This window comes from Brevundimonas sp. Marseille-Q4549 (assembly GCF_976940555.1).
In genome coordinates this window covers 3,112,852-3,166,763 of record NZ_CDRHXG010000001.1, presented here as the reverse complement: position 1 = coordinate 3,166,763, position 53,912 = coordinate 3,112,852, and the positions used below count along the sequence as shown (strand labels likewise).

At 67.8% G+C, this 53,912-nt stretch carries 61 protein-coding genes and 1 tRNA gene (2 of these 62 only partly in view); 39 read left to right on the top strand and 23 right to left on the bottom strand.

What is annotated here, in order from left to right; all coding sequences use genetic code 11:
* The 3 genes in view from gpmA to ACWPV3_RS15890 are tightly spaced (at most 52 nt apart) and all read left to right on the top strand, a layout consistent with a single transcriptional unit that may run on beyond the window.
* A protein-coding gene (gpmA, locus tag ACWPV3_RS15900) for a 2,3-diphosphoglycerate-dependent phosphoglycerate mutase (protein WP_292086858.1) crosses the window boundary here: on the top strand, positions 1–604 show its 3' portion. 113 nt of this gene lie to the left of the window's left edge; only the last 604 of its 717 coding nucleotides appear in the window; its start codon lies off the left edge, out of view; the stop codon is at positions 602–604.
* Entirely contained in the window at positions 601–1,230 is a 630-nt protein-coding gene (locus ACWPV3_RS15895) for a bifunctional diaminohydroxyphosphoribosylaminopyrimidine deaminase/5-amino-6-(5-phosphoribosylamino)uracil reductase RibD (RefSeq protein ID WP_313454087.1), read from the top strand. Before gpmA ends, ACWPV3_RS15895 begins: the two co-directional genes overlap by 4 nt.
* Positions 1,231–1,282: 52 nt before the next feature.
* Positions 1,283–2,551 carry a pentapeptide repeat-containing protein gene (locus ACWPV3_RS15890; RefSeq protein ID WP_453978475.1) on the top strand — a complete coding sequence of 423 codons (1,269 nt, stop codon included), beginning with the start codon at positions 1,283–1,285 and terminating at the stop codon, positions 2,549–2,551.
* A gap of 7 nt (positions 2,552–2,558) precedes the next feature.
* Here the strand turns inward: ACWPV3_RS15890 and metK are convergent, their stop codons facing one another.
* Positions 2,559–3,761 (bottom strand): methionine adenosyltransferase, encoded by a 1,203-nt coding sequence (metK, locus tag ACWPV3_RS15885; protein ID WP_453978474.1) that lies wholly within the window; start codon positions 3,759–3,761, stop codon positions 2,559–2,561.
* A 162-nt stretch (positions 3,762–3,923) separates the two neighbouring features.
* Between metK and ACWPV3_RS15880 the strand changes: the two genes are divergently transcribed.
* The 4 genes from ACWPV3_RS15880 to ACWPV3_RS15865 are packed head-to-tail and all read left to right on the top strand — an operon-like array spanning position 3,924 to position 5,587.
* A complete protein-coding gene (locus tag ACWPV3_RS15880; RefSeq protein WP_453978472.1) occupies positions 3,924–4,370 on the top strand; it encodes a helix-turn-helix domain-containing protein in 447 nt (148 codons plus the stop codon).
* 27 nt (positions 4,371–4,397) lie between these two features.
* Positions 4,398–4,733, top strand: coding sequence for a hypothetical protein (locus ACWPV3_RS15875; protein WP_292086863.1), 336 nt, complete (start codon positions 4,398–4,400; stop codon positions 4,731–4,733).
* Between the two features lie 14 nt (positions 4,734–4,747).
* Entirely contained in the window at positions 4,748–5,200 is a 453-nt protein-coding gene (locus tag ACWPV3_RS15870; protein WP_453978471.1) for a hypothetical protein, read from the top strand.
* 21 nt (positions 5,201–5,221) lie between these two features.
* Positions 5,222–5,587: a hypothetical protein gene (locus ACWPV3_RS15865; protein ID WP_313454090.1), complete on the top strand. Its 366-nt coding sequence runs from the start codon at positions 5,222–5,224 to the stop codon at positions 5,585–5,587.
* Here ACWPV3_RS15865 and ACWPV3_RS15860 read toward each other — a convergent pair whose 3' ends face one another.
* Positions 5,588–5,920, bottom strand: a complete 333-nt coding sequence (locus tag ACWPV3_RS15860; protein WP_292086866.1) for a helix-turn-helix domain-containing protein — start codon at positions 5,918–5,920, stop codon at positions 5,588–5,590.
* A 481-nt stretch (positions 5,921–6,401) separates the two neighbouring features.
* Here ACWPV3_RS15860 and ACWPV3_RS15855 point away from each other — a divergent pair, with 481 nt between their 5' ends.
* From ACWPV3_RS15855 to ACWPV3_RS15820, 8 genes are all read left to right on the top strand, one after another.
* A complete protein-coding gene (locus ACWPV3_RS15855; protein WP_453978470.1) occupies positions 6,402–6,911 on the top strand; it encodes a hypothetical protein in 510 nt (169 codons plus the stop codon).
* A gap of 410 nt (positions 6,912–7,321) precedes the next feature.
* Positions 7,322–7,627, top strand: coding sequence for a DUF3761 domain-containing protein (locus tag ACWPV3_RS15850; RefSeq protein WP_453978469.1), 306 nt, complete (start codon positions 7,322–7,324; stop codon positions 7,625–7,627).
* The gene (locus ACWPV3_RS15845; RefSeq protein ID WP_453978468.1) at positions 7,618–8,040 is read left to right on the top strand and encodes a hypothetical protein; all 423 of its coding nucleotides are present in this window, start codon (positions 7,618–7,620) and stop codon (positions 8,038–8,040) included. Before ACWPV3_RS15850 ends, ACWPV3_RS15845 begins: the two co-directional genes overlap by 10 nt.
* 38 nt (positions 8,041–8,078) lie before the next feature.
* The gene (locus tag ACWPV3_RS15840) at positions 8,079–8,633 is read left to right on the top strand and encodes a hypothetical protein (RefSeq protein ID WP_453978467.1); all 555 of its coding nucleotides are present in this window, start codon (positions 8,079–8,081) and stop codon (positions 8,631–8,633) included.
* 4 nt (positions 8,634–8,637) lie between these two features.
* Positions 8,638–9,165: a hypothetical protein gene (locus ACWPV3_RS15835; protein WP_453978466.1), complete on the top strand. Its 528-nt coding sequence runs from the start codon at positions 8,638–8,640 to the stop codon at positions 9,163–9,165.
* 7 nt (positions 9,166–9,172) lie between these two features.
* Positions 9,173–9,697: a hypothetical protein gene (locus ACWPV3_RS15830; protein WP_453978465.1), complete on the top strand. Its 525-nt coding sequence runs from the start codon at positions 9,173–9,175 to the stop codon at positions 9,695–9,697.
* Positions 9,698–10,251: 554 nt separating this feature from the next.
* The gene (locus tag ACWPV3_RS15825) at positions 10,252–10,470 is read left to right on the top strand and encodes a helix-turn-helix domain-containing protein (RefSeq protein WP_453978464.1); all 219 of its coding nucleotides are present in this window, start codon (positions 10,252–10,254) and stop codon (positions 10,468–10,470) included.
* A gap of 86 nt (positions 10,471–10,556) precedes the next feature.
* Positions 10,557–10,775, top strand: a complete 219-nt coding sequence (locus ACWPV3_RS15820; protein WP_453978463.1) for a helix-turn-helix domain-containing protein — start codon at positions 10,557–10,559, stop codon at positions 10,773–10,775.
* A 75-nt stretch (positions 10,776–10,850) separates the two neighbouring features.
* On the opposite strand, the gene ACWPV3_RS15815 is transcribed toward ACWPV3_RS15820, so the two are convergent.
* The 3 genes from ACWPV3_RS15815 to hemC form a co-directional block, all read right to left on the bottom strand.
* A tRNA-Thr gene (locus ACWPV3_RS15815) sits at positions 10,851–10,926 on the bottom strand.
* 137 nt (positions 10,927–11,063) lie between these two features.
* Positions 11,064–11,759 (bottom strand): uroporphyrinogen-III synthase, encoded by a 696-nt coding sequence (locus ACWPV3_RS15810; RefSeq protein ID WP_453978462.1) that lies wholly within the window; start codon positions 11,757–11,759, stop codon positions 11,064–11,066.
* Positions 11,756–12,709, bottom strand: coding sequence for a hydroxymethylbilane synthase (gene hemC / locus ACWPV3_RS15805; RefSeq protein WP_292086868.1), 954 nt, complete (start codon positions 12,707–12,709; stop codon positions 11,756–11,758). Before hemC ends, ACWPV3_RS15810 begins: the two co-directional genes overlap by 4 nt.
* On the opposite strand from hemC, the gene tsaD reads away from it, so the two are divergent.
* From tsaD to ACWPV3_RS15790, 3 genes are read left to right on the top strand one after another with little or no spacing between them, the layout of a single operon-like run.
* Positions 12,708–13,910, top strand: coding sequence for a tRNA (adenosine(37)-N6)-threonylcarbamoyltransferase complex transferase subunit TsaD (gene tsaD, locus ACWPV3_RS15800; protein ID WP_453978461.1), 1,203 nt, complete (start codon positions 12,708–12,710; stop codon positions 13,908–13,910). The genes hemC and tsaD overlap by 2 nt on opposite strands.
* Positions 13,911–13,936: 26 nt before the next feature.
* Positions 13,937–14,935: an NAD(P)H-dependent glycerol-3-phosphate dehydrogenase gene (locus tag ACWPV3_RS15795; RefSeq protein WP_312734318.1), complete on the top strand. Its 999-nt coding sequence runs from the start codon at positions 13,937–13,939 to the stop codon at positions 14,933–14,935.
* Complete coding sequence (locus ACWPV3_RS15790) at positions 14,928–15,314, top strand: Rieske (2Fe-2S) protein (RefSeq protein ID WP_453978460.1); 387 nt, start codon at positions 14,928–14,930, stop codon at positions 15,312–15,314. Before ACWPV3_RS15795 ends, ACWPV3_RS15790 begins: the two co-directional genes overlap by 8 nt.
* Positions 15,315–15,321: 7 nt before the next feature.
* On the opposite strand, the gene ACWPV3_RS15785 is transcribed toward ACWPV3_RS15790, so the two are convergent.
* The 3 genes from ACWPV3_RS15785 to ACWPV3_RS15775 are packed head-to-tail and all read right to left on the bottom strand — an operon-like array spanning position 15,322 to position 18,040.
* Positions 15,322–16,302: a hypothetical protein gene (locus tag ACWPV3_RS15785; RefSeq protein WP_453978459.1), complete on the bottom strand. Its 981-nt coding sequence runs from the start codon at positions 16,300–16,302 to the stop codon at positions 15,322–15,324.
* Between the two features lie 41 nt (positions 16,303–16,343).
* Positions 16,344–17,111 carry an ABC transporter permease gene (locus ACWPV3_RS15780; RefSeq protein ID WP_453978458.1) on the bottom strand — a complete coding sequence of 256 codons (768 nt, stop codon included), beginning with the start codon at positions 17,109–17,111 and terminating at the stop codon, positions 16,344–16,346.
* Positions 17,108–18,040, bottom strand: a complete 933-nt coding sequence (locus ACWPV3_RS15775) for an ABC transporter ATP-binding protein (protein WP_453978457.1) — start codon at positions 18,038–18,040, stop codon at positions 17,108–17,110. Before ACWPV3_RS15775 ends, ACWPV3_RS15780 begins: the two co-directional genes overlap by 4 nt.
* Before the next feature lie 146 nt (positions 18,041–18,186).
* Here ACWPV3_RS15775 and ACWPV3_RS15770 point away from each other — a divergent pair, with 146 nt between their 5' ends.
* The 13 genes from ACWPV3_RS15770 (at position 18,187) to ACWPV3_RS15710 (ending at position 32,448) form a co-directional block, all read left to right on the top strand.
* Positions 18,187–19,575 (top strand): hypothetical protein, encoded by a 1,389-nt coding sequence (locus tag ACWPV3_RS15770; protein WP_453978456.1) that lies wholly within the window; start codon positions 18,187–18,189, stop codon positions 19,573–19,575.
* Positions 19,576–19,592: 17 nt separating this feature from the next.
* Positions 19,593–20,423, top strand: coding sequence for a c-type cytochrome biogenesis protein CcmI (gene ccmI / locus ACWPV3_RS15765; RefSeq protein ID WP_453978455.1), 831 nt, complete (start codon positions 19,593–19,595; stop codon positions 20,421–20,423).
* A 70-nt stretch (positions 20,424–20,493) separates the two neighbouring features.
* A complete protein-coding gene (gene ccmE / locus ACWPV3_RS15760) occupies positions 20,494–20,988 on the top strand; it encodes a cytochrome c maturation protein CcmE (protein WP_453978454.1) in 495 nt (164 codons plus the stop codon).
* Positions 20,985–22,970, top strand: a complete 1,986-nt coding sequence (locus tag ACWPV3_RS15755) for a heme lyase CcmF/NrfE family subunit (RefSeq protein WP_453978453.1) — start codon at positions 20,985–20,987, stop codon at positions 22,968–22,970. Before ccmE ends, ACWPV3_RS15755 begins: the two co-directional genes overlap by 4 nt.
* On the top strand, positions 22,967–23,473 hold the full coding sequence (locus tag ACWPV3_RS15750) for a cytochrome c-type biogenesis protein (protein WP_313454522.1): 507 nt from the start codon (positions 22,967–22,969) through the stop codon (positions 23,471–23,473). The genes ACWPV3_RS15755 and ACWPV3_RS15750 overlap by 4 nt, the downstream gene beginning before the upstream one ends.
* Positions 23,474–23,579: 106 nt before the next feature.
* Entirely contained in the window at positions 23,580–25,124 is a 1,545-nt protein-coding gene (locus ACWPV3_RS15745; RefSeq protein WP_312734302.1) for a Do family serine endopeptidase, read from the top strand.
* An 82-nt stretch (positions 25,125–25,206) separates the two neighbouring features.
* Complete coding sequence (locus ACWPV3_RS15740; RefSeq protein WP_292086882.1) at positions 25,207–25,878, top strand: response regulator transcription factor; 672 nt, start codon at positions 25,207–25,209, stop codon at positions 25,876–25,878.
* Positions 25,879–25,887: 9 nt separating this feature from the next.
* The gene (locus tag ACWPV3_RS15735; RefSeq protein ID WP_453978452.1) at positions 25,888–27,312 is read left to right on the top strand and encodes an ATP-binding protein; all 1,425 of its coding nucleotides are present in this window, start codon (positions 25,888–25,890) and stop codon (positions 27,310–27,312) included.
* The gene (locus ACWPV3_RS15730) at positions 27,312–30,236 is read left to right on the top strand and encodes a bifunctional [glutamine synthetase] adenylyltransferase/[glutamine synthetase]-adenylyl-L-tyrosine phosphorylase (protein ID WP_453978451.1); all 2,925 of its coding nucleotides are present in this window, start codon (positions 27,312–27,314) and stop codon (positions 30,234–30,236) included. Before ACWPV3_RS15735 ends, ACWPV3_RS15730 begins: the two co-directional genes overlap by 1 nt.
* A gap of 42 nt (positions 30,237–30,278) precedes the next feature.
* Entirely contained in the window at positions 30,279–30,887 is a 609-nt protein-coding gene (locus ACWPV3_RS15725) for an EF-hand domain-containing protein (RefSeq protein ID WP_453978450.1), read from the top strand.
* Positions 30,888–30,953: 66 nt separating this feature from the next.
* Entirely contained in the window at positions 30,954–31,535 is a 582-nt protein-coding gene (locus ACWPV3_RS15720) for an RNA polymerase sigma factor (RefSeq protein WP_453978449.1), read from the top strand.
* A complete protein-coding gene (locus ACWPV3_RS15715) occupies positions 31,532–31,939 on the top strand; it encodes a hypothetical protein (protein WP_453978448.1) in 408 nt (135 codons plus the stop codon). Before ACWPV3_RS15720 ends, ACWPV3_RS15715 begins: the two co-directional genes overlap by 4 nt.
* Positions 31,936–32,448, top strand: coding sequence for a periplasmic heavy metal sensor (locus tag ACWPV3_RS15710; protein WP_453978446.1), 513 nt, complete (start codon positions 31,936–31,938; stop codon positions 32,446–32,448). Before ACWPV3_RS15715 ends, ACWPV3_RS15710 begins: the two co-directional genes overlap by 4 nt.
* Before the next feature lie 4 nt (positions 32,449–32,452).
* On the opposite strand, the gene ACWPV3_RS15705 is transcribed toward ACWPV3_RS15710, so the two are convergent.
* On the bottom strand, positions 32,453–33,130 hold the full coding sequence (locus ACWPV3_RS15705) for a bifunctional 4-hydroxy-2-oxoglutarate aldolase/2-dehydro-3-deoxy-phosphogluconate aldolase (protein ID WP_453978445.1): 678 nt from the start codon (positions 33,128–33,130) through the stop codon (positions 32,453–32,455).
* 199 nt (positions 33,131–33,329) lie between these two features.
* Between ACWPV3_RS15705 and ACWPV3_RS15700 the strand changes: the two genes are divergently transcribed.
* Both ACWPV3_RS15700 and ACWPV3_RS15695 read left to right on the top strand, forming a co-directional pair.
* Positions 33,330–33,842, top strand: a complete 513-nt coding sequence (locus tag ACWPV3_RS15700) for an N-acetyltransferase family protein (protein ID WP_453978444.1) — start codon at positions 33,330–33,332, stop codon at positions 33,840–33,842.
* Positions 33,843–33,919: 77 nt separating this feature from the next.
* Positions 33,920–34,177 carry an Lrp/AsnC ligand binding domain-containing protein gene (locus tag ACWPV3_RS15695; RefSeq protein WP_292086892.1) on the top strand — a complete coding sequence of 86 codons (258 nt, stop codon included), beginning with the start codon at positions 33,920–33,922 and terminating at the stop codon, positions 34,175–34,177.
* Here ACWPV3_RS15695 and ACWPV3_RS15690 read toward each other — a convergent pair.
* The gene (locus ACWPV3_RS15690) at positions 34,174–34,689 is read right to left on the bottom strand and encodes a GNAT family acetyltransferase (RefSeq protein ID WP_453978443.1); all 516 of its coding nucleotides are present in this window, start codon (positions 34,687–34,689) and stop codon (positions 34,174–34,176) included. The genes ACWPV3_RS15695 and ACWPV3_RS15690 overlap by 4 nt on opposite strands.
* Positions 34,690–34,816: 127 nt before the next feature.
* On the opposite strand from ACWPV3_RS15690, the gene ACWPV3_RS15685 reads away from it, so the two are divergent.
* The 3 genes from ACWPV3_RS15685 to hmgA all read left to right on the top strand — a co-directional run bounded on the left by ACWPV3_RS15685 (position 34,817) and on the right by hmgA (position 38,493).
* The gene (locus tag ACWPV3_RS15685; RefSeq protein ID WP_313454280.1) at positions 34,817–36,001 is read left to right on the top strand and encodes an acyl-CoA dehydrogenase family protein; all 1,185 of its coding nucleotides are present in this window, start codon (positions 34,817–34,819) and stop codon (positions 35,999–36,001) included.
* Positions 36,002–36,004: 3 nt separating this feature from the next.
* Positions 36,005–37,123, top strand: coding sequence for an acyl-CoA dehydrogenase family protein (locus ACWPV3_RS15680; RefSeq protein ID WP_453978442.1), 1,119 nt, complete (start codon positions 36,005–36,007; stop codon positions 37,121–37,123).
* A gap of 71 nt (positions 37,124–37,194) precedes the next feature.
* On the top strand, positions 37,195–38,493 hold the full coding sequence (hmgA, locus tag ACWPV3_RS15675; RefSeq protein WP_453978441.1) for a homogentisate 1,2-dioxygenase: 1,299 nt from the start codon (positions 37,195–37,197) through the stop codon (positions 38,491–38,493).
* Between the two features lie 90 nt (positions 38,494–38,583).
* On the opposite strand, the gene ACWPV3_RS15670 is transcribed toward hmgA, so the two are convergent.
* The 13 genes from ACWPV3_RS15670 to ACWPV3_RS15610 all read right to left on the bottom strand — a co-directional run bounded on the left by ACWPV3_RS15670 (position 38,584) and on the right by ACWPV3_RS15610 (position 50,844).
* Positions 38,584–38,886 (bottom strand): hypothetical protein, encoded by a 303-nt coding sequence (locus ACWPV3_RS15670; protein WP_292181758.1) that lies wholly within the window; start codon positions 38,884–38,886, stop codon positions 38,584–38,586.
* 71 nt (positions 38,887–38,957) lie between these two features.
* Positions 38,958–39,929 carry a glucokinase gene (gene glk, locus ACWPV3_RS15665; protein WP_453978440.1) on the bottom strand — a complete coding sequence of 324 codons (972 nt, stop codon included), beginning with the start codon at positions 39,927–39,929 and terminating at the stop codon, positions 38,958–38,960.
* Between the two features lie 32 nt (positions 39,930–39,961).
* Positions 39,962–41,851 carry a phosphogluconate dehydratase gene (gene edd / locus ACWPV3_RS15660; RefSeq protein ID WP_453978439.1) on the bottom strand — a complete coding sequence of 630 codons (1,890 nt, stop codon included), beginning with the start codon at positions 41,849–41,851 and terminating at the stop codon, positions 39,962–39,964.
* Position 41,852: 1 nt separating this feature from the next.
* Complete coding sequence (gene pgl, locus ACWPV3_RS15655; RefSeq protein ID WP_453978438.1) at positions 41,853–42,566, bottom strand: 6-phosphogluconolactonase; 714 nt, start codon at positions 42,564–42,566, stop codon at positions 41,853–41,855.
* A complete protein-coding gene (zwf, locus tag ACWPV3_RS15650; protein ID WP_453978437.1) occupies positions 42,559–44,019 on the bottom strand; it encodes a glucose-6-phosphate dehydrogenase in 1,461 nt (486 codons plus the stop codon). Before zwf ends, pgl begins: the two co-directional genes overlap by 8 nt.
* A 42-nt stretch (positions 44,020–44,061) precedes the next feature.
* Positions 44,062–44,691: a bifunctional phosphoribosyl-AMP cyclohydrolase/phosphoribosyl-ATP diphosphatase HisIE gene (hisIE, locus tag ACWPV3_RS15645; protein ID WP_453978436.1), complete on the bottom strand. Its 630-nt coding sequence runs from the start codon at positions 44,689–44,691 to the stop codon at positions 44,062–44,064.
* A complete protein-coding gene (gene hisF, locus ACWPV3_RS15640) occupies positions 44,688–45,455 on the bottom strand; it encodes an imidazole glycerol phosphate synthase subunit HisF (RefSeq protein WP_292086907.1) in 768 nt (255 codons plus the stop codon). Before hisF ends, hisIE begins: the two co-directional genes overlap by 4 nt.
* Positions 45,452–46,183: a 1-(5-phosphoribosyl)-5-[(5-phosphoribosylamino)methylideneamino]imidazole-4-carboxamide isomerase gene (gene hisA, locus ACWPV3_RS15635; RefSeq protein ID WP_453978435.1), complete on the bottom strand. Its 732-nt coding sequence runs from the start codon at positions 46,181–46,183 to the stop codon at positions 45,452–45,454. The genes hisF and hisA overlap by 4 nt, the downstream gene beginning before the upstream one ends.
* Positions 46,184–46,328: 145 nt before the next feature.
* Positions 46,329–46,931: an imidazole glycerol phosphate synthase subunit HisH gene (gene hisH / locus ACWPV3_RS15630; protein WP_453978434.1), complete on the bottom strand. Its 603-nt coding sequence runs from the start codon at positions 46,929–46,931 to the stop codon at positions 46,329–46,331.
* Positions 46,928–48,352 carry an imidazoleglycerol-phosphate dehydratase HisB gene (hisB, locus tag ACWPV3_RS15625; RefSeq protein WP_453978433.1) on the bottom strand — a complete coding sequence of 475 codons (1,425 nt, stop codon included), beginning with the start codon at positions 48,350–48,352 and terminating at the stop codon, positions 46,928–46,930. The genes hisH and hisB overlap by 4 nt, the downstream gene beginning before the upstream one ends.
* Positions 48,349–49,668, bottom strand: coding sequence for a histidinol dehydrogenase (gene hisD / locus ACWPV3_RS15620; protein WP_453978432.1), 1,320 nt, complete (start codon positions 49,666–49,668; stop codon positions 48,349–48,351). The genes hisB and hisD overlap by 4 nt, the downstream gene beginning before the upstream one ends.
* Positions 49,668–50,549, bottom strand: coding sequence for an ATP phosphoribosyltransferase (hisG, locus tag ACWPV3_RS15615; RefSeq protein ID WP_453978430.1), 882 nt, complete (start codon positions 50,547–50,549; stop codon positions 49,668–49,670). Before hisG ends, hisD begins: the two co-directional genes overlap by 1 nt.
* 10 nt (positions 50,550–50,559) lie before the next feature.
* On the bottom strand, positions 50,560–50,844 hold the full coding sequence (locus ACWPV3_RS15610) for a YerC/YecD family TrpR-related protein (RefSeq protein ID WP_453978428.1): 285 nt from the start codon (positions 50,842–50,844) through the stop codon (positions 50,560–50,562).
* Between the two features lie 95 nt (positions 50,845–50,939).
* Here ACWPV3_RS15610 and ACWPV3_RS15605 point away from each other — a divergent pair, with 95 nt between their 5' ends.
* The 3 genes from ACWPV3_RS15605 to ACWPV3_RS15595 form a co-directional block, all read left to right on the top strand.
* Positions 50,940–52,145, top strand: coding sequence for an NAD(P)/FAD-dependent oxidoreductase (locus tag ACWPV3_RS15605; RefSeq protein WP_453978427.1), 1,206 nt, complete (start codon positions 50,940–50,942; stop codon positions 52,143–52,145).
* A gap of 129 nt (positions 52,146–52,274) precedes the next feature.
* Entirely contained in the window at positions 52,275–53,696 is a 1,422-nt protein-coding gene (locus ACWPV3_RS15600; protein ID WP_453978426.1) for a circularly permuted type 2 ATP-grasp protein, read from the top strand.
* Positions 53,696–53,912, top strand: partial view of an alpha-E domain-containing protein gene (locus tag ACWPV3_RS15595; protein WP_292086916.1) — the 5' portion only. It continues 722 nt past the right edge of the window; 217 of the gene's 939 nt are visible here — the first part of the coding sequence; the start codon lies at positions 53,696–53,698; its stop codon lies beyond the right edge, outside the window. The genes ACWPV3_RS15600 and ACWPV3_RS15595 overlap by 1 nt, the downstream gene beginning before the upstream one ends.

Sequence of the window (53,912 nt, the reverse complement as noted above, 5' to 3'; positions counted from 1 at the left end):
CGGCGGCGAGCTGATCGCCCAGGCCGGGTTCAAGCCGGCGGTCATGTTCACCTCTGTCCTGACACGTGCCAAGCGCACCGGCGCCCTGGCCCTTCAATCGGCCGGCCTGACCGGCGTGCCGGTGATCGAGGACTGGCGTTTGAACGAGCGGCACTATGGCGGCCTGACCGGCCTCAACAAGGCCGAGACCGCCGAGAAGCACGGCGAAGACCAGGTCAAGATATGGCGGCGCAGCTATGATGTCCCGCCGCCGCCCCTGGCGCCGGGGGGCGAGTTCGATTTCAACGCCGACCCCCGCTACGCCGGCAAGGCCATTCCGGACACCGAAAGCCTGAAAACCACCCTGGACCGGGTGAAGCCTTACTGGGACGCCGAGATCGCGCCGCGCCTGAAGGCGGGCGAGGATGTGCTGATCGCGGCCCACGGCAACTCCCTGCGCGCCATCGTCAAACTGCTGTTCAATGTGCCGGACGACCGGATCGTGGGTGTCGAAATTCCCACCGGCAATCCGTTGGAGATCGAACTGGACGCGGCGCTGAAGCCCGTCTCGGCCCGCTATCTGGACGCGGCGCGCGCCGAAGACCTGCCGCCGGTCGCCGCATGAGCGCGAACGACGTCGACCGGGACTTCATGGCCCAGGCCATCGCCCTGGCGACCGGGCGAATGGGCGAAACCTGGCCCAATCCGGCCGTAGGCTGCGTCATCGTCAAGGACGGCCGCGTGGTGGCCCAGGCCGCGACCGCGCCCGGCGGTCGCCCTCACGCCGAGGAACAGGCCGTGCCCGCTGCGGGCGCAGACGCCGCCGGTTCGACCGTCTATGTCACGCTGGAGCCGTGCGGGGCGCGGTCCTCGGGCCGCAAATCCTGCGCCCACTTTCTGACCGAGGCCGGCGTGGCGCGCGTGGTTGTCGCCTGCCTGGATCCGTCGCCCTTCGCAGCCGGACGCGGCACCGAGCGCCTGCGTGCCCAGGGCCTGACGGTCGAGACCGGATTGATGAGCGAGGAGGCCGCCGTCCTGTGCGAAGGCTTCCTGCACCGGCTGGAGACCGGCCGCCCCATGGTGCGCGTCAGCCGCGACGGAACAGGCTTCGACGGCCGTTTCGCCGCCTCGGCCAAGGCCGACCTGATCACCGAGCTGAAACGGCTGGGGGAGGCGGGCTATACCCGGCTGTGGACAGCAGAAGGCGAACTGGCCGACGCCCTGCGTGAACAGGGCCTGCTGACGGACTGACGTTCCTCCGGCATGAGGGCTTTCTTAAGCCGAGCGGCCTTAGGATGGCGTCATGGCCCAGGCCACCGAACCCATTGTGCGCAAACGCCTGACCCAGGCGGAACTGGACGCGATCTGCGCCCGGCATGATCGGTTGTTCCAGGCGCGTCCCGGCGGCGCCCGCGCCGTCTTCGCCTGGATGGACCTGTCGGGACTGTGCCTGAAGGGGCGCAATTTGGCCGACGCCGACTTCGCCGCAGCCTGCCTGGAGCGTTGCGACCTGACCGGCGCGCGGCTGGACAACGCCAATTTCTTCGGCGCGGACATGCAGGATGCGATCCTGGCCGACGTCAGCCTGCGTCGCGCCGATCTTCGCGGCGCTTGCCTGCGGGGCGCGGACCTGTCGGGCGCGGACCTGTTCGAGGCCGATCTGCGCGAGGGCACCATCGCCGCCGCCGACGCCAAACTGGGCTTCAAGGTCATAGAGCCGCGTCAGCGCACCGAGACCGAAGCCCAAGGGGCCTGCCTGGCGGGCGCCAATCTTCAACGGTCGAAGATGTCGGGGGTGATCGCCGTCAAGGCCGACTTCTCGGGCGCGGTGATGAAGGACTGCAAGCTGGTCCGCGCCAATCTGAAACAGGCCGACTTCCGCGGCGCAGACCTGGCGGGGGCCGACCTTTCCGGGGCCGATCTGTCCGGAGCGGATCTGCGCGACGCCATCCTGGTGGGCTGCAAGATGACGATGTCGCGCGCCGACGGCGCCGACATGGAAGGCGCGCTGACGGACAGAAGCACGGTCGGCGAACCCGTCGATCGGATGCCCGCCGCCGAAATGCTGCGTGAACACGCCCGCTGGTGCGAGACCGGCGGGGTCGAGGGTCAACCCTCTGTCTTCGACGGCGTCGATCTGCGGCCCCTGAAGTCGATCACGGGTCTGAACCTGACCGCCCTGTCGGCCAAGGGCGCTGTCTTCTACGGCCTGGACATGGAGGGGGTGCAACTTCAGGGCGCCCACCTCGAAAACGCCGATCTGCGCTCAGCCCGCCTGTGCCGCGCCGACCTGCGCGGGGCGCGGCTGAAAGGCGCCAAGTTGAACGGCGCGGATTTGCGCGAGGCGCAACTGGGCCCCTTGCTGCTGACGGCCGACCGCCTTCTGTCGGCGGACCTGACCGGCGCGATCTTGAGAGGGGCGGACCTAACCGGCGCCGACTTGCGCCGCGCCGTCATGGTCGGCGCCGATCTGGGCCGTGCTGTTCTCCACGGCGCCCAGACCCGTCAGACCGATCTGACAGATGCGAATCTGACGGGCGTTCGCGGCCTGATCATCGACCAGGCCGCCTGAGGGCTTTTCAGGCCAACGCCTTGAGCTGATCGACCAGATCGGTCTTTTCCCAGCTGAAGCCGCCGTCCGCGTCCGGTTCGCGGCCGAAGTGGCCATAGGCCGTGGTGCGAGCGTAGATCGGCTTGTTCAGGCCCAGGTGCTGGCGGATGGCGCGCGGCGTCGCCCCGCCGATCAGGTCCAGCAGCTTGTCCTCCAGCAGCGCCTCGGAGACCTTGCCGGTGCCGTGCAGGTCGACGTGGATCGACTGGGGCTCGGCGACGCCGATGGCGTAGGAGATCTGGATGGTGCAGCGGTCGGCGAGACCCGCCGCCACGACGTTCTTGGCCAGATAGCGGCAGGCGTAGGCGGCCGAACGGTCCACCTTGGTCGGATCCTTGCCCGAGAAGGCGCCGCCGCCGTGCGGGGCTGCGCCGCCGTAGGTGTCGACGATGATCTTGCGGCCCGTCAGGCCGGCGTCGCCGTCCGGTCCGCCGATCTCGAAGATGCCGGTCGGGTTGATGTGCCAGACGGTGTTCTCGTCGGTGAAGCCTTCGGGCAGCACGTCGAGGATAAGCGGTTTGACAAACGCCTCGACCTCGGCGGCCCTGCCGGCGGCGTGCTGGGTCGACAGCACGATGGAGGCGGCGCGTTTGGGCTTGCCATCCTCGTATTCGATCGTCACCTGGCTCTTGGCGTCCGGCTCCAGCAGGCTGCCGCCGGCGTGGCGCACCTCGGCCAGGCGCTTCAGGATGTTGTGGCTGTATTGCAGGGTCGCCGGCATCAGCTCCGGCGTCTCGTTCGACGCATAGCCGAACATGATGCCCTGATCGCCCGCGCCCTCGTCCTTCTCGTTGGTCGAGTCGACGCCGACGGCGATGTCGGCCGACTGGGCGTGCAGGAAGCAGGCGTATTCCGCCGTCCGCCAGTCAAATCCGTCCTGTTCGTAGCCGATGTCCCGGACTGCGGCGCGGACCAGCGGCTCCAGGCTGTCGATGATGCTCTGGGTGAAGGCCTCGTTCTCTTCCTTGGTGGCGCCCGGCTGGGTGGCGCGCACCTCGCCCGCCAGCACGATGCGCTGGGTCGTCACCAGGGTCTCGCACGCCACGCGGGCCTCAGGGTCCTTCGAGAGGAAGGCGTCGACCACCGTGTCGGAAATGCGGTCCGCCACCTTGTCCGGATGGCCTTCGGAGACGCTTTCCGAAGTGAAGAGAAAGGAGGAACGAGCGGCCAAGGGAGGCTCCTGTCTGTGTCTGGCCGACAGACATATAAAGATATGCTTATATCTGCAAGCGACCCCTTTCCCGGGAAATTGGCGACACGGTGGTCCCTCCCCGAACCATCGTGGCTGACACCCGTGTTTATTCGGGTAAACAGGAGGACCAAGGGGAAGCGGATGCGCGACGGTCTGACGCCACGAGAAGAGGAATGCGTTCGTCTGGCCGGACAGGGGCTGGAGGACAAGGAGATCGCGGCCCGACTCAACCTTTCTCCGCGCACTGTGGGCAACCATCTGCATCGCGCCTATGCGAAGCTGGGCGTGTCCGATCGAAAGGTCGCCGCCCGGTGCCTGAGTAACGATCACTCAGGGTCGTCGATACTCATTCCCAACCCGCCCTCGATTCCGCCAGATGACGCCACGTCGGCCGGGCAATCGGACGATGGGGCATCCGACCAGACGACCACCTGGTTCTTGCCGGCGCCGCCACGTGGCGTCCTGGCGAGGGCAGGGATCATCGTCGCCGGCGCCGCCATCGCCCTATTGCTCGCCATCGGGATCGTCACGGCGGGCATGGTGGTTCCATCCCTGTTCGACCGGCTCGCTCCCGCTGAAACGCGCTGACATCGAGCCTGCAGGGGAAAAGAGCCTATGAACAATTTGAAGGTCGGCGTCCGCGTGGCGCGACAGGTCAGAAACGCCGAGCACGCTGTCGATCAAGCCATGATCGAGGTGTGCCGCCTGGTCCAGACCGCGCTGGAAGGCCGCGTCGAAGCCCAGTTGGCCGCCGAGGTCGGGCAGAGCGCTTTGGCGAATATGGTGCGAGGGCTGAGCCAGTTGGCCGAGGTCCGCGGCGCCGTCATCGCCAGCCACGGCGAACTGGCCCAGGTCGCCGACGAACATCAGGTCGGCTGGTATCTGGACGGTCCACGCGAGAGCAAGACCGAGTCCACAAAGGGCGTCATGCCCTTCGCCATCGCAGCCTGATCGTCCTCGCCGGAATGTGGTCGCCTCTGTCCCTACTGCTGGAGTGCCTGACCTATGTGGCCATGGCGCTTCTGCTGTGGAAGGGGCGCACGCCTGAACGGATCGTCGTGGTCGCCCTGTTCGTGTTGCAGTGGGGCACGCCGCTCGTCGATGGTCTGTTCATCGGCCATTTCCGCTGGGGGGTGGCGATTCTGTCGTTCGCGATGTTCTGCCTGTTGGCAGGACTGGCGCTTCGATACGACCGGTGGTGGCTTCTACTGGCGGCCGGCGCCCAGCTAATCGCGCTTTCGACCCATTTCGCCGGTGTGGCGGGTTCGGACGCTCTGCTCTGGTCGATCGTCTCGACCCGGATGGTCGTTTGGTTCGAGCTTCTGCTTCTCGCCGTGTTCGGCGTTTGGGAGGCGCGCGCCGCGCCCTACGCCAAAAAACCCTACGCTTCCGCCGCGGCCGACGCCGCCCGCCGTTAAAATCACCGAAGGACATCGATGATGACCGCCAAAATCCAATCCGACTTCCTGCCGCTGTTCGGCGCCTGGTTCGATACCGCCAACCTCGCGCAGTCCGCCGGCGCCCAGGCCCTTGCATCCAACGCGGGCAACCTGCTCGCGGACCTGGACCTCAGCGCAATGGTCGAGGCCGAGACGACCCTGTTGTCGCACACGCCCTCGTCGGCGACCGAGGCGGCCTGCCTTCTGGAAATCATCCGCCAGAATATCGCTGATTCCGGGCGGTCGGACGGCATGGATGTTCGGGCGCTTGGCGCCGTCCAGGCCTGGCTTGCGAGCCAAACATCCGCCGACGCCACGCTCAATGGCGTGGACCGGCTGCTGCACGAAGCCCGCGCGCGCGGCTGATCAGTCCTGCAGGCTCTTGGCGACGAGCAGCAGGGCGTCGCGCTTTTCGGCGCTGTGGATGCCGCGAAACGCGTTCAGCAGTTCCGACACGCCGGGAGCCGCCAGCGCCAGTTCGTCGCCTTCGGCCGTTTCCAGTTCACCCAACAGGGCGGCGCCGGTGGATTTCAGAACCGCCGCGATCTGCAGAAGGCGCGCCGCCGACACGCGATTGACGCCCCGCTCGTATTTCTGGATCTGTTGAAACGTCACGCCTGCGCCGGCCGCCAACTGGGCCTGGGTGATACGGAGTTCCTCGCGTCGCGTCCGGATGCGGGCGCCAATTGCGATATCCACGGGATCTATTGCGTCGGTCATCTTGGCCTGACAAAAAAGCGGAAGTCGTGCTCAGGCCCCAAAACGCCCGCTACGTCAAGTCATGGCGTAACGAGAAGTGTCCGGCTGCGGACAAAGCTGCCGATTATCAGCTTGAAGCGTCGGTGCGAAACCGGTCGACCGGAAAATGGTGCCGCTTAGGTGACTCGAACACCTGACCCCCTCATTACGAATGAGGTAAAACGCTCATAATGCATTGATTTAAGACGATTATTTTCACAGATTTTGTGGAATGATTTTCGTCGTCTGTGTTGATTTTATTGAGATTTTAGAGGCGGGATCGGCTATAATTCGAAGTTGGAGATTGTCATCACGTCCCCAACCAATCCCACCACATATCAAACACACTAAGGCTCTTCGGGGCTGGCCATTCGCCGTGCCCACTCCCTCTCCATAATCAAAATTCAACAAGCCCCAGCTTGCCGCTGCGGCCGCATTTTTCATGTCAAACACAAATCCATACTTTCACCCAGACCAACCCCGCCTGATCAAAACCGAGCGGGCCATCTGCTCGTGCCTGGAGACTTACTTCGTCACCCTGACCACGAAGCGCCGACTATCGCCTGAGACCTTCTCTTACGAAGTCCGGGAGACCTTTAATCGGGTCAATAGCAGGCTGTTTGGAACCGCATTCAAACGTGGCCGAGATGGCGAGAAGGTTCGTCTCCGCACCCTCGCCGTTCAGGAGCTGACCGCCAACGACGGCTTGCACACCCATATGCTCGTCGGTGTGCCGGACGACTCACTGAGCCTGAAGGCCAACCCGTGCCCCACTCCGATCCCCGAGTTGATCATCCAGACATGGATCGATGGCGATCCGCATTTCCGTCGTCGTGAGGCCCAGGACATTCGGCCAATCCACGATTTCAAGGGCGTTCGAAGCTACATACAGAAGGACATTCGCACTCTCGACGATTTTGCCGAGCGGTTCGACCTTCTCAACACCCACTGATCATTCTGGATTGCGAGCGACTGTCCCTGCGGAAGCGGGGATAATCCATAACCCATTAGAGGCAGCGCTCGCCCCAGAACTTCGCTCTTCACGCTTGGCCAGACACCCGTCCGGCCTTGATTATAGAGTATTGTCTAAAGCTCAAAGACACTCTGGGAACACCTCTAAGAGAGACTTTATATCCCCATGAATGCTCCGAAGGAGCGCCGATGAGCGAAGCGAAGAGGCCATTTAATAAGGTCTGAAGCTGTCAGGTTGGGGATGGGGATGCCGGTGGTGCAGAGGGGCCAGACAACTTCAGCAGGCGGAGCGCAGCTAGCTCTGTCTGGCACTTGGTCCGGTTTATAGGTGATCCGGTCGATCCAAAGATCATTAGCGCTTGAGCTGGACTCCCGTAATGGTTGCTGGCTATGGTGGCGACGTCCTGGGGAGGGCTCGTGCAGCTTCAAGTCTTTTTGGCGTGTTTGGCGTTTTCGGCATCTATTTGTGCTGTTCCGGCAGAGGCGCAGTCATGTGGTTCCGGCTACTATCGGAACACCGCAGGCAGTTGCATTTCATCACCGCGCCGCCCGCATAGCGGCACCGCGCAAGGGTTATTGAGCGGCTCTAGCATTACGTCAGGCGCTACGGCTCGTTGTCAGGATGGAACGTATAGCTATTCCCAAAGCCGCCGCGGCCGGTGCTCCGGGCATGGCGGCGTGGCGAAATGGCTGTGAGCAACAATAATGGTTGCGGCACGTGGATTGTGATCGCTTTCGTCGGGGCTGTGGCCTGGCAATGCACGCGCGACAAAGCGCCGACGGAGGTTGAGGCAGACTATTCAAGCTACAGTCCGGCCGAAGCCCCGGACGCAGATTATTCGACTTATGCGCCCACTCCGCCGTCTACCTATGCGGCCGATGACTCGGTGACGCCAGAGCCTTACGTCAGTTCCGGGTATCAGGATGCCGTCGCACCTTACGGCTGCACCGAAGGCTGTTCGGGGCACGATGCGGGCTGGGCTTGGGCAGAGGAGAACGGCGTCACCGATCCGGGCGACTGCGGGGGTAACAGCATGTCGTTTGAAGAAGGGTGCATTGCCTATGCCGAAGAACAGGAAGTGGACCGGCCCGACGAGGATCGTTGGTGAGCGTCCGCACGGACAATGAAACGTAACGGAGAAAAATGATGTTGAAGAAGCTTGCCGCCATCGCCGCGCTCATAATGGCCGTCTCGCTCCACACTCCGGCCATGGCGCAAATGACCGGGTCGAATTTCGCCGGGCGGAAGCCTGTCATAATCAACAATGCGTCCGAGCATCTCACCCTGTCGGACTTCAAGTTCGAAAACACCTATCGCGACCGGTCGACGCGGTTTGTTCGGGAACTCAAATGGGCGAACACGGGCTCTAAACCGATCATCGCGTTCGAAGTGGTGATGCTGTTCTATGACCCCTTCAACCGGCCGATCTCAGGCTCGGGAGGGCGGTGGCTCGTCCCCGGGCACAACAGCGCGAACTGGTCTGCCTTGGCACCCGGTCAAACTGATGGGGATGGTTTGATCGGGCTTCGTGACGAAGATGCCTTTTTCGGCATCGCGTACGTACGGGCGATCCGTTTCGATGACGGCACGGTCTGGACCTCCAACCAAGCCGAAGTGGAGCGCGCCATTCGCGCGGAGCTTCCGCAGCTGCGAGAGATCGGGGAACTGGAACCTACCCCGCAGCCCACTGCCGATCGGTGAGACAATGACCACGTGTCGTCCCAAACTTTGGGCCATTATCGGCGAGAGCGGTGTCGGCAAGTCGCCGACGGTCAAAGCCCTCGTTTCTCAGCAGAATGGCGGGCGCGTTAGTAAGGTGTCGTCCGTCCTGTTGCGTGGCGGCGGCTACATCGATGTTCATTGCAAGGTCATGGCCCTGCAGGAGGCCGGTTGGACCCCGGCCGAAACCGTAGCTGAGGTCGATAAATGGATCAGGTCGGTCGCGAAGCAACACCCGCCGATCGAACCGGCTTGTATCAATCTTCTGTTTGCGATGCGGTTCGATCCTGTTCCTTGGACAAAAGGCAAGCGGACTTGGATTTGCCCTTCAGCCGAGGACTACCTCTCGCACTTCGTTCGCGCGGGGTGGGACCTCAAACGCCTAGTCTTGATGTCGCCTGAAGATAGCCGGAGCCATCTGTCTCGCTTCGGTGTCCCGACCCTTTGGGCAGATAACTCGACCGCGCCCAACGAAACAAACGGCGCGGTTCGCAATCACTTTGGCTGGGCTTAGAGGCGCGGTGCTCGATCTCCGCGGTCGGCGCGAGCGGGTTTGGGATCCAGCGCTGCGTCCGGAAGGTGAAGGCGATGTGGAAAAGGAGCCCTTCGGCGTTTGGTGGGAACGAAATCGCGATCGGCTGGCGCACTTGGAGCCGAGGATAGCGGAACAATGGATCTATCGCCATTGGACCCACTCCTACACCGCCTTCGTCCACCTTGCTGACCTGACTTGGCGGCTGGAGAAATGGTCTGGGGACCACGTCCTAGAGCATGCGCACATGGAGTTTGGTGGGCCGTTTGATGCCGACAATGACTATAAGGTTTTCAACGGCCACCAAGGCTTTGGGCCGAATCCTACTGCGCGTGCAATGAATGCCGGTACTTGGGATATGCCGCTTCTCTTGCTGGAGACTCCAAGCGGCATCCAAAGCCACGATGGCGAGATGCCATTTGTTCGTTATCTTGTGGCCGAGGGATCGAAGCGGATGCGCTATCTTTATGCACTGCGGGCGCGCGGCGATCCGAAGCGAACAGACCGGTTCTGACGGCGTCGACAACGGCCTCCATCGACCGTTCGACCGACGCACGATCGGTTTGGAAGATGCGGGCCAGTGCGTTGTCGCGACTACCGTCCTTCGCCCAGGGCGCAACAAATCGCTCCATGTATTGCTGCGCTAGCTCCTCTGCATAAGCCTGAGCAATGCACTGTCGGTCGCTTCCGCATCCAACCAGGCTGTTAGCCCACGCCGTATGATTATCCCGGACCCGATCCGGGTCGGCTGCCTGATCAAGAGCTTTGCGGTAAGCTAGGTCAATCTGCCGGTCCCTTGCTGCCAGATCAGGGTCTCGACAGATCGTGGCTGCCGTATCTGATCTGGGACGACGACAATCGAAGCTTGATTGCGCTTCGGCGCTCAGCGGGATTGCGAATACGGCGAGGGTCATCGCCACTACGAGGTATCTGATTGTCATTGCCCCTCCCCAATCAACCAGAAGCTTCCTCCGCTCGGGCGGTAGGGTGAGACAACGGCGTGATATTCACTTCAATGAATAAACTCAGCCGTGTTCCGCCGTCAACGCATGAGGGATGGATATTAGGGTGGTGATCGGCCGGAACGTGAGACGCTTGCGGGTGGCCAAAGGGCTGACCCAAGAAGAGCTGTCCGCCCGTTGTGATTTTGATCAGCGGTACATCAGCCAGGTCGAAAACGGACTGCAAAACCTGACCGTTCTGAGCCTGTACGAACTATCGCAAGCGCTCGGTACGACCCCTGTTGCCCTCGTTACCCCGGACGTGGACGCCGACCAAGAGGGCTGATCATTGGTCTCAGGGAAGTCGATTTGGCGTCATCGAACGAGCCGACAAGATCGCAGCCGTTCCTCTCCGCAGTGGGGGAGCGAGTGATGGTGTTCAGGGAAACAGCGGCGCTCAGCCCGCAGATGCTGGCGTCGAGGACCGGCATCCCGGTCGCCTACATTCGGCGGCTGGAGATAGGCCAGGCTGATCCCAGCATCGTCAGATTGCAGCGGATCGCCACGGCGCTCGACACCACCGTGCAGGAGTTGTTGGACGTTGAGGGAGACGAACTCGGGATCGCAGCGGCTCAGACAAAACCTGTCTGAGGTTCACCCACAACATCAACCCCATCCGGTCCTGAAACCAGTCCGCAACCAAGCTCATCACAGGGAAACAGGAGGTGGTGCCGCTTGCCAGACTCGAACTGGCGACCCCTTCATTACGAATGAAGTGCTCTACCAGCTGAGCTAAAGCGGCGTGGCCCATTCGGGACTGGTAACGTGTCGAATACCGCTAAAACGACCGTAGAAAACTCACTCATTACGAATGAGGTGCTCTACCGGCTGAGCTAAAGCGGCTCCGGTCGGCGGGCGTGCCCGCGCGAGAGGGGCTCTTTATACGGGCCGTCGGCGCTTGCCAAGCGCCTCTTGCAAGGTTGCGAGCAAAACCGGGTCGTTCGGGGCGTCGGCGATGGCGGGGTGGAGGCTCAGCGCGATCAAAGGGGCGGCGGCCTGGGGCGAAATGCAGACGACGAGGCGTTCGGCCAGAGCATTGTTGCCGTGGGCGGCCAGGGCGCGGGCGGCGCGAGGGGAGTGAACCAGGACGGCGTCCACCTGGGGCGGCGCGGAAGGGTCGGTTGGGACGGTGCGATAGACCGGCAGGGCGTCGATCACGATGTTGGAGCCCTGCGCGCGCGTCAGCGCGGCCAGGTCGGCGACCGGGTTTTCGGCGATGGCGGCCAGGATCGGTCCGGCCGCCGGTTGGAGGGCTATGAGGCGGGCCAAGGCGTGGATATCCCCTTCGGCCGATCGAACCTGCGGGAAGCCGGCGGCGAGGGCCGCGGCGGCGGTGGCGTCGCCTACAGTGAAGACGGGCTGGTCGCGGCGCGGCGTCAGGGCGGCGTAGGCGGCGACGCCGTTGGGACTGGTGAAGACCAGGGCGGCGTAGCGGTCCAGGTCGGGCAGGGCGGGGGCGAGCGGCTGGACGGTCAACAGAGGGGCGACGACGGGCGTCAGACCCAGGGCGCGCAGACGCTGGGCCGTGCGGTCGGCGCCGGGCCGGGTGCGGGTGATCCAGACCCGGGCGCTCATCCGTCCAAGGTCGCGAGATCGACCTCCTGATCGCCGGCGGCGTCGCGCACCTCTTCGCCCAGGCGCAGGCCCAGGGCCCGGGCGGAGTCGGGGTTGGGTGCGGGCAGGTCGCCCGTCCGGCGCCAGCGGGCCGAGCCGTCGGGGCTGAGCATTTCGGTGGTGAGGCGCAGCACGCCGTTGGCGATGACGGCATGGGCGCCGACGGCGGTGCGGCACGACCCTTCCAGCGTCAGCATGGCGCCGCGTTCGGCCTCGACGGCCATGGCCGTTTCGGGGTGGTTCAGGGCTGCGACCCAGGGGGCGTGCATATCCGCCTCGCGCGTCTGCAGCGCCAGGGCGCCCTGGCCCGGCGCGGGCAGGAAGGCGTCCAGCGACAGCTTTTCGCGGATGGCGTCGGTCACGCCCAGACGCGTCATGCCCGACACGGCCAGAAGGATGGCGTCGAATTCGCCCTCGGCCGCGCGGCGCAGCCGGGTGTCGATATTGCCGCGAAGCATCTCGATCTTCAGATCGGGACGCAGGGCCAGGGCCTGGGCCTGGCGGCGCAGGCTGGCGGTGCCCAGGCGCGCGCCGGTCGGCAGGTCGTCGAAGGCGGCGTGGTCGCGGCTGATGAAGGCGTCGCGCGCGTCCTCGCGTTCGGGCGTGGCGGCGACGCACAGGCCGGGCGGCTGTTCGGCGGGCACGTCCTTCATCGAATGGACGGCGATGTCGATGCGGCCGTCAAGCAGGGCTTCTTCGATCTCCTTGGTGAACAGGGCCTTGCCGCCCAGTTCCAGCAGGCGGCGGTCCTGGATGCGGTCGCCGGTGGTGACGATCTCGACCAGGGGAACGGCATCCGCGATCTCGCTTTCCGGCACGCCCAGGGCGCGGCCGATGGCGCGCTGCATCATGCCGGACTGGGCCAGGGCCAGCCTGGAGCGGCGGGTGCCGATGCGGAGAGGAAAGGTCATGAGCGTTGCGTACCGGTCGTCGGGTCGCTACCTCGGCCCGATGGAGAGTTCCGCCGACTATAGCAGCGGCGCCGCAGCGGCAACTGGACGGGATGTCCCCCCCCGTCCTGGCGAAGCCCTGACGGTGCTGGGCCTTGAGACCAGCTGCGACGAGACGGCCGCCTCGGTGGTGCGGTTGCACCCGTCGGATCGCGGCGGGCGGGCCGAGGTCCTGTCCTCGGTCGTGCACAGCCAGATCGACGATCACGCCGCCTATGGCGGGGTGGTGCCGGAGATCGCCGCGCGCAGCCATGTGGAGATGATCGACGGCGTCACCCGCCGCGCGATGGCCCAGGCCGGACTGGACTGGAGCGCGCTGGACGGGGTGGCGGCGACGGCGGGGCCGGGTCTGGTCGGCGGGGTCATGGTGGGGCTGAGTTACGGCAAGGCGGTCAGCCTTGCGCGTCATCTGCCGCTGGTGGCGGTCAATCATCTGGAGGGACACGCCGTCTCGGCGCGACTGGGGGCGGAGGTGGCCTATCCCTTCCTGTTGCTGCTGGTGTCGGGCGGTCATTGTCAGCTTCTGGAGGTGCGCGGGGTCGGCGACATGAGCCGGATCGGCGCCACCATCGACGATGCGGCCGGCGAGGCCTTCGACAAGATCGCCAAGGCCCTGGGCCTGGGCTATCCGGGCGGGCCGGCGCTGGAGCGGCTGGCGATGCAGGGCGACGGGTCCGGCATCGATCTGCCGCGCGCCCTGCTGGGGCGCAAGGACTGCGACTTCTCCTTCTCGGGGCTGAAGACGGCGGCCTTCCGCATCGCCCAGACGTGCGAGACGGAACAGGACAAGGCGAACCTGGCCGATGCGGTGCAAAACGCCATCGCGCGGCAGTTGGCGGACCGGTCGGAGCGGGCGCTGGCGGATTATGCGGCGACGCACGATCATCGCTTGTTCGTGGTGGCCGGGGGGGTGGCGGCGAACAGGACGATCCGCGCGGTGCTGGAGGCGACGGCGGCGAAACACGGCTTCGACTTCCTGGCGCCCCCGATGGCCTATTGCACCGACAATGCGGCGATGATCGCCCTGGCAGGAGCCGAACGGCTGGCGCTGGGCCTGACCAGCGACATCGATGTGGTCGCCCGGCCGCGATGGCCGCTGGACGAAGCGCGCGCCCTGTCCGATCCTTCGCATAAGCCGGGTCGGAAGGGCGCCAAGGCGTGATCGATAAACAAGCCTCGGGAGGGCGTATGGAATTCCGCACGGCAGGGGTCATCGGCGCAGGCGCCTGGGGCACGGCCCTGGCCCAGGTCTGCGTTCGGGCGGGGCTGGACACCATCCTTCAGGCGCGCGAGCCGCAGTTGGTCGAGACCCTGACACGGACGCGGATGAACGCGCTCTATCTGCCGGACGTGCCTCTGGCCGAGAGTCTGCGCTTCACCGCCGACCTGGCGGACCTGGGCGGTTGCGACGTGATCCTGGCCGTGCCGCCCGCCCAGCACATGCGCGCCACCCTGACGGCGTTCTCCCCCCACCATCGCGCCGGCGTGCCGGTGGTCCTGTGCTCCAAGGGGGTGGAGCGCGGCACGATGAAGCTGATGACCGAGGTGCTGGCCGAAACCCTGCCGGACGCGCCGGCCGCCGTCCTGTCGGGCCCCAGCTTTGCGGCCGAGGTGTCGCGCGGCCTGCCGACGGCCGTGACCCTGGCCTGCGCCGATCCGGTGCTGGGCCAGGCGCTGCTGAACACCCTGTCGGCGCCGGGCTTTCGCCCCTACCTGGCCACCGACCTGATCGGGGCCGAGGCGGGCGGGGCGTTGAAGAATGTGTTGGCCATCGCCTGCGGCATTTCCGAAGGCCGCCAGCTGGGCCGCAGCGCCCACGCCGCCCTGATCACGCGTGGTTTCGCCGAAATGACGCGCCTCGCCGTCGCCATGGGCGCCCAGGCCGAGACTGTGGCGGGCCTGTGCGGCCTGGGCGATCTGGTCCTGACCTGCTCCAGCCCGCAGTCGCGCAACATGAGCCTGGGTCTGGCCCTGGGGCAGGGACAGACGGTGGAGCAGGCCCTGGCCGGCAAACGGTCGGTGGCCGAGGGCTATGAGAGCGCGCCCGCGGTGCGCGAACTGGCCGCGCGCCTTGGCGTGGAAATCCCGATCGCCGAAGGAGTCGCCGCTCTGCTGGCCGGAGAGATCGACGTGGACGGCCTGATCGACGGCCTGCTGTCGCGTCCGCTGAAGGCCGAACGTGTCTGAAGAAGACGCCGCGCTGACCGAGGAGCGTAAACGGGTCTGGAAGACCCCGCCGGGCGTGGCCCTGTGCGCCGAGGCCGACATCGCCGATCCCGGATCGCGCGGCTTCGTGCTGCAGATCGGGGAGGCCTTCTTTCACGGTTTCGTCGTGCGCAAGGACGGCGCGGTCGCCGGCTGGGTCGACCGTTGCCCGCATGCGGGCTTTCCGCTGGCCATCGAGCTGGATCGCTATCTGGCGCCCGACGCCTCGCTGATCCTGTGCGGCTGGCACGGCGCGGTGTTCGAACCGCTGTCCGGGGAATGCAAGGGCGGCCCCTGCGCCGGGGGGCGGCTGACGCCCTGGCCGGTTCAGGTCGCGGGCGGAATCATCCGCACCGCCTGATCTCCCGTCAGTCCAGCGGCTGGGGCCGGGTGACGATCGGCGCGTTCGGATCCGCCTGGGTTTGACGCGCCGGGGTCGGGGCTGCGGCGGGCGGCGTCACCACCACCACGGGCGTTTCGGTCGTCGTCGCGGCCGGCGGGGGCGCAGCCGCGGTCGGGTTGGATTGAGGCGTGGCCGGCTTCGACGCCTGGGGACGCGAGGCCGGCGTCGTCGGCGAAGATGCGGCGACCTGGCGCGTGGACGTCGATGGCGCGGGGACGGATGGGGCAGGCCGCGCGGCGACGGCGGTCGACGGCGGCGTCGGAGTGGGGGCCGGAGTTTCAATCGGCGCCTGGGCGGCGGGCTGGACCGGGGCGAGAGACTCGACCGTTGGCGTCGCAGCAGCAGGCGTCGGAGCCGGCGAGGGCTTCAGCGCGAACCACAGACCGCCGCCGACGACCAGCAGGAGCGCCACGGCGGCGCCGATCAGCAGCGGCGCACGCGAGGACCGGGCGGTTCCACGATCCAGTCGCGCCAAGGTCGGGGCGACGGATGCGGCTTCGACCACGGGCGGCGTCTCCGCCACGCGGACGGGGCGGGCCGGCTCCGGCGCCGGGACTGCTTTCGGCGTGGCCGGCTCGGCAGCGGGCAGGGGACGGACCGTCAGGTCGGCCGGCGTGTTCGGCGTCGGCGCGGCGACGTTGGGCTCGGGGACGGCAGGTGCAGGTCGCGCCTGCGGGATCAGGGAGCCCGACAGGATGCCGCCCTGGCGCGCGGCGGGCGTCGGCGCGCGCCCTTCGGCCAGGGACCGGCCCTGGATCGGGCTGGGCGCCGGGGCAGGCGCCGGCTTCGGGGCGGCGCGGCGCGGCGGATCGGGAATGCGGTCCAGAGGATTGGGCGCCACCGGCACGGGTCCGACATGGAAGGTGGTCGCCGGCATGCGGCCCCACTGCGCCGGCTTTCGGGCGAAGGGCTGAGGCGTGGACGGGGTCTTGGTATCGTCGGACATGGTCTTCTAATCGCTGGCGATCTGGCCGGTTTCGTGACGGTCTAGTTCTTGAGCCGATAGCCGGTCTTGAACATCCACATGACGATGGCCAGGCAGACGGCGAAGAAACCCAGCGTCGCCGCCAGGCTGATCCCCACGGCCACGTCTCCCTGGCCGTAGAAGGCCCAGCGGAAGCCCGAGATCAGATAGACGACAGGATTGAACAGGCTCACGGTGCGCCAGCCTGCCGGCAGCATGTCGATGGAATAGAAGGCGCCGCCCAGGAAGGTCAGCGGCGTCACGATCAGCATGGGGATCATCTGCAACTGTTCGAACCCGTCGGCCCAGACCCCGATGATGAAGCCGAACAGGCTGAACGTCACCGAAATCAGGATCAGAAACGCCATCATCCAGAACGGATGCAAGATCTGCAGCGGCACGAAGAAGGCCGCCGTCGCCAGAATGATCAGGCCCAGCGCCGCCGACTTGGTCGCCGCCGCCCCGACATAGGCCAGCACGATCTCCAGCGACGACACCGGCGCCGACAGGATTTCGTAGATCGTGCCCGTGAACTTGGGGAAGTAGATGCCGAACGAGGCGTTGAAGATCGACTGGGTGAACAGGCTCAGCATGATCAGGCCCGGCACGATGAAGGCGCCGTAGGGCACGCCCCCGACCTCCTGCATGCGGCTGCCGATGGCGCCGCCGAAGACGACGAAATACAGGGCCGTGGTGATGACCGGCGTGACCACGCTCTGCCACAGGGTGCGCAGCGCGCGCGCCATCTCGAAGCGGTAGATGGCCCAGACGCCGTAGGCGTTGAAGGTCATGCGGCGGCTCCGTTCGTGTGAACCAGGCTGACGAAGATGTCTTCCAGCGAGCTCTGGCGGGCGTTCAGGTCCTTGAAGCCGATGTTCAGCCCCTCCAGCCGGCGGATCAGCGAGGGGACGCCGGTGTCTTCGGCGTTGGCGTCGAAACTGTATTCCAGCTCGCCCCCGTCGGTCTTCAGCGTCAGGTCCCAGTCGGACAGTTCGGAGGGCAGGGCGTCCAGCGGCTCGACCAGGTTCAGCGTCAGGGTCTTCTTGCCCAGCTTCTTCATCAGGGCGGTCTTTTCCTCGACCAGGATCAGTTCGCCCTTCAGGATGACGCCCACGCGGTCGGCCATCTCCTCGGCCTCCTCGATATAGTGGGTGGTCAGGATGATCGTGACGCCGCGTTCGCGCAGCGTCCTGACCATCGCCCACATGTCGCGACGCAGTTCCACGTCCACCCCGGCCGTCGGTTCGTCTAGGAACAGGATGTCCGGCTCGTGGCTCAGGGCCTTGGCGATCATCACGCGCCGCTTCATGCCGCCCGACAGGGTGCGCAGCTTGGCGTCGCGCTTGTCCCACAGCGACAGGTCGCGCAGCAGCCGTTCGATGAAGACCGGGTTCGGCGCCTTGCCGAACAGGCCCCGGCTGAAGGTGACAGTGGCCATGACCGTCTCGAAAGCGTCGGTGGTCAGTTCCTGCGGCACCAGGCCGATCTTGGTGCGGGCGGCGCGGAAGTCAGACTGGATATCGTGACCGTCGGCGACCACCGTGCCTGTCGTCGGCGTGACGATGCCGCAGACGATGGAGATCAGGGTCGTCTTGCCCGCCCCGTTCGGGCCCAGGAGGGCGAATATCTCGCCCTTGTCGATGGTCAGGTCGATGCGTTTCAGCGCCTGAAGCCCCGATTTGTAGGTCTTCGTCAGGCCTTCGATCTCGATAACCGGCATCGGCGTTCCCTTCGCCGGCGGCGGATGCGCCGGGCGTCGTCGTGGCGGGAATATGGCGCGCCTGTCGCGCCGCTCAAGGGGTGAAGTCGTTGTTAACGGGTTGCAGGCATCGTGACGGGAACGTCGCGTTCTTGACGGGGTCCGTATTGTCTTCGCTGTCCGTAGAGCACCGCGTTGCGCTGGAGGCGATCGTCCAGGCCTGTTCGGACGACCAACTGGCGCAATTGGCCTTGGGGGTGAAGACCTTGACCGGCGCCAAGGCGGCGGAATTGGAAGCCCTGATCGCCGAAGAGATTCGCGATCGCGCCCGCCGCGATGTCGCCTTCGGCCCCCTGACGCCCCTGTTTCGCCCACGCGCGGACGGCGTTTCCGCCCTGACCTTTCCGCCCCTGCTGTACGCACGCCTGTGGCGCGAGGCGCGCAAGGGAGAAGAGGCCTTCCTGGGCCTGCTGGACGGGGTGGTCGCGACGGAGGGCGAATGGACCCTGGTCGCCGATCGGCTGTGCGCCAAGGCGTCGGCCGTCCTTCGGGATCGACCCTATGACATATGGCCGGATTGTCAGCGCCCCGCCGAGGGAGAACCCCCGTCCACGCCGGTCGAACTGGCCGGCTGTCTGGATCTGACGCCCCTGGCGCGCGGCGCCCTGCCGCGTCTGGCGGTCTGGCTGGAGCGCCCGGACGACACCCAGCTGGCGGGTCTTCGACTGCTTATCCAGGATTGTCTGGCCGTGTCCCCCGAGGGCGGGCGGCGCATGATCGACATCATGTTCGCCCATGTCCCGGACGCAGAGCGGATGCTGCGGGTCGTGACGCGGACCAGTCGTCTGGCCGACCGCGAAGCGATTTTGAGCCATTCGGAAATGGGCGTTCTGGTCGAACGCCTACTGGTCTCGGTTCAGGCGCGGGTCAAACATATCGCCGTCATGCGGCCTCAACAGGGCGAGGCGGCCATGCTGGCGTTGGTGGACGATGTGAACTGGTGCGCGGGGGTTCTGGCCGAGTTGGACATGAGCCTGCAGGTGCGGCCGGACTCGCCCTGGGGCAAGTCGGCGCGATTGGCGCGCATTCAGGTGTCGGGCCAGATGTCGGGGCTGATGAAATCGACCCAGGCCGCCGTCCACGCTGCCTTGCCGATGAAACGACAGGTTCTGGCCGGCCGGATGAAGCGGATGTCGCCGTGGCTGGAGGCGCCCTGCCAAGGTGAGGCGATAGAGACGGCGGCGGGCCTGCTGTCCGCCGTCACGGCCATGCGCGGCGCGGCCAACGTCTTCGGTTGCGAATCCGACCGGTCCGCTCTGACGACCGAACTGACGGACTATCTGTCCGCCTGGGCCAACGAGGCGCTGGACAGCATCGCCGACGCCGAAGCGCTCGATCCGGACCAGGCGCTGCGCCTGGTCGGCGTGGCGGCGCGGTTCCTGACGGTGATCGAGGCGCTGGAGGCGGCGCGGGCGATCCGTCGCCGCGCCGCGGCGGCCGAAACGGCGCGGGCCGTGCGACCCGCGTCAACGGGGGCCTCGCCCGCCGGCGATTGATGCGTTAGACGGCGGCGATGATCGCTTTCTGGACGATGACAGGACTGGCGGCGGCGATGGCCGCCCTGCTGGTGCTGGCCGGCGCGCGGCGCGGCGCCGATCCGGGCGCGACCGTCGAAAGCCAGGCGGGCGCGCGCGAGATCGAGGAACTGGAGGGGTTGAAAGCGCGCGGTCTGCTGGATGACGCGGCCTACGCCGGCGCGCGCGCCGAGGCCGGTCGCCGGCTGCTGGCCATGCAGGCGACGGCGGCGCCCGTTGCAGGCGCGCGCGACCGAGTCTGGGTTCTGGGCGGCGTCGCCCTGGCGGTGGCGGGCGCCTTGGGCCTCTATGTCGCCACGGGCGCGCCCGGACTGCCGGATCAGGCCTATGAACGCCGCGTCGACGACTGGGCGACGCGGCTGGAGACGCTGGAGTCGCCGCAACTGGCCGCCGTCGCCGCGCGCGTGGTGCGGGACAAGCCCCGCGACCCGCAGGCCCTGGCCATGCTGGGCGCGGCGCGCTTCGCCGCCGACGATCCGCTGGGCGCGGCCTCGGCCTTTCGCAGGCTGATCGACATCCAACCGAAGGACGCCCAGGCCTGGGCGCGGCTGGGCGAAAGCCTGGTTCGCGCCAACGACGGCAAGATCGGCGGCGACGCCGAGGCGGCTTTTGCGCAGGCGGTTCGCCTCGATCCGGGTCAACTGGGCGCCCGCTTTTTCCTGGGCGAGGCGGCCTTGGCGCGCGGGGACGCCCGGACGACCCGCCTGATGTGGACCCCGCTGATCGCGGCTCTCGATCCCGCCGATCCGCGCCGCCTGGACCTGGAACGGCGCATGCCCCCGACGGACGCTGGGGGGCGGGCTCGATGATGCGTTGGAGCGCGTTCACGCCCCGGCTATATGCGTCCGTTCCCTTCTCCGTTGGCGGAGCGTTCGTCGCATGAGCTGGCTGCCCAAATCGCCCAAGGCGCGTCGTCGGCTGTGGGTCGTCGCCGCAGTGAGCCCGGTCCTGGCCCTGGCGGTCGGCCTGTCCTTGTGGGCCATGCAGGATAGCGTGACCTTCTTCTATTCTCCGTCCGAAGCGACCGCGGACAAGGCCCCCGAGGGGCGCGCCATCCGTTTGGGCGGGCTGGTCGAGACGGGCAGCGTGCACAAGTCCGGTGACGGCGTGGTGGCCTTTTCCGTCACCGACAACGCCGCCACGACGCGCGTCGTCTATCACGGCGATCTGCCGGACCTCTTCCGCGAAGGGCAGGGGATTGTTGCGCAAGGATCGTTCGGCGCCGACCGCACCTTCCATGCGCGCCAGGTCCTGGCCAAGCACGACGAAAACTATATGCCGCGCGAAGTCGCCGACCGGCTGAAGGCCAAGGGCGAGTGGCGGCCCGAAGGCGCGGCGCCGCCTGCCCCGACGCGCGGATCGACCGCCCTATGATCGCGGAATTCGGGGCTTTCGCCCTGGCCCTGGCCCTGGGCCTGTCGGGGCTGCAGACGGTTCTGTCGGCGGCCGGGCGGGTGCGGCGCAGTCCGGTGCTGGCCGGCGCGGCCCAGGGCGCGGCCCTGGCGGCGGCGGGGGCGGTGGCTTTGGCGTTCGCGGCCCTGATCTACGCCTTCGTGGTGTCGGACTTTTCCGTCTCCAACGTCGCGGCCAACAGCCACACCGACAAACCGATGCTGTACAAGGTCGCGGGCGCTTGGGGCAGCCACGAGGGCTCGCTTCTGCTGTGGTGTCTGGTCCTGACCGTCTTCGGCGGGGCGCTGGCGCGGGCGCGCGGCCTGCCGTTCGGGCTGAAGGCCTCGGCGGTGGCGGTGCAGGGGGCGCTGGGCTCGCTGTTCCTGGCCTTCGCCGTCTTCACCTCCAGCCCCTTCACCCGCCTTGACCCCGCGCCGTTCCAGGGCGCGTCGCTGAATCCCCTGTTGCAGGACCCGGCGCTGGCGGTGCATCCGCCGCTGCTCTACGCGGGCTACGTCGGGTTTTCGGTCTGTTTCTCGCTGGCCGTCGCCGCCCTGATCGAGGGGCGGGCGCAGACGGCCTTCTGGCCGGCATGGGGACGCTGGGTCCGGCCGTGGGCGCTGGCCAGCTGGGCCTTGCTGACGGTCGGCATCACCCTGGGGTCGTTCTGGGCCTATTACGAACTGGGCTGGGGCGGCTGGTGGTTCTGGGACCCGGTCGAGAATGCGTCATTCATGCCGTGGCTGGCGGGGGCGGCCCTGCTGCACAGCGCGGTCGTCACCGAGCGGCGCGGGGCGCTGGCGGGCTGGACCGTGTTCCTGGCCCTGCTGGCCTTCACCTTCTCCATGCTGGGCGCGTTTCTGGTGCGGTCTGGGGTGCTGACCAGCGTTCACGCCTTCGCCGTCGATCCAAAGCGCGGGATGATGCTGCTGGCCATATTGGGCGTCACGGCGGGCGCCGCCTTCGCCCTGTTCGCCTGGCGCGCGCCCCAGCTGAAGGGAGGAGGCCTGTTCGCGCCGATCAGCCGCGAGGGCGCGCTGGTGCTGAACAATCTTTTCCTGACGGCGGCGGCAGCGACCGTGCTGCTGGGCACCCTCTATCCTCTGATCCTGGAGGCAGCGTCGGGCGCGACGATCTCGGTCGGACCGCCCTATTTCGCCGCGACCTTCGTTCCCCTGATGACGGTCGCCTTCGTCATCCTGCCCGCAGGGCCGCTGTTGGCCTGGAAGCGCGGCGATCTGCCCGGCGCCTTTCAGAGGCTGAGCCTCGCGGCGGGCCTGTCGGTGCTGGTCACCCTGGCGGCCTATGCCCTGGGGGAGCCGAGAAAGGCCCTGGCCGCCGCCGGGATCGGCCTGGGCGCCTGGCTGATCCTGGGCAGCCTGTCCGAAGTCGTCGAGCGGGTGCGCCTGTTCCGCGCGCCGGGCGCCGAGACGCTGCGTCGCCTGAAGGGCCTGCCGCTGGGCGCCTGGGGCATGACCCTGGCGCACCTGGGCCTGGGGGTTTTCATCCTGGGCGCGGTGGTCGAAACCGGCTTCAAGGCCGAGGCCGCACGCGCCCTGTCCCTGGGCCAAAGCGTGTCGGCCGGGCCGTGGACGGTGACGCTGGATCAGGTCCACGTCGTCGAGGGGCCGAACTATCTGGCCGAACAGGGCCGGCTGACCGTGCGACGCGCCGACGGCCGGGGGCGCGCCGAGACGGTGACGGCCGAACGGCGCTTCTTTCCCGCCGGGGGGCAGACCACGACCGAGGTCGGGCTGGATTTCCGGGGGCTGGACGACGTCTATGTGGTGATCGGAGAGAGGGCGGGCAGCCCGGAACAGCCGGCCTGGGTGGTGCGCCTGTATTGGAACCCCTGGGCGCGGCTGATCTTCCTGGGCCCGGCGATCATGGCCTTGGGCGGCCTGCTGTCGCTCATGGATCGTCGTCTGAGGGTGGGCGTGGCGCGGCGGAGGAAGACGGCTTGAGGCGGCTTGTGCTCCTCGCCGCCGCGCCGATCCTGGCGTTGATGCTGACGGCGGCCGAACCCCCGGCCGCGCCGGATCGTCCCCTGACCGACGTCGCCCAGGAAGCCCGCGCCCAGGCCCTGTTCAAGGGCGTCCGCTGCGTCGTCTGCCAGCATGAGGCCATCGCCGACAGTCCGGCCGGCGTCGCGGGCGACATGCGCCGCCTGATCCGCGAGGAGATCGCCTCGGGCGCCACGGATCAACAGGTGCGCGACGATCTGGTCCGGCGGTTCGGCGACTATGTGCTGTTCACCCCGCCGATGCGAATCGGGACCTGGCTGTTGTGGTTCGGGCCGTTCGCCCTGGTGCTGACGGCCGGCGCGGCCTTGGCTTTGAACGCACGTCGGCGTGTGGCGGAGCCGACGCCCCTGTCGGCCGAAGAGGAACGCCGTCTGGAAAACATTCTCCGAAATGAGAAGCTTCGCCGCGATCCTGACGCAACCTCGCCTCACGACGGGCGCTAGTCGGGAACAACGATCGGCGGCTGGGATTTTGGCGCCGAGCCGCCCTGGCCTATATCAAACGCGAAACCGGCTATTCTGCGCCGGACAGAGGATCGCAAGGACCACGATGCTGAAGCGCAAGGAGTTCATTCTGGGGGCCGCAGCCGGCCTGACCCTGGCGGCGGCCGCGACCGCCGGCGGTTTCATGAGCTGGCCCGGCGCCCATGCCGAGCCGCAGGCGGTGAACCGCATCACCCCGGTCCCGGCCAACGGCGACGCCTTCACCCCGCCGCCGGGCGCGCCCAGCAGCTTCGCCACCATCTTCGAACAGGTCGCCCCGGCCGTCGTCCAGATCGACGTGACGGTGAAGGTGGACCAGCCCCAGGGCGGCGCCTTCCAGATTCCCGGCCTGCCGTTCCAGTTCGTCCCGCCCCAGGGCCAAAGAGGCCAGGACGACGAACCCCGCACGGCCCAGGGCGCCGGTTCGGGCTTCTTCATCTCGCAGGACGGCTATATCGTCACCAACAACCACGTTGTCGCCGACGCGACCGAGATCAAGGTCAAGATGTCGGACGGCCGCGAACTGCCCGCGCGCCTGATCGGACGAGATCCGGCGACCGACCTGGCGGTGATCAAGGTCGACGGCGACAACTTCAAATACGTCAGCTTCGAGGAAACGGCCCAACCGCGCGTCGGCGACTGGGTCATCGCCATCGGCAACCCCTTCGGCCTGGGCGGAACGGCGACGGCCGGCATCGTCTCGGCCAAGGCCCGCGACATCGGCGGCAACGAGAACCCCTACACGGACTTCCTTCAGATCGACGCCGCCATTAACCGCGGCAACTCGGGGGGGCCGACCTTCGACATCTACGGCCGCGTCATCGGCGTGAACTCCGCGATCCTGTCGCCATCGGGGGGGTCGGTCGGCATCGGTTTCGCCATTCCGGCGGAAACGGCCAAGTCGATCACCGAGCGCTTGATGCGCGGTGAAAGCATCGAGCGTGGCTACCTTGGGGTCCAGATCGGCAACTTGACCAACGAGTATCGTGAGAGCCTGGGATTACCCGCTTCGACCAAGGGCGCCTATGTCGTGGAAGTTACGCCAGACGGTCCTGCCGCACGAGGTGGATTGCAGGTCGGCGATGTCGTCGTTTCTCTGAACGGTCGCGCGATCGAAAGCTCTTCTGAACTGACGCGCGCCGTCGGTTCGGCCAAGCCCGGCGACACTCTGCGACTGGAACTTTTGCGGGAAGGTCGCCGTCAGACGATCAACGTCCGTTCGGGATCTAGGCCGGCGAATCTTGAGACGGCAAGCGCTGGCTCGGATGATGAATCTGGTGGTCCGACGAACCCGGGCGCCGCAGCAGGCGAGGTTGTGGAAGGTCTGACCGTCGCGCCTGTCAATGCAGCGCTACGGAGCCGCTTCGGTCTGCCGGCCGATGTTCAAGGCCTAGTCGTCACTGCCGTCGGACAGCAATCGCGTGCCGCCCGCCTGGGCTTCCAGCCTGGAATGGTCGTCATTCAGGCGAACGGCCGCAGCGTGGGTTCGGCCGCCGATCTCAAGGGCGCGGTCGAGGCTGTGAAGTCCGCTGGACGACCTGGGATTCTTCTGCTGATGCGGACGCCGCGAGGAAACTCGCCTGTGGTGTTGCCGCTTCAGGACAAGAACTGATCGGTATTCTGACCAAGCCTTAACTCGTCAATCGCCGCCGATGCGCTACCATCGGCGGCGATTTTGATTCCGGGAGGGGTTCATGCGGATTCTGGTGGTCGAGGATGACGCCGAGGCGGCGACCGCCATGGTGCGGGGACTGTCCGAAGCCGGACATGACGTCACCCACGCCGTGGACGGCGCCTTCGGCCTGTTGGAGGCGCAAAAGGGCGGTTACGACGTCTATGTGGTGGACCGGATGATGCCGCGCCTGGACGGGGTCGGCATGGTCGAGACGGTCAGGAAGGGCGGCGACCAGACGCCGGTGCTGTTCCTGTCGGCCCTGGGCGAGGTCGAGGATCGGGTCACGGGCCTGAAGGCCGGGGCCGACGACTATCTGGTCAAACCCTACGCCTTCGCCGAACTGATCGCGCGGGTGGAGGCCCTGGCGCGCCGCCGCGAGACGGGCGGGGTGCAGACGGTTCTGAAGGTCGGCGACCTGGAGATGAACCTGATCGGCCGCACCGTGCATCGCGGCACGACCGAGATCGACCTTCAGCCGCGCGAGTTTCAGCTGCTGGAGTTCCTGATGCGCCACGCCGGCCAGTCGGTGACGCGCACCATGCTGCTGGAGAAGGTGTGGGAATATCATTTCGACCCCCAGACCAACGTCATCGACGTGCATATCAGCCGCCTGCGCTCCAAGATCGACAAGGGCTTCGACCGCGCGATGCTGCAGACCGTGCGCGGGGCGGGATACAGGCTGGAGGCGTAAGCCTTCGGCATGCGCCTTCCGTCTCTCCTTCGCCGCACGCCCTTCCGGCTGACGCTGCTGTTCCTGGCGCTGTTCGTGGCGGCGGCGGGGGCGATCCTGGCCTATGTCTATTTCGCCTCGGCGTCGGAGGCCCAGGCGCGGGCGCGGGCGGACGTGGAGACGGAGTTGGGCGCCCTGACCGCCATCCATCGGACGCGGGGGATCGACGCCCTCAACCAGGCCCTGGTGGAGCGCACCATTCGGGGTGGACCCTATCTGTATCTGCTGACCGGACCGGACGGGAAGATCGTCACCGGCAATCTGTCGGCCATGCCTTTCGACCTGAAAGAGGCGCGTCATGAGGGCGCGGGCGAATGGAGCACTTTTCGCCTGACCAGCACCGACGCCGACGGTCGGGTGGAGGCCCGCCGTTCCATCGGCGTCGTCATGCCCCTGGCCGGCGGCGACACCCTGTTCGTCGGCGAGGACATCGGCGGGATCGAGGAATATCTGTCGCGCCTGACCCAGGCCCTGTGGGGAGCGATGGGCCTGGTCATGCTGCTGGGCCTGGCCGGCGGCCTCTACATCAGCCGGCGGGTGGAGCGGTCGATGGCCGGGCTGAACCAGGTCGTTCAGGCGGTTCAGGAGGGCGACCTGAAGGTGCGCGCGCCCGTGCGTCACACCGGCGACGAACTGGACGAACTGGGCCAGGGCCTGAACACCATGCTGGATCGGCTGGAGGCCTCCATGTCCTCGATACGCCACGCCGGCGACGCCATCGCCCACGACCTGCGCTCGCCCCTGACGCGGATGCGCGCCAAGCTGGAGGTCGCCTTGATCGACGCCGAGGCGGGAAAGATCGACGGGGTCGACGCCCTGGGCATCGCCCTGGACGAGGCGGATCATCTGCTGAAGACCTTCAACACCGTCCTGGCGATCGCGCGGTTGCAGGCGGGCGGCGCGCCCGACCCGAAGGTGATGGACGCCGCCGACCTGGCCGCCGACATGGCCGAGCTTTACGAACCCGCCGCCGAGGACAAGGACATCGACTTCTCGGCCGAGGTGGAGAAGGGGCTGATGATCGAGGGCAACCAGCCCTTCCTGGCCCAGGCCCTGGCGAACCTGATCGACAACGCCATCAAATACACGCCTGCCGGCGGGGCGGTGAAGCTGCGGGCGCGCAGGCGGTCGTCGGGCGAGATCGAATATTCCGTCACCGACACCGGGCCCGGCGTGCCGGAGGAAGACCGTGAACGTGTGGTCCAACGCTTCGTGCGCCTGGACAACAGCCGCACCGAGCCCGGCTCGGGCCTGGGCCTGTCGCTGGTGACGGCGGTGGCCGAGGCGCACGGCGGGCGGGTGGTGCTGGACGAGGGGCCGGGCGCCTACGGCGGCTTCGGCCCCGGGCTGCGGGTGGCGCTGGTGTTGCCGCCGGCGTCCGCCGGGATGATTTGATGCCCGATAACGAATCCTCGGTCCCCTTGTACCGCGACATGAAGCCTGCTGGTCCGGTTGTGGACGCCGCGGCGGCCGAACGCCTGCTGGAGACCCTGATCCAGACCGCCGACGCGGACGGCTGGCGCGAAACCCTGGACGCGGCCTGGCCCGCCCTGGCGCCCGTGGCGGGCGCTTCGCCCTATCTGGCCGGACTGATGCGTCGTCGTCCTGACCATCTGCGACACCTGCTGGAGGCTGAAGCAGCTGATGGCCTGGAGCGGATTCTGCGCGAGACGGACGCACTGGACGGCCAGCCGGACGACGTGCGCGCCCCGCTGCGGGTGCTGAAGGCCGACCTGCACCTGTTGACGGCCCTGGCGGACACAGGCGGGGTCTGGGGGTTGGATCAGGTCACGGGCGCCCTGTCGCGGTTCGCCGACGCCGCCTGCCGCGCCGCCCTGCGCGCCGTCGCCGCCGAGCAGCGGGCCCGGGGACGGCTGATCGTCACGCCCGATGAGACGCGCGGCCCGATCCCCGGTCTGTTCGGCCTGGCCATGGGCAAGCACGGCGCCCACGAGCTGAACTATTCTTCGGACATCGACATCTCCCTATTCTTCGAGCCGCGCCTGATGACCCTGGCGCTGCGCGACGACGTAGAAATGCAGGATTTCGCCAATCGGATCGGCAAGGGGCTGGCGACCCTGCTCAGCGAACGAACGGCCGACGGCTATGTGTTCCGCGTCGACCTGCGGCTGCGGCCCGATCCGTCCTCGACCCCGCCGGTGGTCGCCGCCCCCATGGCTCTGGCCTATTACGAGAGCGTGGGCCAGAACTGGGAAAGGGCGGCCTTCATCAAGGCCCGGCCGGTCCTGGGCGATGCGCGGGCCGCCGCGCGGTTCCTGAAGGCGCTGGTCCCCTTCGTCTGGCGCCGCAGTCTGGACTACGCCGCCGTCCTGGACATCCAGTCGATCAAGAAGCAGATCCACGTCCACAAGACCGGCGAGGGGCTGCAGGCGGCGGGCGCCAATCTGAAACTGGGACGCGGCGGCATCCGCGAGATCGAATTTTACGCCCAGACGCAGCAGCTGATCCTGGGCGGGCGCGATCCGGGGCTGCGGGCGGGCCGCACGCTGGAGGCGTTGCGGGCCCTGGCCGCGGCGGGCCATGTGCCGCAGGTCGTCGCTGAGGAGTTGTCGGCGGCCTATGTCGAACTGCGCGGGCTGGAACACCGCGTCCAGATGCTGGATGACGAACAGACGCACCGCCTGCCCGAGGACGACGGACGGCGCGCGGCGGTGGCGGCCCTGGCCGGCTGGGCGGATCTGAGCGCGTTCGACGACCATGTCGAGGCGCTGCTGGCCCGCGTCAACGCCCGCTATGGCGAACTGTTCGAGGGCGGGGAAGAGCTGGATTCCAGCTATGGCAGCCTGGTATTCACCGGGGTCGAGAACGATCCCGAGACCCTGGCCACCCTGACCCGGATGGGCTTCACCGAGGCGGCCTCGGTCGCGGACACCATCCGCAGCTGGCATCATGGGCGCATTCCCGCGACCCGCACCGAACGCGGGCGCGAACTGTTCACCCGGCTGGCCCCGCGCCTGCTGGAGGCCCTGGCGCGGACGGGCGCGCCTGACGACGCCTTTCGCCGGTTCGCGGTCTTCTTCTCGGGTCTGGCGGCGGGGGTTCAGGTCCAGGCCCTGTTCCTGAACCAGCCCAAGCTGTTCGGGATGGTCCTGGGGGTCATGGCCTTCGCGCCGCGCCTGGCGCGCACCCTGGTCCGTCAGCCTGCGGCCCTGGACGGGGTGCTGGACGCCCGCTTCCTGACCGATCTGTCGGAAGAGAGCGGACTGACCGAACAGATGATGCGGGAGGCCGGCGAGAGCGAGGATTTCGAGGGCGCCATGAACGCCGTGCGTCGTCTGCACCGAGAGCAGATGTTCCGCATCGGCATCCACGCCCTGACCGGCCGGGCCGGGCCGGAGGCGGCGGGGCGCGCCTACGCCGCCCTGGCCGACGCCGCCATGCGGACCCTGTCGCCGGCGGCCCTGGCCGAGACGGAGCGGCTGGGCGGCGCCTTTGCAGGGGCGGTGGCGGTGGTGGCGCTGGGCAAGGCCGGATCGCGAGAGATGACGGCGGGGTCCGACCTGGACCTGATGACCCTGTATGAGGCGCCGCCCGAGGCCCTGTCCGAGATCAAGGGCTGGAGCGCCGAGGCCTTCTACGCCCGCTTCACCCAGCGGCTGATCGCGGCCCTGTCGGCCCATACGGCCGAGGGCGGCCTTTACGAGGTGGACATGCGGTTGCGGCCGACCGGATCCAAGGGGCCGGTGTCGGTGCGGTTGAGCGCGTTCGAGGACTATTACGCTTCGGAGGCCGAGACCTGGGAGTTCATGGTCCTGACCCGCGCCCGGGTCGTCTGGGCCAGCGATCCGGCCTTCGGGGCGAAGGTGGCCGAGGCCATCAAGGCGACGTTGCGGCGGTCGCGCCCCGGCGTCGATGTGGCCGACGACGTGCGCCGGATGCGCGCCCTGATGGACCGGGAGCGGCGGCCGCACGGTTTTTGGGACCTGAAGCTGTCGCCGGGCGGACAGGTGGACGCCGAGTTCACGGCCCAGTTCCGTCAGTTGCAGGCCGCTGCGGCAGGCCGACCCTTGACCCTGTCGACCCTGGAAGCCTTGTCCGGCGACCCGATCCTGGCCGAGGCCTGGCGGGTGCAGCAGCGGCTGGCGCATCTGCTGGCGGCGGCGTTCGAGGGGCGCGTCGATCCCGAGGTTGAGCCCGCTGTATTCCAGCTTCGCCTGGCCGAGGCCGCCGGCGCGCGGGATTTCGAGACGCTGAAGGTCGAACTGGGCGATCTGAGAACACGGGCGCGGCGCGCTTTCGAGCGCGCGACTTCACCTGCGGGCGACGGAGATTCGGAGCCGCCGCGTTCAATCTCCTGACAGGGCGTCATGGGGCGCAATCTCGCCCCTAAGGAGATCGAGATGAGACTGACCTTCACCGCAGGCCTGGGCGCCGTCGCCCTGGCCGCCGTCGCCGGGGCCGCCACGGCCCAGACGCCGCCTGCGCCGCCAGCCGCCGCCATGGCCGCGCCGCATCACGCTCGACACGCGCAAGCCGCACCTCAGACACGGGCGGCCTATGTCGATGCGCGGGTAGCCCGACTGACTGCTCTGGATGCGAATCACGACGGCGTCGTCAGCGTCGAGGAGCGACGCGCTGGACAGGCGGCGCATCGTGCGAGCTGGATCGACGCCCGCTTCGCCAAGATGGACGCCAACGGCGACGGCATGATCAGCCGGGCCGAGTTCGACGCCGCCGCAGCCGCCCAGCCCCAGCGTGGCGCGCGTATGGGCCGGCATGGTCGTCATGATCGCCCGGGCGCCGAACGTCAGGCGGGCTCCATCGTGATTTCGGACGTGGCGGCCAAGCTGGGTCAACGGTTCGACGCGATGGATTCCAACCGTGACGGGGTGATTTCGCCCGAGGAACGCAGAGCCGCCCGTGCCGCCCATCGCGCGGAACGCCCGGCGCGTCGCGCGTCGCCGCCGGCGGCGCCACAAGCCGCTTCCCCGGCTCCGACTTCGGAGTAAGAACAGTGTCGGGGTCGGCCGTCATGAACGCATCGGTCCCTTTCGTCAGTTGCGGAAGAGGCGGATTTGGTCGCGACGGTCGACCCCGACGAGGATTTGGTGCGGCGCGTGGGGCAGGGCGACCCCACGGCGACCCAGACCCTTGTCGCGCGCAAGCTGCCGCGCGTCCTGGCCCTGGCCCAGCGGATGCTGGGCGATCCGGTCGAGGCCGAGGATGTGGCGCAGGAGGCCATGCTGAAGGCCTGGCGACAGGCGCCGAAATGGACGCCGGGTCAGGCGCGCTTCGATACCTGGCTGCACAGAGTGGCGTTGAACCTGTGTTACGATCGGCTGAGACGGCGGCGCGAAATCCCCACGCAGACGCCGCCGGATCGGCCCGACGACGGGCCGGCCCCAGATCGCGGCCTGCTGGCGGCGGAGACGGGCGCGCGCGTGGACGCGGCCCTTCGGCGCCTGCCCGACCGCCAGCGCGAGGCCATCGTGCTGTGCCACTATCAGGACCTGTCCAATATCGAGGCGGCGTCCGTCATGGAAATCAGCGTCGAGGCGCTGGAAAGTTTGCTGTCGCGGGGACGGCGCACCTTGCGCCAGAGCCTGGCGGACCTGTCGCCCCGTTCCGGCGGGCGGTCTGAAGGAGACGGACGATGAGGATCGAGCGGCTGCAAGCCCTGGCCGAGGCCTATGGCGGCGACCTGCGGCGCTGGCCGGCGGACGAGCGCGCCTTCGCCGAAAGTCTGGTCGCGGCCGATCCGGCGGCGCGGGTCCTGTTGGATGAGGCGGCGGCGCTGGACGCGCTGCTGGACGCTTCACCGTCCGTCGCGCCTTCGGCCGATCTGACGGCGCGGGTCCTGAGGGCCGCGCCGGGCGCACGGGCGAAGAGCCGGCCGCGCCGCGCCGTCTGGTTTCTTGGCGCCGGTTGGGCGGCGGCGGCCTGTGCGGGCGTGATCGCGGGCGTCGGCCTGACCCGTCAAATGAGCGCGGACGCACGGGCCGATGCGGTCCTCTATCAGGCCACGCTGAGCGGCGTGGACGACACCGAGGTTCTGGGATGAATTCAAGAACGCTGAAAATCGCTCTGGCGGTGTCGGTCGGGCTGAACCTGTTCGCCGTGGGCGGCGGCGCGGCCTATCTGATCAGCCGCGAAAGGATCGAACGCCGGCTGGACGATCAGCGGCGAGCGGGCCGCGAGGGGCCGTTGCGCGAAGTGCTGCAGACGCTGGATCCCGCGACGCGCGACCGCGTCCGCACGGCTTTGCGCGCCTCGGCCCTGGCGGCGCGACCCGATTTCGAAGCGGCGCGGGCGGCGCGGCGCGAGGCCATCGCCGCCGCCGGCGCGCCGACGCTGGACCCAACCCGGGTCGACGCCCTGCTGGTGCAGTCGCGGGCCGCCGAGATGCGCGGACGCGCGCGAATCGAGGCCGGGGCCGTCACGGTTCTGGCCACCCTGAGCCCCGACGATCGAAAGGCGCTGGCCCCCTTGCTGCAACGCCGCAGCGACGCCCGCCGGGCCGCCGCGCATCATGGCGATGAAGCCCACCGGCCGGCAGAGGCCCGTCCGTAAACGATCAGCCGGCCTTGGCGCGGAAGTCGGCCACGGCCTGAACCGCCGCGCGAACCGAGGCCTCGATGGCGGCCCAGTCGCCGGCCTTGACGGCCGCGTCGGTCACAAGTTTCGAGCCCATGCCCGCCGCCACGATGCCGGCGCCGAACCATTTGGCGATGGAGGCTTCGTCCGGATCGACGCCGCCCGTCGGCATGATCTTGACCCAGGGCATCGGCCCCTTGACCGCCTTGACGAAGTCCGGTCCGCCGACCGACGAACCGGGGAACAGTTTGACGATGTCGCAGCCCAGCTCGTGCGCCTCGCCGATGTCGGTCACCGAGCCGCAGCCGGGAAAATAGGCGACCATGCGCCGGTTGCAGACCCTGGCCACGTCGGGGACCAGACAGGGGCTGACCACGAAACGCGCGCCGCGGTTCAGATAGAGGGCGGCGGTGCCGCTATCGACGACCGAACCGATACCCAGCACGACGTCCGGATCGGTCTTGATCAGTTCGCGATTGATCTCGCCGAACAGGTCGCAGGCGAAATCGCCGCGATTGGTGAACTCCACTACCGGCGCGCCGCCCCGCGCGCAGGCGCGGATGACGTTCAGGCTGACCTCCGGATCGGGGTGATAGAAGACCGGGCACACACCCTGGGTTTGAAGCGCCTGAAGCACGCTGACGCGGTCGTGGGCCATGATCTGTCTCCTGGCCCGAGGGCGAGCCGTTTTCGCGTTCTGCTTATCGCAGCGAAGGTCGGATGCCAAAGCCCGGCGTCGCCGCCACATCGCGCGGCGGAAGCAAACATTGTTTCATTGCGGGCGACGGGTTGCGGACTTGATCAGGGTCAATGCGCCGGCGAAGCCCCCGCGCGACACACCGATCAAGGAGATCGCCATGACCATTCTCGACCGCGAACGGCTCGTCACCCGCACGGGAAGGGCGCTGGAGCTTCGACCGGCGCAGCCCGACGATGAACGGGCCTTGGCCGCCTTCTTCGCCAAGGTGACGCCCGAAGACATGCGTTTTCGCTTCCTGTCGACGCGACGCACGCCGGGGCACGATCAACTGCTGGCGCTGATCCAGGCGCCGAACGCACATGGCGCCAGCCTGATCGCCTGGAACGAGGATGGAACGGTGGCGGCCACGGCCGTGCTGGCCGGCGATGCGGCCGGCGAACGCGCCGAGGCGGCCATTCTCCTGCGCGGCGATCTGAAGGGGCAGGGCATCGGCTGGACCCTGCTGGAACGACTGGTCGCGGAGGCGCGCAGCCAAGGTTACGCCGTGGTGGAATCGCTGGAGGATCGGGCCAACCATGGCGCCCTTCAGGTCGAGAACGACATGGGATTCGATGCGGCGCCCCTGGAAGAGGAGCCGACCCTGATCTGGGTCAGCAAGCGGCTGCGCTGAACATGGCGGACAAATCCGGCTCGGCTTGCGGGCCGCCATCGGCTAGAAGCCCGGCTGACCGCCAGGGAGCTTGCGCCATGATGACCGCCATCTTCGTCTTCATCAAAACAGAGCCCGGCTACGCCAACGACGTGGCCGCCGACATCGTGGACAATGTCGAGAATGTCTCGGAGGTCTATTCCACCTCGGGCCAGCACGATCTTCTGGCCAAGTTCAACCTGCCGCGCGACGCCGACATCGGGACCTTCGTGACCAAACAGGTGCAGACGCGGCCGCATATCCGCGACACCTTCACCGTCATCACCTTCTCGCCCTTCCTGCCTAAACGAGCCTAGGATTTGGCGGGGGGGCGGGCCCGGCGCTTGACGGCGTCCTTGCGCTCTTCCGCCTCGTCGTCGTCGCCGACCTTTTCCTCGACCGAGGCCGAGAAGCGCTGGAAGGCGCCCAGTCCCACCAGAACCAGGACCGCCGCGATCAGCAGGGCGGTCGGGTAGATCAGCAGGGCCACATCCTCTCGCGCCGTCTTGAACACCACCACGAGGGCCTCCAGGAACAGGGCGATGACGATGGTGGAGAGGAACTTCGTCAGGCTGCGTCGGGCCTCGGACGCGCTACGGCGCTCGGATCCGCGCCGCACTTCATCCTCGAAGATGTATTTGGCCACGTCGAAAACGGCGATGGCGACGATGACATAGCCCAGAACGTCCAGAACCGCGTCGGCGCCGGAATGGTCGGGACGGCCGATGCCCTGCAGGGCGTCCTTGACCCCGAACCCGACCAGGGCGGCCGCCGCCAAAAGCAGCACCAGGCTGGCGGCGCCGAAGACTAGGCGGGTCAGATAGGTCATCGAAAGCCCCTTGAGTTCAGCGCACCAACGCACGAACGGCGAAGCTGTTGCCACGTGCAGAAGACCGTAGCCAATCGAAACGCATCTGCTAACGTGGCGCGCAGAGGAAACGCGGGGAACACGCGACATGACCGATCTGGACGCTTTCCGCGCCGAGACGCGCGCCTGGCTGGAGGCCAACTGTCCGCCCGAGGTGCGCGGGCCGATGCGGTCCGAGGCCGACATGATCTGGGGCGGGCGCGACGCCGTCTTCGCCACCCCCGGCCACAAGCTTTGGCTGGAACGGATGGGCGCGCGCGGCTGGACCGCCCCGGAATGGCCTGTCGAATACGGCGGCGGGGGTTTGAGCCGAGAAGAGGCCAAGGTGCTGGCCTCCGAATTGCGCCGAATCAAGGCCCAGCCCGCGCTGAACAGTTTCGGGGTCTGGATGCTGGGGCCGGCGCTTCTGGCCTTCGGGACCGAGGCGCAGAAGAAGCGGTTCCTGCCCGAGATCGTGCGCGGCGAAATCCGCTGGTGCCAGGGCTATTCCGAGCCGGGCGCCGGTTCGGACCTGGCCTCGATCCAGACCCGCGCCGAGGATCGCGGCGACCACTGGATCGTCAACGGCCAGAAGATCTGGACCTCCTACGCCGACAAGGCCGACTGGATCTTCTGTCTGGTGCGCACCGATCCCGAGGCGCCCAAGCATCTGGGCATCAGCTTTGTCCTGTTCGACATGCGGACGCCCGGCGTGACCACGCGGCCGATCACCCTGATCAGCGGCAAGTCGCCCTTCTGCGAGACCTTCTTCGACGATGTGCGGGTGGAGAAGGAAAACCTGGTCGGCACGCTGAACCGGGGCTGGGACGTGGCCAAACATCTGTTGGCGCACGAGCGCACCATGATCGGCGCCATGGGCGAGGTCGCGGGCGGCCGCCCGGTCGGCCAGGTGGCGCTGGACGCCGTCGGCGCGACCGAGGACGGGCGTCTGGACGAGCCGATGCTGCGCGCGCGCATCGCCGAACTGGAGGTCGATCAGGCGGCCTTCCGTCTGGCGATGGAGCGGGTCGGCGATCAGGTGAAGGCCAAACAGGCGCACCCCGCCATCGCCTCCATGCTGAAATACTATGGGTCGGAACTGAACAAGCGGCGTCACGAACTGCTGATGGCGGCCGGCGGCGCCGATGCGCTGGAGTGGGAGAGCGAGCGTTCGCGCGGCGGCTCCACCGCCCGCGACTGGCTGCGCACCAAGGCCAACTCCATCGAAGGCGGCACCAGCGAGGTCCAGCTGAACATCATCGCCAAACATCTGCTGCAACTGCCGGGAGCCTGAACCATGCCCCTGATCCTGACCGAAGAGCAGACGATGCTGCAGGAGGCGGCCGACGGCTTCCTGGCCGACAACGCCCCCATCGCCCATCTGCGCAAGCTACGCGATGATCGCGATCCGGACGGCGTTTCGCGCGACCTGTGGCGGGCCTTCGGAGAAATGGGTTTCGCCGGCGTCATCATTCCCGAGGCGCAGGGCGGGCTGGGCCTGGGCGCGGTCGAAGCCGGCGTCATCGCCGAAAGTCTGGGCCGCACCCTGACGCCCTCTCCCTTCATGGGATCGTCGATCCTGTCGGCCAAGGTGCTGACCGATGCGGGGTCGGAAGCCCAGCAGGCCTGGCTGCCCCGGATCGCGGCGGGAGAGGCGATCCTGTCCCTGGCCGTGGACGAAGGCGCCAAACACGCGCCGTCCCGCATCGCCATGCGGGCCGTGCGATCCGGCAACGGCTTTCGTCTGAACGGGGCCAAGGCCTTCGTCCTGGACGGCCATGTCGCGGACGCCCTGATCGTGGTCGCCCGGGCGGAGGAGGGGCTCACCCTGTTCCTGGTCGATCCCAAATCGGCTGGCGTGGAGATCGAACGGACCGCCATGGTCGACAGCCACAACGCCGCGCGCGTCACCCTGACGGATGTGGCGGTGGACGCCGATGCGGTGATCGGGGAGGTCGGCGGGGGCGAGCCCGTGCTGGAGGCCGCCTTGAGCCTGGGCCGCGCCTGCGCCGCCTCGACCCTGACCGGCGCGGGAGATCAGGCGTTCAAGATCACGCTGGACTATCTGCGAACCCGCAAGCAGTTCGGCAAGTTGATCGGGGAGTTTCAGGCCCTTCAGCACCGGGCGGCGCATCTGTTCACCGAGTTGGAGCTGGCGCGGGCCGCCACGCTGGGCGCGCTTCAGGCCATCGACGCAGGACGCGAAGATGCAGGCTTGGCGGCCTCCATCGCCAAGGCCAAGGCCGGCCGCGTCGCTGAGCAGGCGGTGCAGGAGGCGGTGCAGATGCACGGGGGCGTCGGCATGACCGACGAGTTCGATGTCGGCCTGTTCATGAAGCGGGTGCGGGTGCTGAACGAACTGCTGGGCGACGTCGGTTTCCATGCCGAACAACTGGCGCGCCGCCAGGGGTTCTGAGGTCGGCGCGGGCGCGGGATGACGTTTGCGTCCGAACCGCCTAAACCTCCCGCCAAGGGAGACGCATGCACATGACGACGCGAACCAACGCGCCCGCCTATCTCGCCGGCTTCGGCAATCATTTCTCGACCGAGGCCGCGCCCGGCGCCCTGCCGGTGGGGCGGAACTCGCCGCAGAAGACGCCCATGGGCCTCTATGCCGAGCAGCTTTCGGGCACCGCCTTTACTGCCCCGCGGGCCGAGAACCGCCGTAGCTGGCTGTACCGCCTGCGGCCGTCGGCCCAGCACGGCCCCTATCAACCGTTCGACCAGGGCCGGGTCCGTTCGGGTCCGTTCGACGAGACGCCGCCCAACCCCAACCGCATGCGCTGGGATCCCCTGCCGCTGCCGGATGCGCCGACCGACTGGGTCGAGGGCCTCGTCACCTATGGCGGCAACGGAGAGCCGGACGCGAGCGCCGGCGCGGGCGTGCATCTGTATGTCGCCAACCGCTCCATGACCGACCGCGTCTTCTACAACGCCGACGGCGAACTGCTGATCGTGCCGCAGGAGGGGGCGCACCGCTTCGTCACCGAAATGGGCCTGATCGAGGCCCGGCCGGGGCACATCGTCCTGATCCCGCGCGGCGTACGCTTCCGCGTCGAGGTGGACGGCCCCGTGCGCGGCTATGTCTGCGAGAATTACGGCAGCCCGTTCCGCCTGCCCGACCTGGGGCCCATCGGCGCAAACGGCCTGGCCAACCCGCGCGACTTCGAAACCCCCGTCGCTCGGTTCGAGGATGTGGACCGCCCGACCCAGTGCATTCAGAAATACGGGGGGCGTCTATGGGCGGCGACCTTCGATCACAGTCCGCTGGATGTGGTCGCCTGGCACGGCAATCTGGCGCCCTGCCGCTATGACACGGCGCGGTTCAACACCATCAACACCGTCTCCTACGACCATCCCGATCCGTCGATCTTCACCGTCCTGACCAGCCCGTCCGAGACGCCGGGAACGGCCAACATCGACTTCGTCATCTTCCCGCCGCGCTGGATGGTGGCCGAACACACCTTCCGTCCGCCCTGGTTCCACAGGAACGTCATGAGCGAGTTCATGGGTCTGGTGACGGGCGCCTATGACGCCAAGGCCGGCGGTTTCGCGCCCGGCGGGGCGTCGCTTCACAACCGCATGAGCGGCCACGGCCCCGATCAGGCCAGCTACGAGGGCGCGATCAAGGCCGAGCTGAAGCCGCACAAGATTGAAAACACCCTGGCCTTCATGTTCGAGACGCGCATGCCCATCCGCGTAACGCAGTGGGCGCAAGAGACGCCGCAGATGCAGTTGGACTATGACGACGTCTGGTCCGGCTTCGACAAGGGGCAAGTCTCCTGATCCGCTCCATTCTGGTCGCCGTCGGCGCGTTTCACGCATGAAAAAGCCCCCGTCGTGAACGACGGGGGCTTTGCCTTTGGGCGTAGGGCCTCAGTGACCCTTGGCGGCGTCCTTGATTTCATCGGCGCGATGGTCGGCGGCGGCCTGGGTCTGGTCGGCGCGGTCCTTCAGCGCTTCGGCCTGACGTTCCGCCTCGGCCTTGGTCGTATCGGCGGCGGCCTGACCCTGGGCGAGCGTGGCGTCGGCCTGGGCGTTCAGGCTGTCGGCGGTCGCCTCTCCCTGGGCGACAACGGCGTCGGCCTGGCTGTCGGCGGCCTTTTCGGCCGGCTTCTGGCAGGCGGCCAGACCGGCGACGGCGAACAGGGCTACGGCGGTGGCGGCGATCTTCTTCATGGTGCTTCCTTCCTAAGCGGGTAGAGACAGGAAAACGCCGAGCCTCACGAAGAGTTCACGCCGACGTGACCTTATTCTCCCGCTTCGGCGAAGGCGACGCGCGCGGCGCCCAGCAACGCCGCGTGTTTGTGCATGATCACCTTGGTCGGAATCTCGGACATATAGTCCTTGAACCGGCCCTTGCGCTCGAACCGCTGGCGGAACGGGCTGGCCTTGATGAAGGGCAGGATGCGCGGGACGATGCCCCCGGCGATATAGACCCCGCCGCGGGCGCCGGTGGTCAGAGCGATGTCGCCGGCCACCGCGCCCAGGATGGCGCAGAAGCGCGCCAAGGTCGCGCCGCATGGGCTGTTCGGATCGGCCATCGCCGTCTGGGTGATCTGGGCCGGGTCGTCGATATGGGTCTCGCGCCCGTCGATTTCGGCCAGGGCGCGGTGCATGTTCAGAAGGCCCGGGCCGCAGATCAGACGCTCGATCGAGACGCGGTCGTAGCGGCGGCGCAGGATGCGCAGGATCTCGTCCTCGACGGGGTCGCCGGGCGGGAAGCAGGCGTGGCCGCCCTCGGACGGCATGGCCATCTCCTTGCCGTGGGCGTCGCGGACCAGGGCCGAGACGCCGAAGCCGGTGCCGGGGCCCAGCACCGCCACGGTCGCCTGGGGATCGCCGTCGACCGGGCCGCCCAGGCTTTCCAGCTGGTCTTCAGGCACGATGGGGGCGCCCCAGGCCAGAGCCTCGAAATCGTTGATCAGCTTGACGGGCTTCAGCCCCAGGGTCTGAAGCTCGCTTTCCGACACCTGCCAAGGGGAGTTGGTCAGGTCGATGGCGCCGTCGGTGACGGGGCCGGCGACGGCGATCACGCCGCCGGTCGGCTTGACCTCGCAGCCGTCGATGAAGGCGGCCACGCCTTCCAGAAAGGTCGGATAGGTCTCGGCCGGGAAGCTGTCGTGGTGTTCCAGCACCGGCTTGCCGTCGACCATGCGGGTCAGGGCGAAGCGGGCGTTGGTGCCGCCGACGTCGCCGACGAGGAGGGTCTTGTCATTCATTTTGAGGCGTTTCCTGCGGTCGGTTTGGTGGATCAGGCGTCCACGGTCCGGTCGACGAAGTTGGGATCGGGCGGGGTGTCGTCATGGCCTTCCGCGCCGACGGGGAAGGCGAAACAGACCGTCGCCCCCTGTTCGGCGGTGGTGACGACGTGGCGGAAGGCCCCGAAAAGTTCGCGGCCATAACCCCAGCCGGACCCTTCGGCGAGGGCTCTGGATCGTGTCGCCGCAGGCCGCGCCGTCAGGCCGGAAACGCCCACCGTCGTCAGCACGCCAGCCTCGGCGTCCAGACGGATGATGTCCCCGTCCCTGACATGGGCCAGGGGGCCGCCGGCCAGGGCTTCTGGCGAAACGTGGATGGCGGCGGGTGTCTTGCCGCTGGCGCCCGACATCCGGCCGTCGGTGACGAAGGCGACCTTGAATCCCTTGTCCTGAATGACCGACAGGGCCGGCGACAGACTGTGCAGTTCGGGCATGCCGTTGGCCTTGGGCCCCTGGAAGCGCAGGACCACGACCACGTCGCGGAACAGCTTGCCGTCCTTGAACGCTTGCAGCGCGTCTTCCTGGGTTTCGAAAACGGCGGCGGGGGCCTCGACGAAACGGTTCTCGGGCTTCACGGCCGAAATCTTGATGACCGCGCGGCCCAGGTCGCCCTGAACCAGACGCAGGCCGCCTTCTCGGTCGAACGGGTCGGAGGCGGGACGCAGGATGTCGCGGTCCAAACTCTCGCTGACCCCGTCGCGCCAGACCAGTTCGCCGTCGATCATCGACGGCTCCTGGAAATAGGCCTCGATGCCCCGGCCCATGATGGTGGTGACGTCGGTGTGGATATTGCCCGCCATCGCCAGTTCGCGGGCGATGAAGGCGACGCCGCCGGCGGCCTGGAAGGCGTTCACATCCGCCGAACCGTTCGGGTAGACTCGCGCCAGCAGCGGCGTGACCGACGACAGTTCGTCCATGTCAGTCCAGTCGATCAGCACCCCCGCCGCCCGCGCCATGGCGACCAGGTGGATGGCGTGGTTGGTCGAGCCGCCGGTGGCCAGCAAGGCCACGATCATATTGACGATGGACTTTTCGTCGATGACGTCGGCCATGCGGCACGCGCCGCTGCGGGCCAGTTCGACCGCACGCTTCGCCGCCGCCGCCGTCAGGGCGTCACGCAGGCCGGTGTCGGGATGGACGAAGGCGGTGGAGGGCATGTGCAAGCCGCCCAGCTCCATCATCATCTGGTTGGAGTTGGCCGTGCCGTAGAAGGTGCAGGTGCCGGGCGAGTGATAGCTGCCGATCTCGCTTTCCAGCAGGGTCTGACGATCGACCTTGTTTTGCGCATATTCGGCGCGGACGCGAGCCTTCTCAGCATTGGGAATGCCCGACGGCATCGGACCCGCCGGGGCGAAGACGACCGGCAGATGGCCGAACGCCAGGGCCCCCATGAACAGGCCGGGCACGATCTTGTCGCAGACGCCCAGCATCAGAGCGGCGTCGAAGGCGTCGTGGGTCAGGCCGACGCCCGCCGACATGGCGATGACGTCGCGGCTGAACAGGCTCAGTTCCATGCCCGGACGGCCCTGGGTCACGCCGTCGCACATGGCGGGGGTGCCGCCCGCGACCTGGGCCGTCGCGCCGACCTCGCGCACGGCCGCACGCACCACGTCGGGGAAGCGTTCGAACGGCTGGTGGGCCGAAAGCATGTCGTTATAGGCGGTGACGACGCCCAGGTTCGGCCTTGAGCCGTCCATGGAGGCCAGCTTGTCGGCGATGGTCTGGCCGGCGAAGGCGTGGGCCCAGTTGGCGCAGGACAGCTTGGCGCGCCCCGCGCCGGAATCCCGCGCGGCGTCCATTCGGCGCACATAGTCGGCGCGCGTGGCGCGGCTCTTGTCGATGATGCGCTGGGTGACAGCGGCGACCGTAGGATGAAGCGCCATGTCAGCCTTCCTCCGTCCACAGGACTTCAAGGGGAACATCCGAGGCCAGAAGGGCGGCGATCGGCTGGATGCGGGGATCGCCCAGGGCCTGTTCCTCGAACACGCGGCGTTTCTGCGCGCCCTTAAGGCCCAGGATCACCCGCCCGGCCGACATCAGATAGGGCAGGTTGATCGACAGGCGCTCGAGGCTCGGCGCCAGACCGTCGCGGCCTTGGGGAACGCCCAGAACCGTGGCTTCAAGCGTCGGGGTCAGAAGGGTCTTCAGCGTCGGGCTTTCGGGGAACATGGAACAGATATGCCCGTCCTCGCCCATGCCCAGCAGCACGGCGTCGAAACGCCCTCCGACCTCGGCCAGGGCGCGGGCGGCGACGATGGCGGCGCGGTCGACGGTGACTTCGGGCGTATAGAGGGGGATGAACCGGGCGGCGGCGGCCCTGTCCTGCAGTAGGACGTCGCGGATCAGCCGTGCGTTCGACTCGGGCGAGCTTTCAGGGACGTAGCGTTCGTCCACCAGGGTGACGGCGACGTTCGACCAGTCCAGGTCCATGGCCGACAAGTCGCGATAGACCGGGGCAGGGGTCGAGCCGCCCGGCCCCGCGAAGACCGCACGGCCGTTGTCGTACAGGGCGGCGCCCAGGGTTTCGCCCAACCTCGCCGCGATGGCTTCGGCCCAGGCCTCCACGCCGTCGAAGGTTTCGATGAGAAGATCACGCATCGGCGGTGTTCCAGGCGCGGCCGGTGCGGGCCATCAGCATGTCGGCGCTTTCAGGGCCCCAGGTTCCGGCGACGTACTCGTCGGGTTTCTGGGCCGAGGCCGCCCAGGCCTCCGACACCTCGTCGACCCATTTCCACGCCTGTTCCGCCTCGTCTCGGCGCACGAACAGGGTGCTATCGCCGGCCATGGCGTCCAGCAGCAGCCGCTCATAGGCGATGCGGCGGCGCGGCGGCGCGGCGGATTTGCCGTCCACACCCCAGGACAGGCTCATCTGGATCGGCTGAAGCTGCATGCGCCGATCCAGGCCGGGGCGCTTGTTCATGACGGTCAGCGAAATGTCTTCCTCGGGCTGAAGTTCGATGACCATGCGGTTGGCCTTCACCTCTCCACGGTCGTCGTGGTCGAAGATGGAATGGGGCACCGGCTTGAACTGAATGACGATCTCGGTGCGCTTCTCCGGCAGGCGCTTGCCGGTTCGCATGAAGAAGGGCACGCCGGCCCAGCGCCAGTTGTCGATGTCGGCGCGGATGGCGACGAAGGTTTCGGTGTCCGAATCCTCGCCCCGCTCCTCGTCATACCCCTTGGCCGGCTTGCCCTCGCTGACGCCCGCCACATACTGGCCTCGCACGGTGACGCGCTCGACCTCCTCCACCGTCACCGGACGCAGGGAGCGCAGCACCTTGACCTTTTCGTTGCGAACCGAATCCGGGTCCAGATCGCTGGGCGGCTCCATCGCCACCAGGCACAGCAACTGCAACATGTGGTTCTGCAGCATGTCCCGCAGGGCGCCGTATTCGTCGTAATAGGGCCAGCGGTCGCCGACGCCCACGGTCTCGCCCACCGTGATCTGGACGTGGTCGATGGTCAGATTGTTCCAAAGCGGCTCGAAGATGGTGTTGCCGAAGCGCAGGGCGATCAGGTTCTGGACCGTCTCCTTGCCCAGATAGTGGTCGATGCGGAACACTTGGCTTTCGCTGAAGGCGTGGGCCACCGCGTCGTCGATTTCCAGGAAGGATTTCAGGTCGCGTCCGACCGGCTTCTCCAGAACGATGCGGCAGTTCCTTTCCGCCAGACCCGCCGCCTTCATCGCCGTGACGATGCGGGCGTAAAGCGAGGGCGACACGGCCAGGAAGGACGTGACCTCTCCGTCGCCGACCTTGGCCTTCAGGGGCTTCAGGCTGTCGGCCGAGGTGGCGTCCACCGCCAGATAGTCCAGCCGCGCCTTCATTCGCGCCCAACTGCCCTCATCCCAGGCCTTGTCGGCCTCGGCGCGGGCCTTCACCGCCTCGTGGACCTTGCCGATATAGTCATCGGCCGTCTCTTCCGACCGCGCCGCGCCGATGATCTTCAGTCCCTCGGGCAGCAGGCCGTCGTGTTCCAGGAAATACAGCGACGGCAGCAACATGCGCATCGCCAGATCGCCGCCGCCGCCGAACAGAATAAGAGCCGCCATGAAATTTCCCTTCAGCGATCCCGCTTCGTGGGATCGACGCCGTTAAGGTGCAGGTTGGCCTTTGCCCGCTTCGGCGCGCGAGGCCAACACGTCCAGCACGTCCTGAAACACCATGTTACGGGCATGGAGAAGAACGAGCAGGTGGTAGATCAAATCCGCAGCCTCGCTGGCGAGTTCCTCATCCGGCCCGGCGACGCCGGCGAGCGCCGTCTCCACGCCCTCCTCGCCGACCTTCTGGGCGATGCGTTTCGGACCCTCGGCCATCAGCCGGGCGGTCCAGCTTTCGGACGGATCGGCGGCGGCGCGTCGGGCGATGATCTGTTCCAGCCGGGCGATGCGGCCCAGTCCCGGCGCGTCCGCGTCCCCGAAACAGCTGGTGCGGTTCAGGTGGCAGGCGTTCCCGACCGGCCTGACGCCCAGCACGATGGCGTCGCTGTCGCAGTCGGCGGTGAGGGAGAAGACATGCAGCCGGTCGCCCGAGGTCTCGCCCTTCCTCCACCGCCCGCCGCGCGAGCGCGAGAAGAAGGTGGCCTCACCCGACTGGATCGTCTCATCCAGCGCGGCGCGGTCCATATAGGCTAGGGTCAGGACCTGCAGCGTCGCCGCATCCTGCACCACCACGGGAACAAGGCCGTTGCCTTTTTCGAAGTCGATGGAGTCGGGGTCGATCACAGTCTCATCTCCAGGCCCTGATCGGCCAGGTATCGCTTCAGGTTGGGAATGGCGATGGCGCCGGTGTGGAAGACGCTGGCGGCCAGGGCGCCGGACACGTCCGCCTGCTCGAACACCTCGCGGAAATGCGACGGCGCGCCCGCCCCGCCGGAAGCGATCAGGGGGATGGTCAGCCGCCCTCGGGCCGCGGCCAGCTGTTCGATGTCATAACCCTTTCGCACCCCGTCCTGATCGATGCAGTTCAGCACGATCTCGCCGGCGCCCAGGGCCTGGGCTTCGTCCAGCCAGTCCAGCGTCCGCTTGCCCGCGTGGCGGCGCGCATCGGGATCGCCGGTGTATTTGTGGACCACCCATTCGCCGTCTTCCAGACGGCTGTCGACGCCGACCACCACACATTGCGACCCCAGACGTTCGGCCATTTCGGCGATCAGTTCGGGCCGTTCCAGCGCGGGGGAGTTGATCGACACCTTGTCCGCCCCGTGGTCCAGACAGCGCGCCGCCTGCTCCACGCTGCGGATGCCGCCCGCGACGCAGAAGGGAATGTCCAGCAGCCGGGCGATGTCCCTGATCCAGCCATAGTCCAGCGTCCGTCCTTCGGGACTGGCCGTGATGTCGTAGAAGACCAGTTCGTCGGCGCCTTCGTCCCGATAGCGGGCGGCCAGTTCGGCGGCGTCGCCCATGTCGGCATGGCCCACGAACTTCACGCCCTTGACGACCCGGCCGTCCTTGACGTCCAGGCAGGGGATGATCCGGCGGGCGGTCATGCGGCGGCCGCGATGGCTTCGGGCAGGGTGAAACGGTTTTCGTAGAGAGCGCGGCCGACGATGGCCCCGTGGCAGCCCAGGGCCTTGATCGCCCGGATGTCGTCCAGCGACGACACCCCGCCCGAGGCCTGAAGCACCAGATCGGGGCGGCGACGACGGATTTCGGCCAGAAGCTCAAGATTGGGTCCGGTCAGGGCGCCGTCGCGGCCGACGTCCGTGACCAGTATGTGTTTCGCTGTTCCCTCGGGATAGCGGTCCAGCGCATCCCACAGGGTCACGCCCGACGACTGGGTCCAGCCCTTCAGGGCGGGAACGGGCGCGCCGTCCTCGATCTTGACGTCCAGGGCCAGGGTGATGCGCTCGACCCCATAGCCCTTGAGCCAGGCCGCCACATCGTTGGGCTGGGTCACGGCGAGCGAACCGACGACCACGCGCGACACCCCCGCATCCAGCAGTTGGGCGACGTCGTTGGCGCCGCGAACCCCGCCCCCCGACTGGATGTTGACGTCGATGGCCTGGGTCAGTTCGCCGATCAGGCCGTGCTGACGCGCTTCGCCCGCCTCGGCGCCGTCCAGATCGACGACGTGAATCCATTCGGCGCCTTCGGCGACAAAGGCGGTCAGACGGGCGGCGGGCTGTTCGTCATAGCGTGTCACCTGATCGAACCGGCCGTGCATCAGTCGCACGCAGACGCCGTCTTTCAGGTCGATGGCGGGATAGATCAGCATGGGGTCGGTTTCCGGTCGTCATCCTCGGGCTTGACCCGAGGATCAGGTGTGGGGCGGCCCGTGCGCATCCGTCGTCGCATGAGTGATGGAGGGGCCGATCCTCGGGTCGAGCCCGAGGATGACGGGGCGGGGAGAGCGGTGCGGTTCACACCGCAATCTCCAGGAAATTCTTGAGGATAGTCGCTCCGGCCTCGGCCGAGCGTTCGGGGTGGAACTGGCAGCCCCAGCGGTTGGCGGATCGCACCATGGCCGGAACCGGGCCGCCATAGTCGGCGCGGGCCAGGGTCGCCGGCCCGTCCGGGCAGACGAAGCCGTGGACGAAATAGGCGTAGGCGCCGTCGGCGACGCCCTTCAGCAGCGGATCGTCGCGGTCGCGCGTCAGCCGGCTCCAGCCCATGTGCGGCACGGGCAGGGGGACGTCCGGCTCCAGCCGCCCGACCGTGCCGGGGATGAGGCCCAGCATCTGGACATCCTCTCCCTCGTCGCTGCGCTCGAAAAGCAGCTGCTGACCCAGACAGACGCCCAGCAGGGGGCGTTCGAAGGCGCGCAAGGGCTCAATCAGGTTCAACGCCGCCAGCCGCGACATGGCGTAGCCCGCCGCCCCGACGCCGGGCAGAATGACCCGCTCGGCCTCTGCGATCTCGATCGGGTCGGCGGTCAGGCGCACGGTCGCACCCAGCCGCTCCAGCGCGAACTGGACCGAGGCGACATTGCCCGCGCCATAGCTGATGACGGCGACCTGGGTCACAGCACCCCCTTGGTCGAAGGTACCGCGTCGCCCTCGACGCGGATGGCCTGACGCAGGGCGCGGCCGAAGGCCTTATAGACGGCCTCGGTCTTGTGGTGGTCGTCCTGGCCCGTGACGGTGATGTGGACGGCGGCGTCCATGGCCTCGGCCAGAGACCGGAAGACGTGGGCCGTCAGGTCGGTGCGGTATTCGCCGATATAGGGGGTCTCGAACGTCCCCTCGAACAGCGGATAGGGACGCCCGGACAGGTCGATGGAGACGGTCGCATTGGCCTCGTCCATCGGCAGGACGAAGCCGTAGCGGGCGATGCCCTTGCGTTCGCCCAGCGCCTGTTTCAGCGCCTGGCCCAGGGCGATAGCGCTGTCCTCGATGGTGTGGTGCGGGTCGGTGTGCAGGTCGCCCTCGCATTGCAGACGCAGCGAGAAACCGCCGTGGGCCGCGATCTGCTCCAGCATGTGGTCGAAGAAGCCGACGCCGGTCTCGATCTTCACCGGACCGGGCGCATCCAGATCGACGGCGCAGACGATGCGCGTCTCTTTCGTGTCGCGCACGGCCTGACCGACGCGCGGCGTGCGGCGCCTGGCGGGCGTCAGGCCGAAGGCGGCCAGCAGCCGGTCGTTGACCTCGGGCTTGATGGAGATGGGCAGACGCAGCCGTTCGCCCGACAGGTCGGCCTCGACGCCATAGGTTTTCAGATCGGCCAGGGCGGCGGCGGGATTTTCCGGCCGCGTCACGACGATGGGGCCGACCCCGGGCTCGACCGTCATCAACCGGCCCAGTTCGCGGGCGACCCGCTCGCGCTCGCGCCGGACGGCGGCGATGCGTTCCGCCGTCTCGATCATCCGCGACGGGTCCAGCGCCTGCTGCGCCAGCCGCACCAGGGGTTCGGGCAGGGCGTAGGGCTCCAGCACCGAGGCCAGCCGTGCCAGGGTCTGGGGCTGGGCGATGGCCGCCCCGACCCGCGCGCCCGCCAGCCCATAGGCTAGCGACAGGCTTCGCAGCACGACCAGATTGGGCTGGTCCGCAATGACGGTGACGGCCGACGCGCTGTCGGAAAACTCGATCAACCCCTCGTCCACGACCAGCAGGGCGGGGGCGACACGGGCGGCCATTTCGGCGACGGCCTCGGGCGAGCCCAGGGCGCGGATGACGATGACGGCGGGATCGCCCTTCGCCGGATAGATGGCGCTCAGCCTGTCATAGGGTTCGGCCTGGGGCGCCTGGACCGAACCGCCGTCGCGGGCGGCGAGGCGCCAGGCCAACTCCAGCCCGTGGGTCAGGCCGCGAACCGGTAGAACCGTCTCGACCGGCGTGGCGTAGATCGCCGCCATGCGGGCGGCCAACGCCTGGGCGTCGCCGGGATAACGATCCAGACCCTCGCCGCCGGAGACCAGCGGAGGATAGGGGGCGGGCAGGCTCACCACTCAGCCCTCAGATCGGCGGCGCGGGCGTGGGCCTCCAGCCCCTCCATCCGGGCCAGACGGGCGGCGATGGGGGCCAGGGCGCGGGCGCCGGCCTCGGTGACGAGCTGCACCGACATTGTGGTCATGAAGCTGGCGGTGGTCACGCCGCCCAGGGTCCTGGCCCCGCCGTCGGTCGGCAGGACGTGGCTGGGTCCGGCGGCGTAGTCGCCCAGAGTCTCGGCGGCGAACCGTCCGACGAAGACCGCTCCGGCGGCGTTGATCGAACCCACCAGGGCTTCGGGATCGTCGATCTGGATCGCCAAGTGTTCGGGGCCATACAGATTTGCGACTTCGGCGGCGGCCTCCAGATCGCGGACCAGGACGGCGCGGGCCTCCTGCAGCGAGGCGCGGGCGATGGCTTCGCGCGGCAGGGTGGCGACCTGAACCTCCACCTCGGTCAGGATGTAATCGATGGTGGCGCGGCTGGTGGAGACCAGCAGAACCTGCGCGTCCGCATCGTGTTCGGCCTGGCTCAGCAGGTCGGCGGCGACGATCTCTGGCGCGGCATCGCGGTCGACGATGACCATCAGCTCGGACGGCCCGGCGGGCATGTCGACGGCGGGGCCATCGGGTAAGGCGGACGCCTGTTTCTTGGCCTCGGCGACATAGGCGTTGCCCGGGCCGAACAGCTTGTCGCAGGGCGGAATGACGCCGTCCTCCAACTCGGCGCCGAAGGTCAGGGCGGCGATGGCCTGCGCCCCGCCCATCAGCCAGATGGCGTCCAGACCGGCCTCGGCGGCGGCCAGGATCATGGCGGGGTGGACGCCGCCCTCCTTGTCCGGCGGGGTGACGGCGATTCGCTCGGCCACGCCCGCGACCCCGGCCGGGATGGCCAGCATCAGCAGGGACGAGAACAGCGGCGCCGTGCCGCCCGGAACATACAGGCCCGCCGAGGCGATGGGCCGCCACGCCAGTTTCGAACGCACGCCCGGCGTGGTCTCGACGAAGGGGGTGTCTTCCGGCCGGGTCGCCTGGTGGAAGACGCGGATGTTGTCGGCCGCCATCCGCAGGGCGCGCACGTCGCCGGGGGGCAGGGCGTTGCGGGCTTCGGCGACCGCGCCCGGCGTGATGGAGATGCGGCGCGGCGGGGCCTTGTCCAGCTTGAGGCACCAGTCAGCCACGGCCGCGCCGCCACGCACCCGCACGTCGTCAAGGATGGTGCGGACCACCTCGGTCACGTCGCCGGCGGTGCGCCGGGACGGGCGGGCGAGCGCGGCCTTCTTTCCGGCGGCGTCCAGCGACGACCAGTCGATGCGTTTGAACAGGTCGCCCATCACATCATCTTCTCGATGGGCAGGACCAGGATGGCTGAGGCGCCTGCGGCCTTCAGCTTCTCCAGCGTTTCCCAGAAGACGGCCTCCTGACAGACGGCGTGGACCGCCACCGCGTCGTCACGACCCGACAGGGGCATGACGGTGGGCGAACCGGCGCCGGGCAGGATGGCGGTGATCTGGTCCAACGCCGCGCGGGGCGCGTTCAGCATGACGTATTTGGCGCCTTGCGAGGACACCACCCCCGCCATCCGTTCGATGATGCTGTCCAGCAGGTGTTGCAGGCCGGGTTCGGGCGCGGTCGGCGACTGGATCAGCACGGCCTGGCTTTCCAGCACCGTGTCCTTGGCGCCCAGGCCGTTGGCCTCCAGCGTTGCGCCGGTCGAGACCAGATCGCAGATAGCAGCGGCCAGTTTCAGCCGGGGCGCGACCTCGACGGCGCCGCGCATGACGACGATGTCGGCCTTGACCCCGCGCTCGTCCAGAAAGCGGCGCAGGATCTTGGGATAGGAGGTGGCGATGCGCAGGCCATCCAGCGAGGCCGGGCCGTCATAGGCCAGGCTCGGGGGTGTGGCGATCTTCAACGTGCAGCGGCCGAAGCCCAGCGGCATGACGATGGAGGCGTTCGGCCCCCCGTTGCGGCCTTCCTCCAGCACGTTCTCGCCGACGATCCCCAGGTCGCAGACCCCGTCCGCCACGAAGGTCGGAATGTCGTCGTCGCGCACGCGCAACAGGTCGATGGGATAGTTCTCGACCCGATACAGCAGGTCGTTGTGGCCCTTGACCCATTTCAGGCCCGCGTCCCGGATCAGGTCCAGGCTGCGGTCGGCCAGACGGCCGGATTTCTGGACGGCGATGCGCAGCCGACCCTGGACAGTGCTCATGTTCGGATTCTCAGTCTTTCAGCCGATCCAGGGCGATGCGGTATCCCTGATGCGGCATGTCTTTCAGATAACGGGCGACGCGGACGACGGTGGTGGGGCTGGCATGGGCCTCGGCCGCGATCTCGCGATAGGACTTGCCCCCGGCGTCGAGCAGGCGCGCGACCTGCCACCGCTCGGTGAAGGCGCGCAGTTCGGCGGGCGTGCAAAGGTCGGCCAGAAAGGCGTCGATTTCCTCGCGCGTCTGCATCGACAGCAGGGCGTCATGAAGGGCGGCGCGGGCGGGCTGGGTCGTCATGCGCGTTTCACTATGCTGTAACGATGAAACGGTCAAGAGCATGCCTTGCTGAACCGCCACTCGCCACTCGCCACTCGCCGCTCTAAATGCTTCCCATGACCAAGGTTCTCATCATCGGCGCGGGACACGCGGGCGGCTCTGTCGCGGCCTTTCTTCGGCAGTATGGCCATGAGGGGCCGATCGTTCTGGCGGGCGAGGAGGATGCGCCGCCGTATCAGCGTCCGCCCCTGTCCAAGGCCTGGCTCAAGGGCGAGGCGGATCTTGAGGCCCTGCTGTTGCGGCCCCTGAGTTTCTACGCCGAGCAGAACATCGACTTTCGCCCCTCGACGGTCGCGGTGTCGGTAGATGCGGAGGCGAAGACGGTCGCTTTCCACGACGGATCGTCGGAAACCTATGACCTGCTGGTGCTGGCGACGGGATCGACGGCGCGCAAACTGCCCGTTCCGGGCGGCGACCATCCCGAACTGCTGGAACTGCGCACACTCAAGGACGCCGAACGGTTGAAAGCCGTGCTGGGGCCGGGCAAGCGGCTGGCGGTGGTCGGCGGCGGCTATGTGGGTCTGGAGGCGGCGGCTTCGGCGCGCGCCCTAGGCGCAGAGGCGGTGGTGATCGAACGCGCGCCGCGCGTCCTGGCGCGGGTGGCGTCCGAGACGCTGTCGACCTTCTTCACCGCCCAGCATCGGGCGCGCGGCGTGGAGATCGTGACGGGCGCCGAGGTGACGGCGGTGGCGAAGGACGGCGTGACCTTGGCCGATGGTTCGGTCGTTCGGGCCGATGCGGTCCTGATCGGCGTGGGCGCTATGGCCAGCGACGGCCTGGCGCGGTCGGCGGGCCTGCGTTGCGACGACGGGGTGGTGGTCGACGATCAGGCGCGAACCAGCGACCCGGCCGTCTTCGCCGTGGGCGATATGACGCGTCGCCCCATTCCGGTGCACGGCGGGCTGCATCACCGTCTTGAAAGCGTGCCGAACGCGCTGGAGCAGGCCAAACAGGCCGCCGCGGCCATCGTCGGCCGCCCCGAACCGGCGCCGGAGGTTCCGTGGTTCTGGTCCGATCAATATGAGTTCAAGCTTCAGATCGCCGGTCTTCCGTTCAACGCCGACCGGCAGGTGGTGCGGGGCGATCCGACGACGGGCGGGTTTGCGGTCTTCCACATGAACGGCGACCGGATCGTCTGCGTCGAGGCCGTCAACGCCGCCCCGGAGTTCATGGCGGGCAAACAACTGATCGGGAAGGGAACGCCAGTGGACGCGACCAAGCTGGCGGATCGGGCGGTGTCGATGAAGGCGCTGGCGGCGTAGAGCCTCGCTCCAGTCTCAATCCCGTGAGGCGAAGCGGCGTCGCGCCATCATCTTCGCCGCACTGCAACAAAACTGTTGCGCTTTCCGTTGGGTGGGGATCAAGCTGCGATCTCAACGCGGCGGGGGCGAATGACGAGAGCTTTCGACGAAATGACCGGCGGCGGATCGGGTGCGGTCCGCGACAGCTACAAGACCCTGGCGGCCTGGCTTGAAAACGCGCCGGCCGACCTGTTGCAGGCGCGCTCGCGCCAGGCGGAACTGTTCTTCCGTCGGATGGGCGTCACCTTCGCCGTCTATGGCGACGAGGAATCCAACGAACGTCTGATCCCCTTCGACGTGGTGCCGCGCATCATCGGCGCCGACGAATGGGGCGGACTGGAGACCGGGCTGAAGCAGCGCGTCTCGGCGATCAACGCCTTCCTGAAGGACATCTACGGGCCGCAGGAATGCATCCGGGCGGGCATCGTCCCGGCCGATCTGATCCTGACCAATCCGCACTATCGGCCCGAGATGCAGGGCCGCCGCCCGCCGGGCGACGTCTGGTGCCATATCTCGGGCGTCGATCTTGTCCGGACGGGCGAGGACGGCTTCTATGTTTTGGAGGACAATGTCCGCACGCCGTCCGGCGTCTCCTACATGCTGGAGAACCGCGAGATGATGATGCGGCTGTTCCCCGACCTGTTCGCGGAACATGCGGTGCGGCCGGTCGAGATCTACACCGACATGCTGCTGCGCTCGCTCCAGGCCTCGGCGCCGGTTGGGGCCGGGGCGGACCCGACCATCGTGGTGCTGACGCCCGGCCCGTTCAACTCGGCCTACTATGAGCACAGCTTTCTGGCGGACAAGCTGGGCGTCGAACTGGTCGAGGGCGGCGATCTGTTCGTCAACGACGACACCGTCTTCATGCGCACGACCGAAGGGCCCAAACGGGTCGATGTCATCTATCGGCGCATAGACGACGACTTCATCGATCCCCTGACCTTCATGCCCAATTCGGCGGTCGGGGTGCCGGGGTTGATGTCGGCCTATTTCGCCGGGCGGGTCACGCTGGCGAACGCGGTCGGGACGGGGGTCGCCGACGACAAGGCCGTCTATACCTACATGCCCGACATCATCCGCTTCTTCACGGGCGAGGACGCCATCCTTCAGAACGTGCCGACCTGGCGCTGTCGAGAGCCTGACGCGCTGAAGGAGGTTCTGAACAAGCTGCCGGAGCTGGTGGTCAAGGAGGTCGGCGGATCGGGCGGCTACGGCATGCTGGTCGGCCCCACCTCGACCAAGGCCGAGATCGAGGGTTTTAGGGCCAAGCTGATCGCCGACCCGGACGACTTCATCGCCCAGCCGACGCTGAGTCTGTCGACGGCGCCGACCCTGGCGGGCGGCGATCTGTCGCCGCGCCACGTCGATCTCAGGCCCTTCGTCCTGTCCAGTCCTGCGGGCGTCCGGGTCGCGCCCGGCGGACTGACGCGGGTCGCGTTGAAGGAGGGGTCTCTGGTGGTCAACTCCAGCCAGGGCGGGGGAACCAAGGACACCTGGGTGCTGGACAACTGATGCTCTCTCGCACTGCAGACAGCCTGTACTGGACCGGCCGCTATATGGAGCGGGCCGATTTCCTCGCCCGTATTCTCGAGGCAGCCATTCGCCTGGCGGCCCTGCCGGCCAAGGATCAGGCCGCCGTCACCGCCTGGGCCGGGGCCATCGCCTCCTCGGGGGTGAAGACGGCCTTCGACGCCTCGGGCCGCGCGGTGTCGGAGAAATCGGTGCGCG

Excerpts from the sequence above, each read along its gene's own strand:
- ACWPV3_RS15730 (WP_453978451.1), top strand. The coding sequence starts at position 27,312 with ATGCCCGATAACGAATCCTCGGTCCCCTTGTACCGCGACATGAAGCCT.
- ACWPV3_RS15810 (WP_453978462.1), bottom strand. The coding sequence starts at position 11,759 with ATGAGCGCCCGGGTCTGGATCACCCGCACCCGGCCCGGCGCCGACCGC.
- hisA (WP_453978435.1), bottom strand. The coding sequence starts at position 46,183 with ATGCTGATCTATCCCGCCATCGACCTGAAAGACGGCGTCTGCGTGCGA.
- ACWPV3_RS15890 (WP_453978475.1), top strand. The coding sequence starts at position 1,283 with ATGGCCCAGGCCACCGAACCCATTGTGCGCAAACGCCTGACCCAGGCG.
- ACWPV3_RS15870 (WP_453978471.1), top strand. The coding sequence starts at position 4,748 with ATGTGGTCGCCTCTGTCCCTACTGCTGGAGTGCCTGACCTATGTGGCC.
- ACWPV3_RS15880 (WP_453978472.1), top strand. The coding sequence starts at position 3,924 with ATGCGCGACGGTCTGACGCCACGAGAAGAGGAATGCGTTCGTCTGGCC.
- ACWPV3_RS15735 (WP_453978452.1), top strand. The coding sequence starts at position 25,888 with ATGCGCCTTCCGTCTCTCCTTCGCCGCACGCCCTTCCGGCTGACGCTG.
- ACWPV3_RS15850 (WP_453978469.1), top strand. The coding sequence starts at position 7,322 with ATGGTGGCGACGTCCTGGGGAGGGCTCGTGCAGCTTCAAGTCTTTTTG.
- hisD (WP_453978432.1), bottom strand. The coding sequence starts at position 49,668 with ATGGGCGACCTGTTCAAACGCATCGACTGGTCGTCGCTGGACGCCGCC.
- ACWPV3_RS15725 (WP_453978450.1), top strand. The coding sequence starts at position 30,279 with ATGAGACTGACCTTCACCGCAGGCCTGGGCGCCGTCGCCCTGGCCGCC.
- ACWPV3_RS15755 (WP_453978453.1), top strand. The coding sequence starts at position 20,985 with ATGATCGCGGAATTCGGGGCTTTCGCCCTGGCCCTGGCCCTGGGCCTG.
- ACWPV3_RS15600 (WP_453978426.1), top strand. The coding sequence starts at position 52,275 with ATGACGAGAGCTTTCGACGAAATGACCGGCGGCGGATCGGGTGCGGTC.
- ACWPV3_RS15745 (WP_312734302.1), top strand. The coding sequence starts at position 23,580 with ATGCTGAAGCGCAAGGAGTTCATTCTGGGGGCCGCAGCCGGCCTGACC.
- hisG (WP_453978430.1), bottom strand. The coding sequence starts at position 50,549 with ATGAGCACTGTCCAGGGTCGGCTGCGCATCGCCGTCCAGAAATCCGGC.
- ACWPV3_RS15710 (WP_453978446.1), top strand. The coding sequence starts at position 31,936 with ATGAATTCAAGAACGCTGAAAATCGCTCTGGCGGTGTCGGTCGGGCTG.
- hmgA (WP_453978441.1), top strand. The coding sequence starts at position 37,195 with ATGACGACGCGAACCAACGCGCCCGCCTATCTCGCCGGCTTCGGCAAT.
- edd (WP_453978439.1), bottom strand. The coding sequence starts at position 41,851 with ATGGCGCTTCATCCTACGGTCGCCGCTGTCACCCAGCGCATCATCGAC.
- ACWPV3_RS15680 (WP_453978442.1), top strand. The coding sequence starts at position 36,005 with ATGCCCCTGATCCTGACCGAAGAGCAGACGATGCTGCAGGAGGCGGCC.
- pgl (WP_453978438.1), bottom strand. The coding sequence starts at position 42,566 with ATGCGTGATCTTCTCATCGAAACCTTCGACGGCGTGGAGGCCTGGGCC.
- ACWPV3_RS15705 (WP_453978445.1), bottom strand. The coding sequence starts at position 33,130 with ATGGCCCACGACCGCGTCAGCGTGCTTCAGGCGCTTCAAACCCAGGGT.
- tsaD (WP_453978461.1), top strand. The coding sequence starts at position 12,708 with ATGAGCGTTGCGTACCGGTCGTCGGGTCGCTACCTCGGCCCGATGGAG.
- zwf (WP_453978437.1), bottom strand. The coding sequence starts at position 44,019 with ATGGCGGCTCTTATTCTGTTCGGCGGCGGCGGCGATCTGGCGATGCGC.
- ACWPV3_RS15895 (WP_313454087.1), top strand. The coding sequence starts at position 601 with ATGAGCGCGAACGACGTCGACCGGGACTTCATGGCCCAGGCCATCGCC.
- ACWPV3_RS15855 (WP_453978470.1), top strand. The coding sequence starts at position 6,402 with ATGTCAAACACAAATCCATACTTTCACCCAGACCAACCCCGCCTGATC.
- ACWPV3_RS15840 (WP_453978467.1), top strand. The coding sequence starts at position 8,079 with ATGTTGAAGAAGCTTGCCGCCATCGCCGCGCTCATAATGGCCGTCTCG.
- ACWPV3_RS15715 (WP_453978448.1), top strand. The coding sequence starts at position 31,532 with ATGAGGATCGAGCGGCTGCAAGCCCTGGCCGAGGCCTATGGCGGCGAC.
- ACWPV3_RS15740 (WP_292086882.1), top strand. The coding sequence starts at position 25,207 with ATGCGGATTCTGGTGGTCGAGGATGACGCCGAGGCGGCGACCGCCATG.
- ACWPV3_RS15795 (WP_312734318.1), top strand. The coding sequence starts at position 13,937 with ATGGAATTCCGCACGGCAGGGGTCATCGGCGCAGGCGCCTGGGGCACG.
- hisF (WP_292086907.1), bottom strand. The coding sequence starts at position 45,455 with ATGACCGCCCGCCGGATCATCCCCTGCCTGGACGTCAAGGACGGCCGG.
- ACWPV3_RS15690 (WP_453978443.1), bottom strand. The coding sequence starts at position 34,689 with ATGACCTATCTGACCCGCCTAGTCTTCGGCGCCGCCAGCCTGGTGCTG.
- glk (WP_453978440.1), bottom strand. The coding sequence starts at position 39,929 with ATGAATGACAAGACCCTCCTCGTCGGCGACGTCGGCGGCACCAACGCC.
- ACWPV3_RS15695 (WP_292086892.1), top strand. The coding sequence starts at position 33,920 with ATGATGACCGCCATCTTCGTCTTCATCAAAACAGAGCCCGGCTACGCC.
- ACWPV3_RS15820 (WP_453978463.1), top strand. The coding sequence starts at position 10,557 with ATGGTGTTCAGGGAAACAGCGGCGCTCAGCCCGCAGATGCTGGCGTCG.
- ACWPV3_RS15610 (WP_453978428.1), bottom strand. The coding sequence starts at position 50,844 with ATGACGACCCAGCCCGCCCGCGCCGCCCTTCATGACGCCCTGCTGTCG.
- ACWPV3_RS15835 (WP_453978466.1), top strand. The coding sequence starts at position 8,638 with ATGACCACGTGTCGTCCCAAACTTTGGGCCATTATCGGCGAGAGCGGT.
- ACWPV3_RS15875 (WP_292086863.1), top strand. The coding sequence starts at position 4,398 with ATGAACAATTTGAAGGTCGGCGTCCGCGTGGCGCGACAGGTCAGAAAC.
- ACWPV3_RS15780 (WP_453978458.1), bottom strand. The coding sequence starts at position 17,111 with ATGACCTTCAACGCCTACGGCGTCTGGGCCATCTACCGCTTCGAGATG.
- ACWPV3_RS15700 (WP_453978444.1), top strand. The coding sequence starts at position 33,330 with ATGACCATTCTCGACCGCGAACGGCTCGTCACCCGCACGGGAAGGGCG.
- ccmE (WP_453978454.1), top strand. The coding sequence starts at position 20,494 with ATGAGCTGGCTGCCCAAATCGCCCAAGGCGCGTCGTCGGCTGTGGGTC.
- ACWPV3_RS15845 (WP_453978468.1), top strand. The coding sequence starts at position 7,618 with ATGGCTGTGAGCAACAATAATGGTTGCGGCACGTGGATTGTGATCGCT.
- ACWPV3_RS15605 (WP_453978427.1), top strand. The coding sequence starts at position 50,940 with ATGACCAAGGTTCTCATCATCGGCGCGGGACACGCGGGCGGCTCTGTC.
- ACWPV3_RS15785 (WP_453978459.1), bottom strand. The coding sequence starts at position 16,302 with ATGTCCGACGATACCAAGACCCCGTCCACGCCTCAGCCCTTCGCCCGA.
- ccmI (WP_453978455.1), top strand. The coding sequence starts at position 19,593 with ATGATCGCTTTCTGGACGATGACAGGACTGGCGGCGGCGATGGCCGCC.
- ACWPV3_RS15775 (WP_453978457.1), bottom strand. The coding sequence starts at position 18,040 with ATGCCGGTTATCGAGATCGAAGGCCTGACGAAGACCTACAAATCGGGG.
- ACWPV3_RS15865 (WP_313454090.1), top strand. The coding sequence starts at position 5,222 with ATGACCGCCAAAATCCAATCCGACTTCCTGCCGCTGTTCGGCGCCTGG.
- ACWPV3_RS15670 (WP_292181758.1), bottom strand. The coding sequence starts at position 38,886 with ATGAAGAAGATCGCCGCCACCGCCGTAGCCCTGTTCGCCGTCGCCGGT.
- hemC (WP_292086868.1), bottom strand. The coding sequence starts at position 12,709 with ATGACCTTTCCTCTCCGCATCGGCACCCGCCGCTCCAGGCTGGCCCTG.
- ACWPV3_RS15685 (WP_313454280.1), top strand. The coding sequence starts at position 34,817 with ATGACCGATCTGGACGCTTTCCGCGCCGAGACGCGCGCCTGGCTGGAG.